Source organism: Rhodoferax sp., assembly GCF_028715765.1.
In the GTDB taxonomy this organism is placed as follows: domain Bacteria; phylum Pseudomonadota; class Gammaproteobacteria; order Burkholderiales; family Burkholderiaceae_C; genus Rhodoferax.
Map to the genome: position 1 here is coordinate 1 of NZ_JAQURE010000028.1, position 42307 is coordinate 42307.

The following is a 42307-nucleotide window of genomic DNA, read 5'->3' on the forward strand; positions in this document are numbered from 1 at the left end:
CTGGCGGGTGCAGCTGCACCGGCTTCTGCTTTTTTGCTGCTGCTCGTGGAACCAAAGAAACGACTGAAAAACCCCATGATTAAATCCCTTGTGTCTGAATGTTGAAACAGGCATGACATGCAAATGTCAGGCCTATTTTGTCAAATATATCACAGTCATGTGAAATATTTGTTTCAACGACGCAGTATTCGACCCGGGTTCATCAGGTTTTGCGGGTCAAGCGCGTGCTTGATGGCACGCATGGCCGCCAGCGCCACCGGTGATTTGTAATGCGCCAAGTGCTCAGCTTTCAGGCTGCCAATGCCGTGCTCGGCAGAAATCGAGCCGCCATGCGCTTGCACTGCATCAAACACCAGGCTGTTGACGTGCGGCTCATGGTCTTTTAAAAATTCTGCGGGGTCGACCCCCAGGGGGGCTTGCACGTTGTAGTGCAGGTTGCCGTCGCCCAAATGGCCAAAATTCACCAGCCGCACGCCGGGCAAGGCTTGAGCCAGGGCCGCATCGGTGCTGGCCACAAATGCGGCGATACGCGAGATCGGCACAGAAATATCGTGTTTGATGTTCAGCCCTTCGGCGGCTTGCGCCAGCGGGATGTGTTCACGAATTTGCCACAGGGTTTGCGCTTGGCTCAAACTCTCTGCCACCACCGCATCGGTCACGCAAGCCGTCTGCAGGGCGGCCTCCAGCAGCCCCTCAAGCTGGGTTCTGGCATGGGCTTCAGATTCCGCATCGGCGGCTTCGAGCAGCACACAAAAAGGTGTGTGCTGGTAAAGCGGCACGCGCAAGGCCGAAAAATGCCGACTCACCAGCTGCAGGGCAAATTGCCCCATCAGCTCAAAACCGGTCAGGCTGGCGCTCAAGTGTTGGTGGGCCAAGCTCAAAAGTTCTACCGCGGCCTGGACTGACGGCACCGCCGCCCAGGCTGTGAGCTGGGCTTTGGGCAGCGGGTAGAGCTTGAGGGTGGCGGCGGTGATGATGCCCAGCGTGCCCTCGGCACCGATGTAGAGGTGTTTCAGGTCGTAGCCGGTGTTGTCTTTGCGCAAGCCGCTCAAACCCTGCCAGACCTCGCCCTGTGGCGTGACCACCTCCAGCCCCAGGCACAGGTCACGGGCGTTGCCAAAGCGCAGCACCTGCGTGCCGCCTGCATTGGTGCCCAGGTTGCCACCCACGGTGCAAGAGCCCTCGGCGGCCAAACTCAGCGGAAACCAAAAGCCAGCTTGGCGCGCCGCGTCTTGCACATTTTGCAAAATGCAACCCGCCTCTGCGGTGAGCGCTAGGTTGGCGGCATCGAGCTGGCGCACAGTGTTCATGCGCTGCAGGCTCAGCACAATTTGCAAGCCACTTTCATCTGGCGTAGAGCCCACCACCAGTCCGGTGTTGCCGCCTTGGGGCACGATGCTCAAGCCACAACCTGGGTGTGTGCCAAGGTAGGCGGCGCAGGCTTTCACCACCTGCGCCACTTCTTGGGTGTGGGCTGGGCGCACCACCGCCAAGGCACGGCCCTGTGTGCGTTGACGCCAGTCTTGCGTCCATGCGCTTAAGTCGCCTGTGGTGAGCACATGTGCTGCACCCACCAGGGTTTCAAGTTGTTGAAGCAGGGTTTGCATGGTCAGCGGTGGGGGGGATCGTTGGGGTGGCCGCGGGCAAGGCCTTCAAACGCAGCCGCACATGCAGGGCACAAGCTGTGAAAAGCAGCAGGCAAAGCACCACTTCCAGAAGAGCCAGCGCGTTGCCGGGGGCACGGTCGCTGTAGGCGCGCACGGCGCCTTCGGTGAAATACAGCCAGACCAGCAAACTGACCCAGCGGTAGGTGTACATGCGTTTTTTTAACAAGCCCGCCAGCGGCACGCACAGCGGCAGCACTTTCAAGGCCAGCCAAGAGCCCCCCGGGCGCAACGGTGCCAGTAGCAGCTCCCAGGCCAGGCCCAAAATAATCAACCCCAACAGGCTGCCCACGGCCAGCGTGCGGGTGTAGGCCACGTGCTGCGGCATAGAAGAATTTGAAGAGTTTGAGGTGGATGTCATCGGGATGGCATCATAGCGGCCATGACATTGACCCCAATACCAACCCGTGGTCTGCAGCGCCAGGCTGCTTTTTACCGTGATGTTTACCGCGAATTTCGCCACTTTCCCTGGCGCAACACAGCACACACCTTGCGCGAACGTTTTCGTGAAGACCGTCTGGGGCTGACGGCCAGCAGCTTGACCTTCACCACCACCATTGCGCTGGTGCCCTTGTTCACCGTGGTGTTGGCGGTGTTTACCGCGTTTCCCATGTTCAGCAAGCTGCAAGGGGTGCTGCAGCAGTGGCTGGTAGAGAGTTTGATTCCAGACAGCATTGCACGCCAGGTGTTGGGCTACTTGACGCAGTTTTCTGGCAAGGCACACAAGCTTGGGGGGGCCGGTTTGGCAGTGTTGATTGTGACTGCACTGGCGTTGATTTTGACGATTGACCACACCTTGAATGGCATTTGGCGGGTGCGTCAGCCGCGCCCACTGGGGCAGCGGGTGCTGGTGTACTGGGCCGTGGTGTCACTCGGACCGCTGTTGCTGGCAATGAGCCTGTCGCTCACTTCGTATGCCTTGTCTGTCTCCAAAGGCTTGGTGGGGGCGATGCCGGGCGGGTTGCAACTGTTGTTGGACAGTGTGCAATTTGTCTTGTTGGCTTGGGGCATGGCGGCGCTTTACCACTATGTGCCCAACACCCAGGTGCGTTGGACGCATGCGTGGGTGGGCGGGGTGTTTGTGTCTGCTGGGTTTGAGTTGGCCAAGCGTTTGCTGGTGCTGTATTTGGGCAAAGTGCCCACTTATTCGGTGTTGTATGGTGCTTTTGCCACGGTGCCCATTTTGCTGATCTGGATTTACACCGCGTGGGTGATTGTGCTGTTGGGAGCCGTGATTGCGGCCTATCTGCCCAGCCTGCTCAGTGGTGTGCAGCGCCGCCCACAGGCCTATGGGTGGCATTTTTTGCTGGCCATTGAAACCTTGCAACACTTGCTCGCCAAACAAAGCAGCGCTGACAAAGGAGCAAGCCTGTGGGCTTTGGCACAAGCCATCAAGGTTGATGCCTTGCAACTGGAGCCGGTGCTGGAGGCGTTGATGGCGTTGGATTGGGTTGGCTTGCTGGAGGAAACCCCACCTGAGGGCGATGCCCGCTATGTGTTGCTGGTTAACCCCGATGTCACGCGGCTTGAACCCTTGTGCCAGGCGCTGTTGCTGACGCATGCGTCGAGCACTGAAAATTTATGGAGAAACAGCTTGCTTGGCTCTATTTATCTGCATAAAGCGCTATGAAAAATATATCAAATTAGGTGCTTTGAGAAGTTTTTTTGGGTGTCCATATGGCTCACATCGCTCGCACACACAAATTTCTACGGTGTAAATGCTGGAATAATGCGTTTAACTTCTATTGACCCACATCATCTTTTATGACCGAAACCACCGAACGCCCCCCATTGCCCGACCACCTCAGTGGTGATGCCCGAAGCCCACACCATGTGGCCGCTGTGTTTGCATTTGACATTGGCATTCGGCTCAACGGCAAAGAGCTGTTCAATGTGGAGGAATATTGCGTCAGCGAAGGCTGGGTCAAAGTGCCTGCTGGCAAAACCCGCGACCGCAAAGGCAACCCGTTGTTGATCAAACTCAAAGGCGTGGTTGACGCGTTTTACAAATAAACAGGCGCGGTGCGTTGCCCGGGTCTTTTCCTTTCAACTTAATCAACTTCACATCATGCTCAATACATTGCTTGCCGGTCTGACTGTTTTGGTGATTGGTGACAGCCACATGGCTTCCAACACCTACCTCATTTCCACCTTGCATGACGACCTGATGGAGCGCGGTGCCGTGGTCTACTCTTATGGCTCCTGCGGCTCGACCGCCGGTGCCTGGGTGCGCAAAACCCACTCCACATGTGGCGGTGCGCAACGCATCAAAGACGGTGAGGTGGTCAAAGACAACCCCGCTGATGCCTCCACCCGCCCGATTGCAGAACTGGTGAACACCCACAAACCCAACCTGATCGTGATCGTTAACGGTGACACCATGGGCGGCTACAACAGCCCCACCTTGCCCAAGACCTGGATTTGGCAAGAGGTGACATCGCTTACCAAAGCCATCAAAAAAACCGGTGTCGCTTGTGCCTGGGTCGGTCCACCGTGGGGTGCCGAAGGCGGTGAATACGGCAAGACGTTTGCCCGTGTCAAAGAAATGTCAAGCTACCTCTCAGGCATCGTGGCACCCTGCACCTACATTGACTCCTCGGCCATGGCCAAGCCAGGCGAGTGGCGCTCCACCGACGGGCAACACTTTTCATCTTCTGGCTACCGTTACTGGGGCAAAGCCATTGGTGAGGCAGTGTCTGCCCCTGCGGTCTTGGCCACTGTCAAAAAATAAGCTTTCAAACATGAAACACACCCTCATACCGCTGGCTGGTGCTTTGCTGGGCGCGCTGGTAGCGGCTCATGCCAGCGCCGAAACGCAACTTTATGAAACGGGGCCGAGTGCAGATTCGTCCTTTGTCCGGTTTCTCAATGGCAATGCCGAGCCGGTCACCATCACCAACGGCGCAGCGCAGCTGGTGCTTGGGCGGGGAGCTGAGGCGCGGGTTTCCAAATTTTTGCCGGTCAAAGGGGGTGCCAGCCTCAGTGCACATGCCCAACTGGGCAGTCAAAAGTTGCCTCTGCAAGTGGTGGCGCAGCCCAGCGAATTCGTCACGATGGCGGTTTTTGGCAAAGATGCCAGTGCCCGCACGGTCTTGCTGCGTGAAAAGCCCGACGACTTCAACGCCATGCGTGCCTCGGTGGCCTTGCTGAATCTGGATGAAAAATGCACCTCTGCCAGCTTGCTGGCCAGCCCCAAAAACACTTTGATTTTGGATGCAGTGGCGCCCACACAGGTGAAGCGGCGCCTGGTCAACCCGGTCAAGTTGTCGGTGCAAGTCAACTGCAACGGCAAACCTGTCGGCGCGGTTCTGGACATGGCGCAACTCCAGGCGGGTGAGCGTTACAGTGTGTTTGTGTTGCCCGGCAAAGCCGCAGCGCAGACTTTTTTTGTGATGGACAGCACGCCTTAATCAGAACAGCGTGCCATGGTTTTTGCCTCGCTTGAATTCCTAACGCTGTTTTTACCGCTGTTTTTTGCGTTTTATGTGGCCACGCCACAGCGCTTTCGCAATCACACTTTGTTGCTGGGTAGTTGGCTGTTTTACGCCTGGTGGACGCCCAAGTTTTTGCTCTTGATCATCGCCTTGACGCTGTTGGCTTGGGGGGCCGCCATTTTGATTGACAAGTCCGTCAGCGAGCAGCGCAAAACCCGGCTCATGGTTGCCGCGATTGTGCTGAACCTGGCCTCGTTGGTTTGGTACAAATACACCAACATGGTGGTGATGTCGCTCAACACCTTGCTCACTGGGCGCGACCTGCCGCCCATTCCTTGGGTCAACGTGATGCTGCCCATTGGCCTGTCGTTCACCGTGCTGCACGCCATTTCTTACCTGGTGGATGTGCGCCGCAAAACGGTGGACTGTCAATACAGCCTGATCTCTTTTTCTGCCTACATGGCCATGTTTGGTCACTTGATTGCCGGGCCTATCGTGCGCTACAAGGTGATCGACAAAGAGTTGCGCGAGCGGGTCTTCTCAACCCAGGAGTTTGCCGCCGGTGTGCGCCGCTTCATGGTGGGTTTTTCCATGAAAGTGCTGATTGCCGACACCCTATCGCCTGTGGTGTCACTCACGTTTGGGCTGGCAAACCCCTCTTTTGTAGATGCCTGGGTGGGCTGCGCCGCCTACACCTTGCAACTGTTTTTTGACTTTGCCGGTTACAGCGCCATGGCCATTGGGCTGGGGTTGATGATGGGTTTCAAATTCCAGGAAAACTTCAACCACCCTTACTTGGCGGTGTCAATTCAAGACTTTTGGCGGCGCTGGCACATGACGCTGTCGTCCTGGTTGCGCGACTATTTGTACATTTCTCTGGGTGGCAACCGCTTTGGCGTCACCCGCACCTATGTCAACTTGATGCTCACCATGGCCATTGGCGGGCTGTGGCATGGTGGGGACAACTGGAATTACCTCATTTGGGGCATTATTCAGGGCAGCGCGTTGTGTGTGGATCGTGCTTACACGCTGCGCGGCTACAGCATGCCCAACTACGCCTCGCGCACCCTGACCCTGCTGGTGGTGATGCTGGCCTGGACGGTGTTTCGAGCCCCCGGTTGGGACTCGGCCATGCACATGCTCAGTGGCCAATTTGGCTTGAACGGCTGGGCCATGGGTGACGCCGTGGCCTTGGCGCTGCGCCCCAGCATTGGCGTCACCTTCTTGATTGGGCTGGTGTGCGTGGTTTACCCCGCCACCCCATGGGCTCAGCGTGGTTTGAATTTGCCAACCTGGCGACACATTTGGCCGGTGCTGACCTTCGCTTACGCGGTGGTGGTGTTGGCCGGGCAAAAAGCCATTCCATTCTTGTATTTCCAGTTTTAGGCATTCGGCAATGAAACCCTCTCAAACCTCTTTGCCCACATCGCGTTTAAGCCTGTGGCCAGCGCTGGTGTTTGTGGCGCTGCTGCTGGCCGGTCTGGGCGTCACGGTGCAGTCTTTGCGCCAAGTGCCTGCCGCAGACTGGGCTGGGTTCACCGACCCAGACAAACTGTTGGGTGGCGAATCCACCCGGCGCTTTACCGCCAATCTGAACGCGCATTTTTTACCCAGCCATTTTTTTGCTCAAGTGGAGCGCTTTGTCACCTGGACGCTGGTGGGCGACACCGGGGACTCGGTGCGCACCGGTTGTGCCGGTTGGTTTTTTCTGTCTGAAGAGTTGACCCCTTTCCCGCACCCCCAACAGTCTGCCGCCGCCCGTGCCAGCATCGTGGCCGCAGTGTCCAGCAACCTGAAGGCGCAAGGCATTGCGCTGGTGGTGACCTTGGTGCCAGACAAATCGCGCATAGAGCAGACGCAGCTGTGTGGTTTGCACCGGGCGCCTGGTTTTGCCCCGCGCCTGTCGCAGTGGCACAGTGCCTTGACTGCGGCTGGTGTGGATGTGCTCAACCTGGAGCCCACGTTGGCCGCCTTGCCGGGTGAGCGTTATTACCGCACTGATTCGCACTGGAACGAGCTCGGCGCCCAAGCCGCCGCCCGCGCTGTTGCTCAGCATATTTTTGCGCGCCAGCACCTGCCTGCGCCTGCCCAGCCGCCCAATGCGGCCAGCTTGCAGAGTGAGACGGTGGAGCGCCCGGGTGACTTGCTGCGGTTTTCAAATTTGCTGGGCTGGCCGATGGGCTTGCGCCCGGTGTCAGAGCAAGCGCAAGTGACCCATTTTCAAGCTGCCCCAGCGGCCGCATCGGCTGAAGATGATTTGTTTGGCGACGCCGGTTTGCCCAGCGTGGCGGTGATTGGCACCTCGTTTGCCCGCACCGCCAACTTTGTGCCGTTTTTGGGGTTTGAGTTGGGTGCTGCGGTGGCCAACCTGGCCAAAGACGGTGGCAATTTTGAAGGTGCGGCACGGGCGTATTTGGGCAGTGAAACGTTCACGCAAACACCGCCCAAAGTGGTGGTCTGGGAAGTGCCCGAGCGCATGCTGCAAATGCCGCTTTCACCGGCCGAACATCAGTGGCTCAAAGACCTTAAGCTCGCATTGCCAGCTGCGACGCATTGACATGCGGGTCAAACGGCGGTGGCTGGGGTGGTTACTGGCTGTGGTGCTGCTGGGCACGCAGGTGCTGGCACATGCATTGGTGGATGTTCCGGGCGCGCACCCACAATTTCAGCTGACAGGGCGCATTGATTTTGCCGACCCCGCCCGCCCCAAGTTGGCCTGGCCAGGCAGCAGTGTCAGCGGCACATTCACTGGCAGTTATTTGGCCATCACGCTTGACGACGTGCAGGGGCGCAATTTTTACAACCTGTTCATTGACGGCGATTTTTCCAACCCCATGGTGATTGCCTGCACCCAAGGGCGGCAAACCTATGTGCTCAACCGGCGCTTGAAACCCGGCAGTCACACGTTTTTGCTGACCAAGCGCACCGAAGGCGAGGAGGGTGACACTTTTTTTGAGGGCGTGCAATTGGCTGATGGACACAAGCTGCTGGCCCCGCCACCGCGCCCCAGCCGGCGCATTGAATTTTTTGGCGACTCCATCACCAGCGGCATGGGCAACGAGGCCCCCGACGAGGCGCCAGACGATGTCAGCGCCCAGAAAAATCAGTTTTTAGCTTACAGCGCAGTCACCGCCAGGCAACTGGGGGCTGAAATGCACGCCACCTCGCAAAGCGGCATTGGCGTGATGGCAAGCTGGTTTGACTTCACCATGTTTGACTTTTTCGACCAGCTTAGCCCTTCTGGCAACAACACCTCGGTGTGGGATTTTTCCCGCTGGACGCCGGATGTGGTGGTGATCAATCTGCTGCAAAACGACAAATGGCTGATTGATGTGCACCACGTGCTCAAGCCCGAGCCCAGCCAGGCGCAGCGGGTGCAGGCCTATGTGCGCTTTGTCAAGCGCATTCGCGCCACCTACCCCAAGGCCTATGTGGTGTGCGTGCTGGGCAGCATGGACGCGACCGCACCGGGCTCCAGCTGGCCGGCGGTGGTGAGCGAAGCCGTGCGCCAGATCAAGGCCGAGAACCCTGCTGAGAAAATGGACACACTGTTTTTTGAATTCACCGGCTTTGGCAAGCACCCCAGGGTGCGCCACCATCAAGCCAACGCTGACAAACTCACGGCCTTCATCAAGCAAAAAATGGGCTGGCGCTAAAGGCTTGTAAAGCCCTAATGTGTGCTGACCTTAGGGCTTAAAAAACCCTGTAACGCTGCCAGCATTTCTTCAGGCGTCTCAATCATCTGGTGGTGGCCGCCTGGCAACATCACTACTTTGGCCTGTTCGCAGGCGGCCATCAAGCCCTGCGCGGCTTTGGGTGGGGTCATTTGGTCTGCTTGACCCAGCACAAACAGCACCGGGCAGGTGACTTGTGCCATGGCTTGCAGGCCGTTTTGGTAACTGTCGCAGGCTTTGAAGCCGGTGTAAAACAGGTTCACAGCCGGGTTGCTGGCCAGCACCCGCCGCCCCAACGCCATTGATGCGCCATAAACCCAGGTGCCCGGCCCCAGCGCAGACGGTGGCGGCGCCAGGGTAGACCGTGAAAACACGTTGACCATCTCCAATGCTTTCATCGGTGCGCTGCTTGATGCTTCCAACAGCGCTGGTGACACACGCATGGGAAACGCCGTGCCCACCAGCACCAGCTGGCTGATGCGCCCAGGCGCACGGGCAGTGGCTTCCAGAGCGATGAGTGAGCCCAAACTGTGGCCAATCAGTACGGCTTTTTCCAGCCCAGCCGTGTCCATCAAGGCCAGCACAAAGTCGGCAGCTTCTTCCACGCTGGCCGGTGGCGCACCGGCGCTTTTGCAGTGGCCTGGCAGATCAAGTGCCAACACGTTCCAGCCGTGGTGCGCCAGGTAGCGGGTCTGCAAAATCCACACACTGTGGTCATGGAGCACGCCGTGAATGAAGATGGCGGTGGGTTGGGCCGCATCAAACGGCTTGCCGCCGGTGTAGCAGTAGGTGAGGGCGTTGTTGACGGTGAGGTACATCGGCGGTGCTGTGCTTTCTTGAATTGGCTGGTGTTTGGTGTTTGTATAAGAAATTAGCCTCTAGCGCTTATTCTGTATGCTTGAGCAGCTATCAAAAATATCATGCAAAGAAGGGACTGAGTCAGGCCTTGTCAGCCGCTTTCAACGCGCGTTTGAGGTCTTCGATCAAGTCATCCGGGTCTTCCAGGCCAATGCTCAAGCGAATCGTGCCCTGGGTGATGCCCGCACCTGCCAGAGCGTCATCAGTCATGCGAAAGTGCGTGGTGCTGGCGGGGTGAATCACCAGGCTGCGGCAGTCGCCCACATTGGCCAGGTGGCTGAAAATTTTCAGCGCCTCAATGAATTTTTTCCCTTGCGCACGGCTGCCCTTGAGGTCAAAGCTGAACACTGAGCCGGCACCGCGTGGCAGCAGCTGTTGTGCCAGCGCATGGCTGGGGTGGCTCTCCAGCATGGGGTGACCGACCCGCGCCACCAACGGCTGGCTGGCCAAAAATGCCACCACTTTTTGCGTGTTGCTGATGTGCCGCGCCATGCGCAGCGGCAGGGTTTCCATGCCTTGCAAAATCAACCAAGCCGAATGTGGGCTCAAACAAGCACCAAAATCGCGCAGCCCTTCGCGCCGGGCGCGCAGCAAAAACGCGCCCACAGTGGACTCTTCTGAAAACACCATGCCGTGAAAGCCGTCGTAGGCTTGCGTCAGCTCTGGGAATTTGTCTGTGCGCTCCCAGTCAAAACTGCCGCCATCAATGACCACACCGCCCATCACCGTGCCATGGCCGCTTAAAAATTTGGTGGCCGAGTGGTAAACCAAATCGGCACTGTGCTCAAACGGCTTGATGAGCCAGGGCGTGGTCAGGGTCGAATCCACCAGCAGCGGCACACCGGCTTCGTGGGCAATGGCTGAAACGGTAGGCATGTCCAGCACGTCCAGCCCCGGGTTACCCACGGTTTCGCCAAAAAAGAGTTTGGTGTTGGGGCGCACCGCGGCGCGCCAGCCGTCAATGTCACCCGGTTTGACAAACGTGGTCTCAATGCCAAAACGGCGCAGCGTGTAATGCAGCAGGTTTTGACTGCCGCCATACAGCGCTGTGCTGGCCACAATGTGGCTGCCAGCGCCCATCAGCGTGGCAATGCTCAAGTGCAGTGCCGCCTGGCCGCTGGCCACCGACACCGCCCCGATGCCGCCTTCCAGCGCACTGATGCGCTGTTCAAACACGGCGTTGGTGGGGTTGCTGATGCGGCTGTAGACATGGCCAGCGCGCTCCAGGTTGAAGAGCGCCTGGGCATGGTCGCTGCTCTCAAACACAAACGAGGTGGTCAGGTGAATGGGCACGGCACGCGCGCCGGTGGCTGGGTCAGGGGCGGCACCGGCGTGCAGCGCCAGGGTGTCAAAAGCGGGGTCGGAGTAGCCGGGCATGGGTTTCTTTCTGGAATGTACCAATGGCAGTTCGCAGATTGTGGGCTATATTTCGTGCAGCTTTTCATCACACTGACCCAAACAACCCAAGGAGCATCATGAAAGTAAGTGATATTTTGCGCATCAAAGGCGGCACGCTTTACACCGCATCACCAGACGAGAGCTTGCTCAGCGCCCTGAAGCTGATGGCTGACCGGGACATTGGTTCTTTGGTAGTCATGGAGCACGGCGAGCTGGTGGGCATGGTCACCGTGCGCGAGTTGACCTTGGTGCTGGTTAAAAACGAAGGCAATGTCGCCAAAACCACCGTGCGCGCCGCCATGGATGACCACCCCCTGACGTGCACTTCTGAAACTGACATGGACGAGGTGCGCCGCATGATGCTGGACCGCCATGCCCGTTACATGCCGGTGATGAACAAAAAAATGCTGATGGGCGTGATCAGCTTTCATGACGTGGCACGCGCCGTGGTCGACAGCCAAAACCTTGAAAACAAGCTGCTCAAGGCCTACATTCACGATTGGCCAGAAGGTCAAGCGCCTGACGACGCCCCCAAGTTGTAAGCCATTCACGCTTGGTCCACGCGCCAAGAGAGCCGCTCTGGGATAATCGCGCCCCATGAGCGGAAATACCTTTGGAACCCTATTTGCAGTCACCAACTTTGGTGAATCCCACGGCCCGGCCATTGGCTGCGTGATAGACGGCTGCCCGCCGGGCTTGGCTCTGTCAGAGGCTGACATTCAGCCTGACCTGGATCGCCGCCGCCCCGGCACCAGCAAGTTTGTCACCCAGCGCAACGAGCCCGATGCGGTTGAAATTCTCAGCGGTGTGTACGAGGGCAAAACCACTGGCACGCCGATTTGCTTGCTGATCAAAAACACCGACCAGCGCAGCAAAGATTACGGCAACATCACGCAATCTTTTCGCCCCGGTCATGCCGATTACGCGTATTTTCAAAAATACGGCATCCGCGACCCGCGCGGCGGTGGCCGCTCTAGTGCCCGCCTGACCGCGCCCATGGTGGCCGCCGGTGCAGTGGCTAAAAAATGGTTGTTTGAAAAATACGGCACGGTGTTTCGCGGCTGCATGACGCAAGTGGGTGAGCTGCCGATTGCGTTTGAGTCTTGGGAACATGTGCCCCACAACCCGTTTTTTGCCCCGGTGGTAGACGTGTCCAAGCTGGAAGACTACATGGCCGCCTTGCGCAAAGACGGTGACAGTTGCGGCGCGCGCCTGCGCGTGAGCGCGTCCAACGTGCCCGTCGGTCTGGGCGAGCCGCTGTTTGACAAGATGGACGCCGACATTGCCTACGCCATGATGGGTGTCAACGCGGTCAAAGGCGTGGAAATTGGCGCTGGTTTTGCCTGTGTGGCGCAGCGCGGCAGCACGCATGGCGACTCGTTGTCGCCTGCCGGGTTCAAGGGCAACAACGCCGGTGGCACCTTGGGCGGCATCACCAGCGGGCAAGACCTGGAGGTGTCGGTGGCCATCAAACCCACCAGCTCGATCTTGACTCCGCGCGAGTCCATCGACATCCACGGCAACCCGGTGGAGGTGGTCACCAAAGGCCGTCACGACCCCTGTGTGGGCATCCGCGCCACCCCCATTTTGGAAGCCATGCTGGCGCTGGTGGTGATGGATCATGCGCTGCGTTTGCGGGCGCAGTGTGGGGATGTGGCACACGTGTTGCCACCGATTCCTGCTCAATTCAAAACAAAGAGCTCTGCACATCCCGTGCATGATGCAAAACTCGAATGATCGTGATGCCATCTGCTTGTGGTGTGTAAAACAAAATGTAAGGCGTTGACGTTGGCCAACTGCGAAGATCGTCCGTCAAATCACGTCGTGTTCGACCCATGAGGGGTTGAGTTGCCAATACATTGGCTTATTGTTCAATGGTGTCAAGCATACGGTCTGCTGCATGAAGGTTTTCTTCTGCAATGAACAACCAGGCTTCAAGCAAATCTGTTTGTGTACTTTGCGCAATATGAACCGTTGCCATTACTTTGATGGCTTGGCTTTGAGTAGGGTGCGGCCATGGGACTTGATGGCGGCCATATCCATCTCTGTCACTCGGCCAGCGTGGACATCGGCCATGCCCTTGGCAGTGTCGATTTTTAACGCGATCAAGCTCGATGTCTGCACTGTTTGGTAGGCCTCAAACAAACGCAGCGCTTCGCGAATGACCTCGCTGGCAGAGCCATACAGCCCAGAAGCCACATGCTCACGAACACGAGTCTCCAACTGCAGGGGTAAAGATACATTGAGTGTCATTGCATTTTTCTTTGTTTGGCAGACTTTGTCATTCTGTGGTGTTGCGCATCATCCCTGCCTGCCAGGGCAATGCATATTGCTTTACAAGACCTTCGTGTGTTTCTGCTTCCTTTGGGTTCGTCTCACGCCGACACATTTCAGCCTTGATAATGCGCGGTTGTGCGAATGAAATTTGCTTGATGAAAACCCCTGAAATGTTAGCCCCGGCTGGCTCCCCTGTGATGCTGGCGACGGCATCACTTTACTGAATCACGTTCCCAACTGAATCCATGAAAAACCTTATCGCTCAGGGCATCAACCAAAAACTCATTCGGCTTGAAGACAACAACAAATACATTGTTTATGTCCATCAAAACAAGCGCCGTAACTTTGATAACCCTGAAGAAAAAGTGCAGGCTGATGCCTTTCTGACCCTGGTGCTGGATTACAAATATCCGCCAGCACGGATACGGCAATTTGTCAGCGTGCCAATGGGCTCTGAGACCAAAGAGGCGGACATCATCGTTTATGACGACGACCTATGCCTATCCCCACTGATCGTGGTGGAGTGCAAAAAACAGGATGTCACCGAACTTGAATTCCAGCGCGCCTCTGACCAGTGTTTTAGCTATGCAGTGGCCGAAGGTGCCAAATACGTCTGGACAACATCAGGCTTGAAAGATGCCTATTACCAAGTGTCAGCCGAGCGAACCAAGGCGCGCATCACCGTGCCCGACATTCCCCAATTTGGTATCAAAAAACTGGCTAGCTACAAATATGCCTACGGTGGCGGCACTACGCCAGAGGGGCAAAAATTGCAAGCCCTGTCTTTGGTTTCGCAAGACGAGTTAACCCAGCGTTTCAAGCAAGCGCACCAAGCGCTTTGGGGCGGCGGCGAACTCAATCCATCAGAGGCGTTTGACGAACTCGACAAGCTCATTTTTTGCAAAGTATGGGATGAGCGCAAACCGCGCCGCCAAGGTGAACCCTACGACTTTCAGGTCTTTGCACAAGACACTGAAGAGCAAACCAACGCCTCATTGCTTGATCGGATGCGCACCTTGTACGAAGAGGGGCGAAAAAAAGATCCAGAAGTCTTCAAAGACGACATTCGCCTGCGTGCCAACAAGGTTCGCGCCGTGGTCGGCTACTTGCAAGACATCAACCTTTCTGACACCGATTTGGACAGCAAAGGCCGTGCCTTTGAGACCTTTATGGGCTCGTTCTTTCGGGGTGACTTTGGCCAGTATTTCACGCCGCGCCCAATCGTTAAATTCATCGTCGATGTGCTGCCCATTACCCATGACAGCCGGGTGCTCGACACCTCGTGCGGCAGTGGTGGTTTTTTATTGCATGCTTTGGAAAAAGTGCGCATCGAGGCAGATGGTTATTTCCCGGATGAAATGGCTATCCCATCCCTTGGTCAAAAAGAAGGGGCAAGGCATTTTCGCCATTGGCATGATTTTGCTGAAAAGAACCTTTTCGGCATTGAAATCAACGAGCAAATCGCCCGCACCGCCAAGATGAACATGATCATCCATGACGACGGGCACACCAATGTGGTGGCCGCTGACGGTCTGTTGCCGCCTGATGCGCTATTTGAAAAAACCGGCAACCCGTACTTCAAGGCTGACAGTTTTGACTTCATCATCACCAATCCACCCTTTGGCTCCAGCGTCCGCCAGGCCGAACAGGCTTATTTCCACCAATACCGGTTGGCCAACAAGGGGGCAGACTGGCTCAACCCAAAGAGCAAAGCCGCTAGCCGTCCGGCGCAAGACACCGAGATTTTGTTCATTGAACAATGCCATACCTACCTGCGTGCAGGCGGTTATTTGGCGATGGTCATCCCCGATGGCATTCTGACCAACAGCAGCCTGCAATATGTGCGCGACCAGATCGAGAGCCTGTACCGCATTGTTGCCGTGGTCTCCATGCCGCAAACCGCCTTTGCTGCCACCGGGGCCGGTGTCAAAAGCTCTGTGCTGTTTTTGCGCAAATACAGCACGGCGCAAACCAAGGCAATTGAAAGCCTGCGCCAAGGGCTGCAAGATGACATCAAAGCCCAGCACCAGCTTGAAAAAAAATTAACCAAGCTGGAAACTGAAAAAAAAGACATTCTGAAGAAGCAAACCGGTTTTCTCAATACCGAATTGAGCCGAAAAGCTGCACTGGAGTTGGGCACTCTGAGCGCACTTGCCACTGAGAAGACCTTGACGCTCGAAGATACCCAGGTCTATGCCACCTGGAAAAAAGAGATCAATGACCTGTTTGCCGAAAAAGTTGATGCCATCAAATTTGCCGCCAGCGAGGCTTACGACACCTTGTTGCGCCAGCGCCTCAATGATTACGACATTTTCATGGCCATCGCCAATGACATTGGATATGACGCAACGGGCCGTCCGACGAAAGTCAATGAGCTTGATGAGATTGGAGCGGCTTTGCGGCAATTTATTGCAGCCATTGAATCGGCGGGGGTACGGTGATGTCTGGGCCAGTTATTTTTAAATTGCCCTTAGTAAAAGTGCGTGGTCGGCTTGATCCGCGCGCAAATCAACCGCTCGTTCAGGAATTACGAAATCGACTGAAATATGGTCTTTATCCAGCAAATCCTCTCGGAGCTATCGCTAATTTTCGCAAAGTTATCGTGAATCAATTGGTTGACGGAGTCACATACATTGGACTAGAAAATATAAACGGGACAGATGGTGAATATGCTCCGACCTCTGACAGAGAAAGTGTCAGCAGTGCCGCCATCTTTAGCTCTGGCGACATACTTTTTCCAAAGCTAAGGCCATACCTCAATAAAACTCACTTGGCTAATTTCGATGGCATTTGTTCAACCGAATTTCATGTTCTTAAAGTTTTCGATGTGTCGCCAGAGTATGTAACAGCGATATTGCGCACAAACAGCATGGTGCAGTTGACTTCACAGTGGATGACAGGTAATACATTGCCAAGACTACAGACGGCGGATATTCAAGAAATACCCATACCGATTCCCCCCAAGTCTATTCAAAAACAAGTTGTTGACCTCATGAGCTTAGCGTATGGTCAAAAGAAGCGGCTGGAAATAGAAGCCACTGCCTTGCTCGCCCAAGTGGATGGGGTCTTGTTGAAACACTTGGGAATTAATTTGCCCAAACGGAATAGTGGTGCGATAGGTGGGCGAATATTCATTCGTAAGTTGAGTGCGATGGAACACAGACTTGATTCTCTGTTCTATCAAACATCCTTACTTGATTTCTTGCAGTCATCCTATTTTCCGATTCAGGTCTTGTCATCAGTAGTCAACACGTTCCAGTCTGGCTTTGCTGCGGGTAAGGGAGATCAAGTATTTGACAAGGGAGTAATACAGATACGCCCGACCAACATCAATGAAGATCGTGAATTCATCTTTGACCGGAATGTGTATCTTCCTGAAAAGCTCTTGCAAGAATTTCCCAATGATCGCTTACAAAAGGGTGAAGTGCTTTTTAACAATACAAACAGTCAGGAATTGGTAGGTAAAACTGTCTTTTTTGATTTGGATGGGGATTACTTTTGCTCCAATCACATCACCCGTATTGGCGTTGATACCACCAAGTTGAATCCACGATACTTGTGTGCTGTATTGAATGCTTATCAGCGGATGAAAATTTTTTACGCTATGTGCGTTAATTGGAATAACCAGTCTGGCATCAATATTGAGGCTCTTCGCAAGCTACGAATACCGGTGCCAAGTCTGACGATTCAAGCCAATATCGTGGCTGAGTTTGAGCTGCTCGAGAGTCAAGCCAGAACTTTGCGCCAGCAAGCCCTGCAAAAGCTTGACACTGCCAAAGCCCAGGTTGAACATTTGATTTTTGGAATTGCCTGAAACCATGATCCCGCAGCAGCAACATTCACTCAACCGTTCAACACCCCACTGCAAGGACGACTGACATGCCCACCATCAGCATTTTTTACGGCATTGTGATTGCCATGTATTTCAGGGATGTTCAACGGCATCACTTGCCGCACATCCATGCGCGTTATCAAAATGCCAATGCGGTTTTTGCCATTGAAGACGGTAGTTTGCTCGATGGTGAATTCCCGCCCAACAAAATCCGTCTGGTGCAGGCCTGGATTGAAATTCACCGCGAAGACTTGCAGGCCGATTGGGCATTGGCTGTCACCGGCGAAGAGCCCCTGCGCATTCCACCATTGCAATGAGGACACGACCATGCTGCAAGACGTTTTAAAAGTGCGCACCTTGGAACACCGCTGGCTGGTGCTGGATTTTGAAAATGGCGAAACGCGCCGCTTTGACATGCAGCCACTGCTGGATCAAAAACCTTGGGTTCGCATCAAGCCAGCAGCCTTGTTTGAGCGTGTTTTTGTTGAAAACGGCACGGTTGCATGGCCGGGCAACATCGACATTGCCCCGGAAACCCTGTACGACTTGTCTGTACCGGTGCTGCCCTGAACACTGACAATTTCTCTTCCCGTGATGAGTAAGACTACCCATGAAAACTCCTGAACTGCTTGCCCCCGCAGGCTCCATTGCCATGCTGGAGACCGCACTGGCCTTTGGTGCCACCGCCGTTTACGCGGGTCAGCCGCGCTACAGCTTGCGCGTGCGCAACAATGACTTTGGCGACATTGATGTCTTGAAGCAAGGCATTGACACCGCCCATGCCAAAGGTGCGCGCTTCTTTTTAGTGAGCAACATCTTCCCGCACGGCAACAAGATCAGGCACTACATCGACAACATGGCGCCGGTGATTGCCTTGAAGCCCGATGCCATGATCATGTCTGACCCCGGGCTGATCATGATGGTGCGCGAGACTTGGCCCGAGATGGAGATTCACCTCTCCGTGCAGTCCAACACCGTTAACTCGGCGGCGGTCAAGTTCTGGCAAAAAGTGGGCTTGAAGCGCATCATCCTGTCGCGTGAGCTCTCCTTAGACCAAGTGGAAGAAATCCGACAGGCCTGCCCCGACATGGAGCTGGAGGTATTTGTGCACGGTGCGCTGTGCATTGCCTACTCTGGCCGCTGCCTGCTGTCGGGCTACTTCAACCACCGCGATGCCAACCAGGGCAGTTGCACCAATTCTTGCCGTTGGGATTACAAAACTCAGAAGGGTGTGGTGGATGCCTCAGGCGATGTGCTGACCCAGCAAGCCGCGCAGGCGCGAGAGCAGCAAGATGCTGCACGCGAGCAGGGTGCACTAGAGCGCAACCCGGCCGCCAATACGGTTTACATGATCGAAGAAAGCCAGCGCGAAGGCAGCTACATGCCCATTGAAGAAGACGAGCACGGCACCTATGTGATGAACAGCAAAGACCTGCGCGCCATTGAGCACGTCAAACGCCTGGTGGAGATTGGTGTGGACTCGCTCAAGATCGAAGGTCGCACCAAGAGCCCATATTACGTGGCGCGCACGGTGCAAAGCTACCGCCGTGCCATTGATGACGCGGTGGCGGGGCGCGAGCTCAACCCCGCGTTGCTCGGGCAACTTGAAGGCTTGGCCAATCGCGGCTACACCAGCGGCTTTTTCCAACGCCACACGCCCGAGGCCACGCAAAACTACCTGCGGGGCTACTCTGAGTCTGGCCGCAGCTTGTATGTGGGCGATGCGGTGGCGTTTGATGCAGCGCGCGGCTTGGTGCAGGTGAATGTCAAAAACCGCTTTGCCGTGGGCGACTGGCTGGAGATCATTGCGCCTGCGGGCAATGTCGATGTGCTGTTGAGTCGCATGGAAGGCGGCGACGGTGCACCCTTGACGGTGGCGCCCGGCAGTGGCCACACCGTGTGGTTGCCGTTGCCCGAAAGCGCAGTGGGGGCATTTGTGGCGCGCTACATCAACCCGCCCGAAGTCGTGCCCGCTTCCGTTGAAGTTGATGGTGTTTTAGGCCTCTAGAGCTTATAGAATAAGCGTAAGCAGCTATCAAAATGAATGAAATCCAGGTGCTGCCAGAAGAGGTGACCTTGAGCGCCATCCGCGCCCAAGGGGCGGGTGGGCAAAACGTCAACAAGGTCTCCAGCGCCATTCACTTGCGTTTTGACATTGCCGCCAGCAGCCTGCCCGATGCGGTGAAAGCGCGCTTGCTGGCGCTGCATGACAGCCGCATCAGCCAAGACGGCGTGCTGGTGCTCAAGGCGCAGCGTTTTCGCACTCAAGAATCCAACAAAATGGACGCACTGCAGCGCTTGCAAGCGTGGGTGGATGCCGCAGCGCAGCCCGTGGAGCCGCGCAAACCCACGCGCCCCACGCGCGCCTCCAAGCTCAAGCGCTTAACCCAAAAACACCAGCATGCCCAAACCAAACAGCAACGCAGAAAAGGTTTTGATGAGTAATTCCATTTCCATATCAATCCGACATGTTGTTGCAACGCCATGCCGTGCGCTAGCACTGTCTGCGGCTTCGCGCCTAATGTTGTATCGATCTGAAAACGGAATAAGAGGCTGACATGGCCATGATTCAATGGTTCCCCGGCCACATGCACCTGACGCAAAAGGCCATTGCCGAGCGCATCAAAGCCATAGACGTGGTGATTGAGCTGCTCGATGCGCGGCTGCCCGGGTCAAGCGCCAATCCGATGCTGGCCACCTTGACCCAAGGCAAGCCCACGCTGAAGGTGTTGAACAAGCAAGACCTGGCCGACCCCGAGCGCACCAGCGCCTGGCTGGCCCACTTCAACGCCCAGCCCGACACCCGCGCCTTGGCGCTGGATGCCAGCATGGCAGCACCAGCCAAAGCGCTGATCAAAGCCTGCCACGAGCTGGCACCCACCCGTGGCGGCATGGCCAAGCCCATGCGGGTGTTGATTTGCGGCATTCCAAACGTGGGCAAATCGACACTGATCAACACCATGGTGGGCAAGCGTGCCGCCAAAACCGGTGATGAAGCGGGCGTGACCAAGCTGGAGCAGCGCATAGTGCTGGCGCCAGATTTTTACCTGTACGACACGCCCGGCATGCTGTGGCCGCGCATCATTGTGGCTAAAAGTGGCTACAACCTGGCCGCCAGCGGTGCTGTGGGGCGCAATGCTTTTGATGAACAAGAGGTGGCGCTGGAACTGCTCGACACGCTTAAAACCCATTACCCGCAGCGGTTGCAAGCGCGCTACAAACTCGACGATGTAGCGCAGATGACAGACGAGCAATTGCTCAAAGCCATTGGTGCCAAGCGCGGTGCGCTGCGCAGCGGCCAGCACATTGACATGCAAAAAGCCGCCGAAATTGCCATTTACGACTTTCGTGCCAACGCGCTGGGGCGCATCACCCTGGAAAGCCCCGAAGAATTTGCCCAGTGGCTGGCTGCCGGACAAACCTTGGATGCCGAGCGCCAGCTTAAAAAAGACGCCATTGAACTGGATCGCAAAATCCGCTTCAAGCAAATCCCCCGGCCAGATCGACGGGATGGCCCTTGTTGAAAGTAGTTCATTGACCTACACTTGACGCATGAATTTTGAATGGGATGATGCCAAGAGTGAGGCCTGTTTTGAGCAGCGCGGGTTTGATTTTGCTTACGCTGCACGTGCATTTTTTGATCCGCAGCGTCGGGTTCAGGAGGATGATCGCTACAACTATGGCGAGATTTGTTACCAACTCTTAGGCAGGATCGAGGTGCGTCTGTTTGTGGTGGTGTACACCTCAAGAAATGAAACACTGCGCATCATTTTGGCGCGAAAAGCCAATTTACGAGAGATGAAACGCTATGAAAACGGTACAAATGACGATTGATCCAGCCTTGCCCAACACGCTTGCAGTTGGGCGCATGAATGCCGCCCGGATGGATGCAACGAGTGAAAAGGACATTGCTCTGCAAATGGCAATGGATGACGCAGAGGCCATGCAAGATGCGGCCAAATTTGCCTTGCGTGTACGTCAACGTTTGGGCTTTAGTCAAGCCGAGTTCGCTGAGCGGATTCATGTCTCTGTCGACACCATTCGCAATTGGGAGCAAGGCAAACGCAGTCCAACGGGTGCAGCAAAGGCGCTGTTCAAAGTGTTGGACAAAGCCCCTGAAGCGGCGCTGCTGGCATTGCATTAGTTCATCAATCCCCTGCTCTCAGTTGCACGTCTGAGCAGGGGTAGGCCACGCAGGGCAGGATGTAGCCGTCTTCTTTTTCTTCTGAACTCAGCCCTGGCCATTCAATCTCGTAGCGTACCTGGCCATGTTCCAGCTTTGAAAAACAGGTGCGACAGGTGCCGTTGCGACACGAGCTGGGCCAGTTCAGGCCGCCTTGCTCCATCGACATCAACAGGGTTTGGTTTGACCAGGCATCAAAGCTTTGGCCGTCTGGCTGGGTTTGACCCATGAACAGGGCAGGGTGATTGGTGTGGCTCATAAAATAGTGATGTTTTTGGCTTGTGGCGCTTTAAATATAAGCACAATGAGCTATAAAATACGTAGCATTATTTTAGCTTAAACGCCTACCCATGGTAAAAATTATGTCTTTGAATTTGTCTGTATTTCCTGACCCGTCTGACCCCAGCCCGTTGATTTTGTACCACGGCCGCAGCTGTCCAGATGGCTTTGCGGCGGCGCTGGCGGCATGGTTGTATTTTTCTGGCAAGGCAGAGTTTGTGGCGCTGGATCATGGCGATGTGAAGTCGGTTGACGACTTGCCCAAGCTTGATGGCCGGGCGGTCTACATTCTTGATTTTTCGTTTGCCGATGACATCTTGCGTGTTATTGATGCGCGTGCTGCCAAGTTGGTCATGCTGGACCACCATTTGAGCGCAGCAGAGAAGTTGACGGGCTTCCAGTGCCGCTGTGGCGTGGTGCACTTTGACATGAAAAAGTCTGGTGCGCGCCTGGCCTGGGAGTTTTTTCACCCCCAGCAAAGCGTGCCTGATTTGGTGCGCTTTGTGGAAGACCGTGACATTTGGGTGTGGCAATACCCGCAGAGCGCTGGTTTTCTGGCCGCGCTTGACATGGAGCCGATGGACTTTGCCCGCTGGCAGGCCATTGCCAATTTCGATGCCGCCGAGCTGGCCAGCTACATTGCACGCGGCCAGGCCATGGATGAAAAATTCACCAAACTGGCGCAAGACATGCTGGAACACGCTCAAGCCTTGGTGTTCAACGGCATCACCGGCGTGATGGTCAACGCCCCCAGCGCCTTTCACAGTTTGGTGGGAGACATGTTGAGCAAGCAGTCTGGTACGTTTGCGCTGATGTGGACGGTGGACAAAAAAGGCGTGGTGAAGTGTGGTTTGCGATCGCGCTCAGGCTTCAGTTGCATTCCACTCGCGGCCAGCCTGGGCGGCGGTGGGCATGCACAGGCCTGCGGCTTCAAGCTACCGGCTCAGCGCTTGCCCGAGCTGCTCTCAGGCGTGCTCAACGGAGCGTCTTAATCCACCCCCAGCAGCTGAGCCAACGCGGCGGTTTCCATGGCGCCGTTGTGGCTCACAATTTCGCCCGTGCGGCGGTTTTTGGCCAGCACAAAGGGCACCGAGTCCACGCCCAATTGCGTCAGCAGTTGGGTGTTGGCTTTGATGATGCTCACCTGGTCGTCGCTCGGGCTGGGGGCTGACAGGCCGCCAGTGCCAGCCAGCAGTGAGGCTTCGTGGGCAGACATGGTGTCTTGCGGGTTGCTGGCATTCATCAACGCCACGGCTTGCGGCAGGCTTTTGCCTTGGTTAAAGGCAATCGGAATCCAGATAAATTTCACTTTACTCAGCAGCGGTTGGCTGGCTTGCCAAAGGTGGCCGCAGTGCGGGCATTGCGGGTCAAACAGCACGTAGACCGCTTGGGCACTCATCATCGACCCCACGGTAAAACCTTTGCCCGAGGCGGCCACCGTGTCGTAGTTTGACAGGGTCGGGCTGGTGACTGCGCTGGGGGTGGTGTCCGCTGCAGGTGTCTCTTGCTTGGAGCATGAGGCAACAGACAGCGCCAGGGCTGCGATCAAGCTGAGGGTCAGGGTGGTGGTTTTCAAAGCAAGGTTCTCCTTCAAACAGGGTTAGAGCGCGGGGTGGCACGGGTGTGCAGGTTCATGAAATTAACGGTGGGTTTTAGCACACAGGCCGCACAGCATCATGGCCAGGCGTGCCAGGGCTTGCCAGTTGTCGGTGGGCCAGTCGGGCAGTTTCAGGCCTTTCACAATGCCATCGACCTGGTGCGCGGCTTGCAGCAGCTGCGCCAGCGCGGCGTCGTTCAGGCGCGGCAGCACACGTTCATACAAACGCTCTTTGTTGCCCCATACGCGCTGTTCACGCAGTGCCACCGGCATGGGTTTGCCCAGGCTCATGGCGTCTTTGACACGTTTGAGGGCGCGAATGTCTTCGGCCAGGCTGTAGTGCACCAGCACTTCCGCTTCACCTTCGGCTTGCAGGCCGTCCAGCATGCGCTGCACCCGCGCGTGTTGGCCGGCCAATACGGCCTCGCTGAGTTTGAAGACATCAAAGCGCGCCACGTTGAGCACTGCGGCTTCAATCTGTTCAAGGCTCAGCTCTCCGGCAGGGTGTAACAAAGCCAGTTTTTGAATTTCCTGGTGAGCTGCGAGCAGGTTGCCTTCAACCCGGTCGGCAAAAAATTGCAAGGTGTGCTGGCCTTCTTCACCGGCGCGCACCCGCTGGCCTTGCGCGGCCAGGCGTTGCGCAATCCACTGTGGCAAGGCGGCACGTTCGACCGGGCTGACCTCTAGGGTGATGCCGCTCTCCAGCGCCACAAACCAGGCCGCTGACTTGGTGGCGCGGTCCAGCCGGGGCAAGATCACCAGCGTGAGCGTGCTGTCGTTGCCACGCGACTGCTCCACCAACTGCTGCAGCGCCGTGCTGCCTTCTTTGCCAGGTTTGCCACTGGGAATGCGCAGCTCCAGAATTTGCTTGTCAGCAAACAAGCTCAAACTGCCGCCCGCGGCCAGCACCTCGCTCCAATCAAAGTGTGCGCCTGAGACGGTGTGCGCACTGCGCTCGGTGTAGCCCTGGGCGCGCGCTGCGGCGCGAATGGCGTCGAGCGCTTCCTGAATCAGCAGCGGCTCGTCGCCATGCAGGGTATAGAGGCTTTTCAGGCCTTTACCCAGGTGGGCGGTTAACTGGGCTGGCTGGAGTTGCATGCAGCTAAGTGTTGCGACTAAATGTGCTGTGCACCGGCTACAGCTGGCTGGCCTGCACCGTGCTGAGGCGGCGCAAAATTTGCTGCACGATGTCGGTCTGCATGTCGCGGTAGAGCAAAATTTCTTCGGCCTCTTTGGCCAGCACGGCAGATTCGTTGAAGCTGATGTCGCGCTGCTGCAAAATCTCCACGCCTTCCATCAAGCCCTTGCCTTGGGCATTGCGCAGGTGCAGTTGCACCCGCAGCCGCAACTGGAATTCGCGCACCTGACCAGCGCTGTTGACGCCCACCACCACTTTTTCACGCAGCTCGTTGCCCAGGCTCAGCACCAATTGGGCTTGGGTCAGGGGTTCATCTGCAGCCAGCACATGCACGGCATCGCCAAACGAGCGGCGCAGCTCTTGCGCCAGCGCATCACCGGGGTGGGGCGTGATGGCAATGCGGGTGAACGCAAAGTCTCGGCTGGTGCGCAGCTTGAAGCCGCAGCTGGCCAGTCCAGCACTCACGCCAACCAGCGCGGCACGTTGCAAAAAGGCGCGGCGCATGGCTTACACCACCAGGTTGACCAAGCGACCCGGCACCACGATCACTTTTTTGGGTGCAGCACCGTTGGCCAGTTTGATGAACACCTCATTGGCCAGAGCGGCTTGCTCAATGGCAGCTTTGTCGGCGCTGGCAGGCACCACAATGGCACCGCGCAGCTTGCCATTGACTTGCAGCATCAGCTCGATTTCGTCTTGCACCAAGGCACTGGGGTCGACTTTGGGCCAAGCAGCATCAAGCAGGTCACCCAGTTCACTGGCGTAGCCCAGTTGCGCCCAAAGGGCATGGGCAATGTGTGGGGTAGCCGGGTACAGGCAGCGCAGCAAGATACCAAAGCCTTCGATCAGCGCTACTTGCGCACCGGCGCAATCGAGCTGTTTAAAGTCTTCAAGCGCGTTGATCATCTTCATGCAGCCCGACACCACGGTGTTGTATTGCATGCGCTGGTAGTCGTAGTCCACTTGCTTGAGCACACTGTGGATTTCCAGCCGCAGGGCTTTGGCGGCTTTATCAAAATTTATATCATTTAGGCTTGTGGCGCCGGCCACGCTTGCGTGAGCAGCTACGGAATCAATAGTAGTTAGCTTGACGCCAAAGTTCCACACGCGGCGCAAAAAGCGGTAGCTGCCTTCCACTGCGGCGTCGTTCCACTCCAGCGTGGCCTCGGGCGGAGCGGTGAACATGGTGTACAGGCGGGCGGTGTCGGCACCGTATTTTTCAATCAAGTCTTGCGGGTCAACGCCGTTGTTTTTGGACTTGCTCATGGTGCCGATGCCCTCGTAGTCGATGGCGGTGCCCACCGGCAGCCCGTCCACTTCGACCTTGAGCTTGGCACCGATGACTTTGCCCGCATCGTCGAACACGTGTTCAACATCAGCCGGCCAGAAATAGTCTTTACCGCCCTTGTCGGTGCGGCGGGAATAAATGTGGTTCAACACCATGCCTTGGGTGAGCAGCTTGGTAAACGGTTCATCGACCTTGACCAGCCCCAAATCACGCATCACCTTGGTCCAGAAACGCGCGTACAGCAGGTGCAGGATGGCGTGCTCGATGCCGCCAATGTACTGGTCCATCGGCATCCAGTAGTCAGCGCCTTCGGCCACCATCTGGTCGGCGTTTTTCGGGTCGCAGTAGCGCATGAAGTACCACGAGCTGTCGACAAACGTGTCCATGGTGTCGGTCTCGCGCCGGGCTGCAGTGCCACAAATCGGGCAGGTGACACCGGCATGGAAGGCCTCGCACTTGTTGAGCGGGTTGCCGGAACCATCGGGCACCAGGTCGGTGGGCAGCACCACCGGCAGGTCTTTTTCAGGCACGGGTACGGCGCCGTGTTCGGGGCAATGGATGATGGGAATCGGCGTGCCCCAGTAGCGCTGGCGGCTCACGCCCCAGTCACGCAGGCGCCAGGTGATTTTTTTCTCGCCCAGACCAAGTGCACCCAAGTCGGCGGCTACGGCATCCACGCAGTCCTGAAACGCCAGGCCGTTGTACTTGCCCGAGTTGACTGCCACGCCCGCGCCCTTTTCGGCGTACCAGTCGTGCCAAACAGACGTGTCAAACACCCGGTAGGCCGGGGCAATGCCCGCGTTGGGTGACGATTTCTGCTCGCAGCATGAGGAACCCGGCGCGGGTGTTGCACCGGCCGGAGCCGCCACGGCCACCACGGGTTGAATCGGCAACTGGTATTTCAACGCAAACGCAAAGTCGCGCTCATCGTGCGCAGGCACACCCATCACCGCGCCATCGCCGTAGCTCATCAGTACGTAGTTGCCCACCCACACTTCAACCTGCTTGCCGGTCAACGGGTGCGTGACAAACAGCCCGGTGGCCATGCCGACTTTTTCCTTCAAAGCCATTTCGGCTTCAGTGGTGCCACCTTTCTTGCATTCTTCGATGAACGCTGCCAGCGCCGGGTTGCCGGCCGCCGCATGTAGCGCCAGCGGGTGTTCGGCGGCCACGGCACAAAAGGTCACGCCCATGATGGTGTCGACGCGGGTGGTGAAGACGTACATGCGGCCGTCGCCAATCAACTTGCCGTCCGTGCCCTGAATGTTGTGGGTGAAGGCAAAACGCACACCTTCACTCTTGCCAATCCAGTTCTCCTGCATCAGCTTCACGCGCTCGGGCCAGCCGGGCATGTTGTCGCCAGTCACATTGGCTAGCAGTTCGTCAGCGTATTGGGTGATGGCCAGGTAGTAGCCCGGAATCTCACGCTTTTCCACCACTGCGCCAGTGCGCCAGCCTTTGCCGTCAATCACCTGCTCGTTGGCCAGCACGGTCATGTCCACCGGGTCCCAGTTGACGACCTGGGTTTTGCGGTAGGCAATGCCTTTCTCAAGCATCTTCAAAAACAACCACTGGTTCCACTTGTAGTACTCAGGCGTGCAGGTGGCCACTTCGCGGCTCCAGTCGATGGCCAGACCCATGGCCTGCATCTGGCTTTTCATGTAGGCAATGTTCTCAAAGGTCCACTTGGCCGGTGGCACGCCATTTTTTAACGCAGCGTTTTCAGCCGGCAAGCCAAACGCGTCCCAGCCCATGGGCATGAGCACGTTATAGCCCTGCATGCGCAACTGGCGCGTGAGCATGTCGTTGATGGTGTAGTTGCGCACATGCCCCATGTGCAGCTTGCCGCTGGGGTAAGGCAGCATGGAGCAGGCGTAAAACTTCTTTTTGGGGTTGCCTTGCGGGTCGGTGGCGTGCTCGTTGACGCGGTAAGCATCCAGGGTGCGCCAGTGGGCTTGGGCGGCGGGTTCAACGTCAAGGTGGTTGTATTTGTCTTGCATGGCAGTCAGATGGCGCGCCAGCTGTGTGGCGCGAGGGCGTGAAGGGGAAAAGAAGCGATTTTAGGGTTTGACCACAGCTGCTGGGCTGGGGCTGGCAGGGGCAGAAGGGGCAGGCGCATCCGCCACAAAGCCAATGCGGTTCAGGCCAGCTTGTTGTGCGGCGCCCATCACCTCAACCACGCGGCCATAGGGCACGGTTTTGTCAGCGCGCAGCAGCACTTCGGTTTGCGGGTTGGCTTGCGCCGCTTGCAGCAGTTGCTGCTGGAGAGCAGCCAGCGCAATGGGGTGATCTTTCAGGAAAATTTGTCCGGCGGCATCCATCACCACCGTGACCGACTTGGGGGCGTCGCCTGCCTTGGCTGCGTCGGTTTTGGGCAAATCCAGTTTGATTGAGCTGGCCAACAGTGGCGCGGTGATGATGAAGATCACCACCAGCACCAGCATCACATCAATCAACGGTGTCATGTTGATGTCGCTCATGGGCTGCGAGCCCGTGCTGCGATCCAGGCGACCGAAAGACATGGCGGTCAGGTGCTTTCAGCGCGGGACGCAAGCGCAACGGTTTGGGTGCAACCCAGCTCACGCAGGTCGCGGGCGAAGCCTTCAAGTTCGGCTTCGATGCGCGTGATGGCACGCCCGAGCACGTTGAACGCCAACACCGCAGGAATGGCCACCATCAGCCCGGCCGCCGTCATGATCAAAGACTCGCCCACCGGGCCGGAGATTTTGTCAATGGTGACTTGGCCAGCGCTGGCAATGCCAATCAAGGCATGGTAGATGCCCCACACCGTGCCAAGTAAGCCGACAAATGGCGCTGTAGCGCCCACTGTAGCCAGCAACACCTGGCCATGCTGCAGCTGGGTGAGTGCGCCGTGCAGCGCGTTGCGCAGCACACGGGTGAGCTGCTGGGCACGGTCACCGGCACTGGCCAGAGTGCCATTTTTTTCAAGATGAATAGCAAGCACCAGAGGTAATACAAGGGCTACACGGTCAAAAGCCTTGATTTTTTGGGTGGCCTCAGCAATGTTGGCGGATTGCCAAAAAGCAGCCACACAGCGCTTGACATCGGTGCTGGCGCGCCGCAGCAGCCAACTTTTCCACAAAATCACCACCCAGCTGCCCACTGACATGGCTAACAGCAGCAACGCAACTGTGCGCGCCAGTGCATCACCTTGCCAAAAAAATTCGGCAAAACTCATTTCAGGTTCAGCACGTCAGCCATGTCATACAAGCCTGAAGTGCGCCCCTTCAAGAACCGCACCGCGCGCAAGCTGCCTTCGGCGTAAGAGACCCGGCTGCCTGATTTGTGACTGATTTCAATGCGCTCCCCCGTGCCGGCAAACAGCACCGTGTGGTCGCCCACAATGTCACCGCCGCGGATGGTGGCAAAACCAATGCTGGATGGGTCGCGCTCGCCGGTGACGCCTTCACGGGCATACACAGCGCAGTCTTTCAGGTTGCGCCCCAAGGCGTTAGCAATGACCTCGCCCATTTTCAAGGCGGTGCCAGAGGGGGCATCGACCTTGTGGCGGTGATGCGCTTCGATGATTTCAATGTCGTAGCCGGTGTTGAGCGACTTGGCAGCCAACTCAAGCAGTTTCAGCGTCACGTTCACGCCCACACTCATGTTGGGTGCCATCACGATGGCGATGTGCTGGGCAAGGTCGGCAATTTGCTGCTTTTGTGCGTCGGTAAAGCCAGTGGTACCAATCACCGCATTCACCCCCAAGGTGCGACAGGCTTGCAAATGCGCCAACGTACCCTCGGGGCGGGTGAAATCAATCAACGCCTGGGCATGGTTCAACCCAGTGGTGAGGTTGGCGCTGATAGCCACGCCGCTGCTCAAGCCCAAGAAAGCGGCTGGATCCATGCCCACCGCCGGGCTGGAGGGCAGATCAAGTGCGCCGCTGAGCTGACAGTCGTCTGCTTTGCAAACGGCCTCAATCAACATGCGCCCCATGCGCCCGCTGGCGCCAGCCACACAGATGTGGTGAAGAGTGGACTCTGTCATGGTCGATTTATTGGGTTGAAGTTTCTAACGGGGGAAAGCTTGTGCGTGCCGGTGTGACAGTTTTTGGAGTGGGCGCCGGTGCTGCAGGTGGGTTGCTTTTCAGGCTTTCAGGGGCCACTTCGAGCACCGGGACGGGGCCAGAGGTGCGCCCGGAGTCAAGCGAGGCCACAAATTCGGCTTCGGTCGGGAGCTTGTCGGCTTGCACTTTGCTCAGCACATCGTCTTTGAAAAACACCGTGACACGCCTGGCCTGGGGCGCCATGCCTTGGCGCTTGAAGGTGAACACGTAGTCCCACCGGTCTGCATGAAAAATGCTGTTGAGCAAAGGGGTGCCCAAAATGTTGCGCACCTGATTGCGGCTCATACCCTCTTTCAAGGCGGCAGCCTGTTCGCTGCTGACAAAATTGCCTTGCACAATGTCAATTTTGTAGGGCGACACCATGGTCACCAAGCGATTGCTGGCACCATCTACGCTGCTACAAGCAGAAAGGGTGAGTGAAAGTGCTCCGACTGAACACCAAACGGCACGACGCGCAAATGAATCAAGCATGGGCAAACCAAGTGACAATAAGAGTCAATCATTGTACTGGTAGGCCTTGTGTCAGCACCGACCCGCGCGTCATGCGCTTCGTTATCCCATGTCACACCATGACCCACATCGACAACCTCAAAAGCACCGGACTCAAAGCCACATTGCCACGTTTGAAAATATTAGAGATTTTTCAAAAAGGGCAGCAGCGCCACATGACGGCCGAAGACGTGTTTCGGGTGCTGTTACTTGAGCACTCGGACGTGGGGTTGGCCACGGTGTACCGGGTGTTGGCGCAGTTTGAGCAGGCCGATATTTTGGTGCGCAGCCATTTTGAGAGTGGCAAGGCTGTCTATGAACTCAACGAAGGCCAGCACCATGACCATTTGGTGTGCCTGGACTGTGGCCGTGTGGAAGAGTTCTTTGATGCGGCCATTGAGCAGCGCCAGCACGATGTGGCCAAGGCCAAGGGGTTTGAGATTGCCGACCACGCCCTGAGTTTGTATGCGCATTGCACCCAAACGGAGTGCATGCATCGCCCCAAGCGGTGACATGTTGCGGGTGAATTGCCCCTAATTGCTGTCGTTCATGGCTTGGCGGTGGCGCTCGACAAATTCTTTGTAGGTGTCTACCCCGCGAATTTGCAAAATAGTGTTGCGCACAGCGGCTTCCACCAGCACAGCCAAATTGCGCCCTGCCACAACCTGAATCACCACTTTGCGCACCGGTACATCGAGCACATCTTGCGTCAACGGCTCGTAGGGAAGACGTTCGTATTCACGCTCCATGGTTTCGCGGCGCACCAGGTGCACGATCAACTGCAGGGCTTTTTTTCGGCGCACCGCGGTTTCGCCAAAGATGCAACGGATGTCAAGCAAGCCAATGCCACGCACCTCCAGCAGGTTCAGCAGCAAATCTGGGCAACGGCCTTCTATGGTGTCTTGGTTGATGCGGTAAAGGTCGACCGCATCGTCTGCCACCAAGCCGTTGCCGCGCGACACCAGCTCCAAGCCCAGCTCGCTTTTACCCAAACCAGACTCGCCGGTGATCAACACCCCTAAGCCCAAAATGTCCATGAACACGCCGTGCATAGTGCAGCGATCTGCAAAATGCCGTGACAGGTAAGCGCGCAGCACATCAATCACAAAGGCCGAGGAGCCTTCCGTGGCAAACAGCGGAATTTGGGCGCGCTCACACATCGACAACAGTTCATCGGGTGCGGTTTGGCCATCCGCCAACACCAACACCGGCGGCTCCAGGGTCACGATGCGTGAAACACGGCGGGCGCAGTCCTCAGGCGTGGCGTTGGCAAGGTAGGCCACTTCGCGTTCACCCAATATTTGCACCCGGTACGGATGAATGTAGTTGAGGTAGCCCACCAGGTCAGCCCCAGAGCGGGCTGCGCGCACGGCAACTTCGTCAAAACGGCGCTCTGACGCACCTAAACCTGCCACCCATTCCCAGCGCAGGTTGCTGCGAAAAGCTTCAAACAACACATCGGCACTGATGACATTGGGTTTCAAGGGTTCAACTCCACAGGTCTATAGCGGTAGATCAGGTGTTTTGGGTTGACAGCCAATTGGTGATCAACTGGTGGAGTTCGTCTGCCTGGGTGCTGGCTGCCATTTTGCTGCGAAGGTCGGCATCACTGAGCATTTCAGCAATTTCAGACAATATTTCAAGATGTTTTTGGGTGGCCGCTTCGGGCACCAATAAAAAAATCATCAAGCCCACCGGCAATTCGTCTGGTGCCTCAAAGCCAATCGGTTGCGCCAGTTGAAACACCGCCGCCATGGGAGACTTCAAGCCTTTGATGCGGCCGTGAGGAATGGCCACCCCATGGCCCAAACCGGTCGAGCCCAAGCGCTCGCGCGAGAACAGACTGTCGGTGACCAGGGCGCGGCTTAAACCGTGCAAATTTTCAAACAACAAACCGGCTTCTTCAAAAGCTCTTTTTTTGCTTGAAATGTCAACTTGGACTTGCACTTGTGCAACTGGAAGAATAGACGCAAGACGATTCATGATGTTTGAGTAGGTGCGCCCGGCATATTCAGGCGAAAAAAAAGCCGCTCGCACCAGCGGGCGGCTTGTCAGAGTTTAAATTACATCAAGCGCTTTGGGGCTTCATGGGCGTGAGATTGCACGCGATCTTTGTGTCGAACCACTTGACGGTCTAATTTGTCGACCAATTCGTCCACGGCAGCATACAAATCTGCATGGGCACTTTCTGCAAACAATTCAATGCCTTTGATGTGAATGTTGCATTCGGCTTTTTGACGGCGTTCCTTTTCTTTGAGATTTTCAAGCGTGAGCAGCACCTTGACATCCACCACTTGATCAAAATGCCTCTTGATGCGATCAAGCTTACCGGTGACATAGTTGCGCAGGGCAGGGGTGACGTCCAAATGGTGTCCACTGATGGTCAAGTTCATAAAGCCTCCTAAAGCTGTGGAAAAAAGCCCGTCAGCCACATGGCTGGCAAGCGGGGAAACCTTGTTTTTTAGGTGTGGTTTAACTATGCACGTGCCTTCAACAGAGTGCAACCTTTTTCCATATTGCATTGCAACAATTTGAGGCTTTGACGGTGGGAAGTTTGCTGAAAATGGCTCCCGAGTGACATAATCAAAAGAGTTCAACAAAGGAAATTGACCTTGGAAACCTACCCCAGTCGGTAGCTTTCAACTCCCAAAATTGCATCATGGGGTTGAAAGCCGCAACCAACCCCTGCCACCCTTGATGCCAAACTTCAATTGGGAGCGAGCACATGCTCAACATTTTTACCCTTGCCAACGGCCGGCTGTTCCAGGAAGAAATTGAATCGCTGGAAGAGCTTTCAAGATTTCAGCCTATTTGGGTTGACCTGGAATCTCCCACACCCGAAGAAAAGCGCTGGATCAAGCAGTATTTTGGTTTGTCGATTCCAGACGATGCGATGGACGAAGACATCGAAGAGTCTGCGCGTTTTTACAAAGAGGATAACGGTGACCTGCACATTCGCAGTGACTTTTTGGTGGCTGATGAAGATGAGCCACACACCGTGCGTGTCGCCTTTATTTTGAATTTGGTCAATGACGAACTCAAAAGCAAAGGGGTGCTTTTTTCGATTCACGACGAAGACGTGCCCGTTTTTCGCTTGCTGCGCATGCGTGCCCGGCGCGCACCAGGCTTGATTGAAGATGCCAAAGAAGTGCTGCTCAAGCTGTTTGATGCGGACGCTGAATATTCAGCCGACACTCTGGAAGAAATTTACGACGAGCTGGAAAAAGCCAGTGCCAAAGTGCTCTCGGGTGACGTGACCGACGCCATGGCCGGCGAAGTGTTGGGGGCTATTGCGCGCCATGAGGACATGAATGGCCGGATTCGCCGCAACGCCATGGACACCCGGCGTGCGGTGAGCTTCATGATGCGCACCAAAATTCTCAACCCCGAGCAGTTTGAAGAAGCGCGCCAAATTTTGCGCGACATTGATTCACTGGACTCACACACGGCATTTTTGTTTGACAAGATCAACTTTTTGATGGATGCCACCGTGGGTTTCATCAACATCAATCAAAACAAGATCATCAAAATTTTCTCCGTGGCCAGCGTGGCACTGCTGCCGCCCACTTTGATTGCCAGCTTGTACGGCATGAACTTCAAATACATGCCGGAGCTGGATTGGGCCATGGGCTACCCCTATGCCTTGGGGTTGATGCTGGCCAGTGCACTGGTGCCCATGTGGTATTTTCGCAAGCGCGGCTGGCTTAAATGAGAAAATGAGAAAATGAGCTCTAGCGCTTGATCAATAAGCTCAAGCAGCTATTAAATTTATACTAATTTGATGAATTCGCGCATGATTGACAAGGCGTATGGGCTGGCAACTTGCTGCACAAACGCTGAAAAGTCGACGTGCGCTTGGGCGTCTGCACGGTCAGAAATGGTGCGCACAGCGGCAAAAGGGATGCCGTAGTCATGACAAACCTGTGCCACCGCGGCGCCTTCCATTTCAACCGCCAATGGGGCATGCCCCGCTTGTTTCAAGCCGCTGACCAATGCTGCAGCGCCCTGTGCGCTGGCCACAAACTGGTCGCCACTGGCAATCAAACCCTGGTGCACGCGCTGATCTTGAACTGAATTTTCATGGTGAAAATGACCTCTAGCGCTTTTGATACCTGTATGAGTAGCTTCTAAAAGAAGAGCACTGAGAGGCTCATCACAGGCCAGTGTGTCACGGCCATAGAGCGGGATTTCATAGCGTGCAAACAAGGGGCTGGAGTCCATGTCGTGCTGGATGAAGGCTTGGGCCACCACCACATCACCCACGTTGACCGACTGCCCCACACCGCCTGCAACACCTGTAAACACCACACGCTTCACGTCAAAGGCTTCAATCAAAGTGGTGGTAGTGGTGGCGGCGGCCACTTTGCCGACTTTGGAGAGCACCAGCACCACGTCTTGCTCCGCCCATTGCCCACACCAAAAGGTGCGTCCGGCGCGCTGCACGCGCCGGGGCTGACTCAACTGTTCAAGCAAGCCCCGCTGTTCATCCAGCAAGGCGCTCATGATGGCAAGCGTCAAAAAATGTCCTTCGGGTAGGGGTTACTTGGTGCGCAATTCACGTCGCAAAATTTTACCGACGGGCGTCTTGGGCAGCTCAGTGCGAAATTCAATCAACTTGGGCTGTTTGTAGCCGGTGAGGTTTTCTTTGCAAAACGCGCGAATTTGATCTTCAGTCAGGCTGGGGTCTTTTTTGACGATCACCAGTTTGACGGCCTCTCCGGCTTTGGCATCTGGCACGCCAACGCAGGCACATTCCATGATGCCTGGCATTTGCGACACCACATCTTCCAGCTCGGTGGGGAAGACGTTGAATCCACTGACCAAAATCATGTCTTTCTTGCGATCCACAATTTTGAAGAAGCCCCGTTCATCCATCACGCCAACGTCGCCTGACTTGAAGTAGCCGTCTGGAGTCATCACTTTGGCGGTTTCGTCTGGGCGTTGCCAATAACCCGCCATCACTTGGGGACCTTTGATGGCAATTTCACCGGCTTGCCCAGGTGCGACTTCCTGACCCTCATCGTCAAGCAGCTTGAGCCACGTGTTGCAGACCGGAATGCCAATAGAGCCTGAGTATTCAGTCACCGTGATGGGGTTGGAGGTGGCCACTGGTGCGGTTTCGCTCAAACCATAGCCTTCACAAATGGCACAGCCCGTTTTCTCAAACCAAATTTTGGCCACGGCACTTTGCACCGCCGTGCCACCCCCCGCTGACACCAGCAAACTGCTCCAGTTGACCTTGTTGAAGTCTGGGTGATTGGCCAGACCATTGAAGAGCGTGTTGACGGCTGGGAACACATGAATTTTGTGTTTGGACAACTCTTTGAGTACCGCAGCGAAGTCACGCGGGTTCGGGATCAAGACCAGTTTGCCACCCATGCGCAACGACAGCATCATGTTTACCGTGAAGGCAAAAATGTGGTAAAGCGGCAAGGCACATACCGAGATGATTTGCTCTGAAGCGGGTATGTTTTTCAAGGCTGGTTGAAACCAGGCATCTGACTGCAGCAAGTTGGCCACCAGGTTGCGATGCAACAGCACCGCGCCTTTGGACACGCCCGTGGTGCCGCCTGTGTATTGCAGCACCGCCACATCATCGGGCTTGAGTGTTAATTTTTTCAAGTTGCCGTTGCTGGCTTTGGCCATGGCGGCGTTGAACCGCACGGCTTGGGGCAAATTGAAATCAGGCACCATTTTTTTGACATTGCGCACCACATAGTTCACCAACGCCCCTTTGAGCAAGCCAAGTTGGTCGCCCATGGCGCAAAGCACCACGTGCTTCACGGGTGTGTTGGACAGGCATTTCTCAAGCGTGGCAGCAAAATTTTCCAAAATGACAATCGCCTTGGCACCAGAGTCTTTCAGTTGGTGCTCAAGCTCACGCGCGGTGTAGAGTGGGTTGACATTGACCAATGTGAAACCCGCTCGCATGATGCCCATCACGGCTATGGGGTATTGCATCACGTTGGGCATCATCACCGCCACCCGGTCACCCTTGACCAAGCCAAGACTTTGCAAATACACACCAAAGGTCTGACTGAGCTCATCGACCTGCCGGTAACTCAGCTCCTTGCCCAGAAAACTGTAGGCACTGCGATCAGCAAATTTCTTAAACGATTCCTCCATCATGACCACCATCGAGTCGTACCGGTCAGGATCAATGTCGGCGGGAACACCTTCGGGGTAGCTGCTTAGCCAGATACGGTCAGTCATGTGAATCTCTCCATGTGTCGCTTAAAAATTTCATTGTCACCCGGTTTGTCAGGTTCTGTAAGCTGTGTTTTCCCTTATTAGACAGTTCACTCCAGTTCGAAGAGATCATGCCCTTGGATCAAGATAAAAAAAGAGGCCCAACGGGCCTCTTGCGGTGAAAAGCTGCAAGCTCACGCTTTGAGCGCAGTGAGCACTTCATCAAGCATTTTCTTGGCATCACCAAACAGCATGCGGTTGTTTTCTTTGTAAAACAAGGGGTTGTCAACACCTGCATAGCCGCTGGCCATGCTGCGCTTCATGACGATGGAGGTCTTGGACTTCCAGACTTCAAGCACCGGCATCCCCGCAATCGGACTGGTGGGGTCGTCTTGTGCGCTGGGGTTGACGATGTCGTTGGCACCAATCACCATGGTGACATCGGTGTCAGGGAAGTCGTCATTGAGCTCGTCCATTTCAAACACGATGTCGTAAGGCACCTTTGCCTCGGCCAGCAGCACGTTCATGTGTCCTGGCATGCGCCCAGCCACCGGGTGAATGCCAAAACGCACATTCACACCCTTGGCGCGCAAATGTTTGGTGATTTCAAACACCGTGTGCTGAGCCTGTGCCACAGCCATGCCGTAGCCGGGCACGATGATCACACTTTTGGCTTCGCGCAGCAGCTCAGCAGTTTCTACGGCACTGACTGCCGTCACTTCACCCGCAGGCACCACACCGCCGGCAGCGGCTGTAGGCTTGGCGCTGGTGGTGCCAAAACCACCCGCAATCACGCTGATGAAACTGCGGTTCATGGCGTTGCACATGATGTAAGAAAGAATAGCACCGCTGGAACCCACCAGCGCACCCACCACAATCAGCAAGTCGTTGCTGAGCATGAACCCGGTGGCTGCCGCCGCCCAGCCTGAATAGCTGTTGAGCATGGACACCACCACGGGCATGTCAGCGCCGCCAATGGCCATCACCATGTGCACACCAAACAGCAATGCAATCACGGTCATGACGATGATTGGCGTGACACCCTCTTGCACCGTGTGCGCACCCATGAACACACCACCAAAATAAATCACGGTCAACAAACCCGCCAGATTCATCCAGTGCCGTCCAGGCAACAACAAGGGGTTCCCCCCAATGCGCCCCGACAGCTTGCCAAAAGCAATCACTGAGCCCGACAGCGTGACCGCACCAATGAAAATGCCGATGTAAATTTCCAGCTCATGAATGGTTTTGGCCGCACCCTCAAACTCTTTTGTGGCGGTGGGGTCGACAAACGTGGCAAAACCCACCAGCACCGCTGCCAAGCCCACCATGCTGTGCATGAAGGCCACCAACTCGGGCATTTGCGTCATTTGCACGCTGCGCGCCAAATACAAACCAATGCTGCCGCCCACCACCATGGCGGCAATGATCCAGGCGTAACCGCCGCTGTTGACCTGCGGACCCAGCACGGTGGCTAGCACGGCAATGGTCATGCCGATCATGCCAAACAGGTTACCGCGGCGAGAACTTTCCTGGTTAGACAAACCGCCCAGGCTCAAAATGAACAAAATGGTCGCACCAATGTAGGCAACCGTGGCCAGACTTGAATTCATGTATGGCTCCTCTTCTTATTTACGGAACATGGCCAGCATGCGCTGGGTGACGGCAAAGCCGCCAAACATATTGATGGCAGTCAGGGCAATGGCCACTGCCGCAATCCAGGTGATCAAGCTGTTAGGCCGGTCGGCTGCATCCATCAAGGGCGAAATTTGCACCAGCGCACCAATGGCAATGATGCTGGAGATGGCGTTGGTCACGCTCATCAGCGGCGTGTGCAGCGCGGGCTTCACGTTCCACACCACCATGTAGCCCACAAAGCAGGCCAACACAAACACGGTGAAGTGCGACATGAACTCTTTAGGCGCGCTGTGACCGATGAGCCAGAATAACGCTGCCACCACAGCAAACATCAGTGCCAGTTTGCCCGCAGGCATGGGGGCACTGGGCTCGCCGTGGCCTTTGGCTTTTTTGGCCGCAGGTGCGGCTGCCGGTTTGGCCACTGGTGCGGCTGCCGGTTTCAGGGCAGGTGCCGGCCAGGTAACGCTGCCGTCTTTGGTCACGGTGAGGCCGCGAATGGCGTCATCTTCCATGTTGACGTTGATCACGCCATCTTTGGTTTTGCACAACTCTTCCGTCAAACGGAACAAGTTGGTGCTGTACAGGGTAGATGACTGTTTGGCCAAGCGCGACACCAGGTCGGTAAAGCCAACAATCGTCACGCCATGTCTCACCACAGATTGCCCGGGCACAGTCAACTCGCAATTGCCACCTTGCTCGGCGGCCATGTCCACAATCACGCTGCCGGGCTTCATGCTTTGCACCATCTCGGCAGTGATCAGCTTAGGTGCTGGGCGCCCTGGAATCAAAGCCGTGGTGATGATGATGTCAACCTCTTTGGCTTGGTTGGCGTACATGGCGCGCTGGGCTTGTTGAAAGCCTTCGCTCATGACCTTGGCATAGCCGCCGCCGCCGGAGCCTTCTTCTTCGTAGTCCACCTTGACAAATTCGCCACCGAGCGAGACCACTTGGTCTGCCACCTCGGCTCGGGTGTCGTTGGCGCGCACAATGGCGCCCAAACCAGCAGCGGTGCCAATGGCAGCCAACCCGGCCACACCAGCGCCAGCAATGAACACTTTGGCTGGGGGTACTTTGCCCGCCGCCGTGATTTGACCGTTGAAAAAACGACCAAACGCATTGGCTGCTTCGATCACTGCACGGTAGCCTGCCACGCCGGCCATGGACGTCAATGCATCCATTTTTTGCGCACGGCTCAGGGTGCGCGGCAGCGCATCAATGGCCAGCACTGTTACGTTCTTGGCGGCCAGCTCTTTGAGCAATTCTGGGTTCTGGGCGGGCCAGATGAAGCTGATCAAGGTGGCACCTTCGTGCATCAAAGCCACTTCGTCTGCACTTGGGGCGCGAACTTTGAACACAATGTCAGAACCTGACCATAGTTCTGCTGCGCTGCCCACCACTTCAGCACCTGCTTGCAGGTAAGCTGCATCGCTGAAGTTGGCAGCATCACCCGCACCCGCTTCTACGGCCACTTTAAAGCCGAGCTTGATCAGTTTTTCAACCACCTCTGGCACGGTGGCGACTCGTTTCTCGTCTGGGAAAACTTCGCGTGGCACGCCAATGCGTTGCACTTTTGGACCAGATGCGTCTTGACTGATGGCACCAGTTTGCATGGGTCGACTCCTCATATCGTTGGTATTGTTTCTAAACCGCTTGAGCTTACCTCAGTTTTTTCCCCATCTTGCTGACAAAAATTCAACCCATCTTTGATCAAAGCCAAAAATCACCCTCGGCATCTTTTACCGATAATTCAGGCATGAATATCCGATGGAAACCCAGCGCCACTGTGGCCGCAATCATTGAACACCAAGGCAAATTTCTACTGGTGGAAGAGCACACCCCGGAAGGTTTGCGTTTGAACAATCCCGCTGGTCACCTTGATGAGGGCGAGTCATTGGTCGATGGCTGTGCCCGTGAAGCACTTGAAGAAACCACCCATGCCTTCACCCCTACCCACCTGCTGGGGGTTTACATGTCACGTTTTCAGCGCCCGGCAAGTGACCTGCAAGCTGCGCAAGACATCACCTACCTGCGCTTTGCCTTTTGTGGCACGCTGGGTGCGGTGCAGGCTGGCCGCAGTTTGGACACTGGCATTGTGCGCACCCTGTGGCTCAGCCCCGATGAACTGCGCACCAGTGCTAACCGCCACCGCAGCCCTTTGGTGCTTCAATGCATGGAAGACTATTTATTGGGGCAGCGTTATCCGCTCCATCTGATTCACACCGACCCGTCGGTCATGCAACTGCATCACCCGGCGGGTGTGACCTGCGCATGACCGCCCTCAAAAAACACCGCGTGGTGGTGGGTTTGAGTGGCGGGGTGGATTCAGCCGTGACCGCCTGGTTACTCAAACAGCAAGGCCATGAGGTGGTGGGCATCTTCATGAAAAACTGGGAAGATGATGACGACACCGGTTACTGTTCGTCAAACATCGACTTTGTGGACGCTGCGGCGGTGGCCGATGTGATTGGCATCGAGATTGAGCACGTCAACTTTGCTGCTGAATACAAAGACCGGGTATTTGCTGAATTTTTACGCGAGTACAGCAGCGGCCGCACGCCCAACCCCGACATTTTGTGCAACGCCGAAATCAAGTTCAAAGCCTTTTTAGACCATGCCCTGCGCCTGGGCGCCGACAAAATCGCCACCGGACATTACGCCCGCGTGCGCTGCATCGGCCCGGCGGGCAACGCGCTGGACGTGCATCAGGCGCAGTTGGGCAGCGGTCGTTTTGAATTGCTCAAGGGGCTAGACCCGGCCAAAGACCAAAGCTATTTTTTGCACCGCCTGAACCAGGCGCAATTGTCAAAAACATTGTTCCCGGTGGGCGAGTTGCTCAAAACCGAGGTGCGACGGCTGGCGCTTGAAATTGGCCTGCCCAACGCCAAAAAGAAAGACTCCACCGGCATCTGCTTTATTGGCGAGCGCCCGTTTCGCGACTTTCTGAACCGCTACCTGGCCAAAACGCCCGGCCCGGTCAAGAACGACAAGGGCCAGACCATTGCCGAGCACGTGGGCTTGAGTTTCTACACCCTGGGACAACGCCAGGGCCTGGGTATTGGCGGCCTCAAAGCCAAAGGCGCGCAACGCGGCGGCGGTGACCACGCGCCGTGGTTTGTGGCGCGCAAGGATATGGACAGCAATACGTTGTGGGTGGTGCAGGGGCATGACCACCCGTGGCTGCAGTCGCTGCAACTCACGGCCGGGCAGGCGAGCTGGGTCGCTGGTGTTGCGCCGCAGGGTGGTGCCTTCGCCGCCAAAACGCGTTACCGCCAGATGGATGCGGCGTGCGTGTTGTCGGGTGTGGATGCGAGCCGCTTCACGCTGGATTTTGCCCAGCCGCAGTGGGCCGTGACACCCGGGCAGTCGGCTGTGTTGTACGACGGTGAGGTTTGTTTGGGTGGGGGAGTGATTGAGGGGAATGGGTGAGACTGTAGATTGATTGCAAGCCATTTTGATCTGTAGCGCTTGTCTGGGAAGCACGACCAGCTACTTATTTTGTAGTGGCTAGCGTATTGAAATTCCGGGGGTTGTGTTTTGGATTTCAGCGTGTGCAGGCAAGGATGGGCTTCTGCAGCAGTGGGCGCGGGCGTTCATGGTACTTGGCTTTGCGCCGCCACCGGACGGTCTTGGTGTCAGCAGCGATTCAATTTCAACCTGCCCCATGTCATGCGGGTGCACCAGGACGTGAAACCAGATGAGGTTTTTGAACCATACCCTCAAGCCCCTTCGATTCTGAGGCTATAGTGCAGGCAGCGTTTCTGTTCGCGCAACTGGTCCAGCAACCGGATCGACTTCAATACCGGGATGCTGTTTATTCTGGGAGTGATCTTGCCCCCGAAAAATGGACTCCATAGCTGAAGGAAAATTTCAGACATTGGAGATTAGGAAATGAGCAAGAAGGTTGATGGACAAGCGCGGGGCAAATACACCCTGGAATTCAAACTGGAGGCAGTGCGCCTGGTCAAAGGTGGGCAAGCGGCTTCAGTGACCTCGAAGGTGCTGGGTATACCGAACCAGACACTGGACAACTGGATACGCCTGAGCAACAAAGGCCAGCTCAAGGGTGCAGGTGATAAACCGGTCTCGCCCGAGCAAATGGAGCTGGCCCGGCTGCGCGCGGAGTTATCCAGGGTGAAGATGGAGCGCGACATCTTAAAAAAAGCGACGGCGTACTTCGCGCGGGAATTGCTGTGAAGTACGCCTGGATTTCAAGACACAAGAAGATTTGGCCGATCACGCTGGCCTGCGAAGTGCTGGGTGTAAGCTCCAGTGGCTACTT

The 42307-nt window shown here is 56.3% G+C and carries 45 protein-coding genes and 1 pseudogene; 24 read left to right on the forward strand and 22 right to left on the reverse strand.

Annotated elements, in window-relative coordinates; translation table 11 throughout:
- Positions 1–173: 173 nt before the first annotated feature.
- Together PHT20_RS10690 and PHT20_RS10695 are read right to left on the reverse strand one after the other, a co-directional pair.
- Positions 174–1607, reverse strand: coding sequence for an FAD-binding oxidoreductase (locus tag PHT20_RS10690; protein ID WP_301020509.1), 1434 nt, complete (start codon positions 1605–1607; stop codon positions 174–176).
- Positions 1582–2025 carry a DUF2069 domain-containing protein gene (locus PHT20_RS10695; protein WP_301020510.1) on the reverse strand — a complete coding sequence of 148 codons (444 nt, stop codon included), beginning with the start codon at positions 2023–2025 and terminating at the stop codon, positions 1582–1584. Before PHT20_RS10695 ends, PHT20_RS10690 begins: the two co-directional genes overlap by 26 nt.
- A gap of 21 nt (positions 2026–2046) precedes the next feature.
- Between PHT20_RS10695 and PHT20_RS10700 the strand changes: the two genes are divergently transcribed.
- The 7 genes from PHT20_RS10700 to PHT20_RS10730 all read left to right on the forward strand — a co-directional run bounded on the left by PHT20_RS10700 (position 2047) and on the right by PHT20_RS10730 (position 8754).
- A complete protein-coding gene (locus PHT20_RS10700; RefSeq protein WP_301020511.1) occupies positions 2047–3294 on the forward strand; it encodes a YihY family inner membrane protein in 1248 nt (415 codons plus the stop codon).
- A 134-nt stretch (positions 3295–3428) separates the two neighbouring features.
- On the forward strand, positions 3429–3677 hold the full coding sequence (locus PHT20_RS10705) for a DUF3297 family protein (protein WP_300083837.1): 249 nt from the start codon (positions 3429–3431) through the stop codon (positions 3675–3677).
- 55 nt (positions 3678–3732) lie between these two features.
- Positions 3733–4395, forward strand: a complete 663-nt coding sequence (locus PHT20_RS10710) for an SGNH/GDSL hydrolase family protein (protein ID WP_300083839.1) — start codon at positions 3733–3735, stop codon at positions 4393–4395.
- Between the two features lie 10 nt (positions 4396–4405).
- Entirely contained in the window at positions 4406–5074 is a 669-nt protein-coding gene (locus tag PHT20_RS10715; protein WP_300083841.1) for an alginate O-acetyltransferase AlgF, read from the forward strand.
- Positions 5075–5089: 15 nt separating this feature from the next.
- Positions 5090–6484: an MBOAT family O-acyltransferase gene (locus PHT20_RS10720; RefSeq protein ID WP_300083843.1), complete on the forward strand. Its 1395-nt coding sequence runs from the start codon at positions 5090–5092 to the stop codon at positions 6482–6484.
- A gap of 10 nt (positions 6485–6494) precedes the next feature.
- On the forward strand, positions 6495–7655 hold the full coding sequence (locus PHT20_RS10725) for a cell division protein FtsQ (RefSeq protein WP_300083845.1): 1161 nt from the start codon (positions 6495–6497) through the stop codon (positions 7653–7655).
- Position 7656: 1 nt separating this feature from the next.
- On the forward strand, positions 7657–8754 hold the full coding sequence (locus tag PHT20_RS10730; RefSeq protein ID WP_300083847.1) for an SGNH/GDSL hydrolase family protein: 1098 nt from the start codon (positions 7657–7659) through the stop codon (positions 8752–8754).
- A gap of 14 nt (positions 8755–8768) precedes the next feature.
- Here PHT20_RS10730 and PHT20_RS10735 read toward each other — a convergent pair whose 3' ends face one another.
- Entirely contained in the window at positions 8769–9590 is an 822-nt protein-coding gene (locus PHT20_RS10735; RefSeq protein WP_300083849.1) for an alpha/beta hydrolase, read from the reverse strand.
- Between the two features lie 121 nt (positions 9591–9711).
- On the reverse strand, positions 9712–11007 hold the full coding sequence (locus PHT20_RS10740; RefSeq protein ID WP_300083851.1) for an O-acetylhomoserine aminocarboxypropyltransferase: 1296 nt from the start codon (positions 11005–11007) through the stop codon (positions 9712–9714).
- 98 nt (positions 11008–11105) lie between these two features.
- On the opposite strand from PHT20_RS10740, the gene PHT20_RS10745 reads away from it, so the two are divergent.
- Positions 11106–11570: a CBS domain-containing protein gene (locus PHT20_RS10745; protein WP_300083853.1), complete on the forward strand. Its 465-nt coding sequence runs from the start codon at positions 11106–11108 to the stop codon at positions 11568–11570.
- A 55-nt stretch (positions 11571–11625) separates the two neighbouring features.
- The gene (gene aroC / locus PHT20_RS10750) at positions 11626–12765 is read left to right on the forward strand and encodes a chorismate synthase (protein WP_301020512.1); all 1140 of its coding nucleotides are present in this window, start codon (positions 11626–11628) and stop codon (positions 12763–12765) included.
- On the opposite strand, the gene PHT20_RS16745 is transcribed toward aroC, so the two are convergent.
- Positions 12716–12865 (reverse strand): type II toxin-antitoxin system RelE/ParE family toxin, encoded by a 150-nt coding sequence (locus tag PHT20_RS16745; RefSeq protein ID WP_366520926.1) that lies wholly within the window; start codon positions 12863–12865, stop codon positions 12716–12718. The two genes, aroC and PHT20_RS16745, sit on opposite strands and share 50 nt — an antisense overlap.
- 143 nt (positions 12866–13008) lie before the next feature.
- Entirely contained in the window at positions 13009–13281 is a 273-nt protein-coding gene (locus PHT20_RS10755) for a type II toxin-antitoxin system ParD family antitoxin (protein WP_301020513.1), read from the reverse strand.
- A 269-nt stretch (positions 13282–13550) separates the two neighbouring features.
- On the opposite strand from PHT20_RS10755, the gene PHT20_RS10760 reads away from it, so the two are divergent.
- From PHT20_RS10760 to PHT20_RS10800, 9 genes are all read left to right on the forward strand, one after another.
- Positions 13551–15746: an N-6 DNA methylase gene (locus tag PHT20_RS10760; protein WP_301020514.1), complete on the forward strand. Its 2196-nt coding sequence runs from the start codon at positions 13551–13553 to the stop codon at positions 15744–15746.
- Complete coding sequence (locus PHT20_RS10765; protein ID WP_301020515.1) at positions 15746–17119, forward strand: restriction endonuclease subunit S; 1374 nt, start codon at positions 15746–15748, stop codon at positions 17117–17119. The genes PHT20_RS10760 and PHT20_RS10765 overlap by 1 nt, the downstream gene beginning before the upstream one ends.
- A 65-nt stretch (positions 17120–17184) precedes the next feature.
- Complete coding sequence (locus PHT20_RS10770; RefSeq protein WP_301020516.1) at positions 17185–17454, forward strand: DUF4160 domain-containing protein; 270 nt, start codon at positions 17185–17187, stop codon at positions 17452–17454.
- Between the two features lie 10 nt (positions 17455–17464).
- A complete protein-coding gene (locus tag PHT20_RS10775; protein WP_301020517.1) occupies positions 17465–17707 on the forward strand; it encodes a DUF2442 domain-containing protein in 243 nt (80 codons plus the stop codon).
- 40 nt (positions 17708–17747) lie between these two features.
- Positions 17748–19145: a tRNA 5-hydroxyuridine modification protein YegQ gene (yegQ, locus tag PHT20_RS10780; RefSeq protein WP_301020518.1), complete on the forward strand. Its 1398-nt coding sequence runs from the start codon at positions 17748–17750 to the stop codon at positions 19143–19145.
- A gap of 32 nt (positions 19146–19177) precedes the next feature.
- Positions 19178–19582, forward strand: a complete 405-nt coding sequence (gene arfB / locus PHT20_RS10785) for an alternative ribosome rescue aminoacyl-tRNA hydrolase ArfB (protein ID WP_301020519.1) — start codon at positions 19178–19180, stop codon at positions 19580–19582.
- 113 nt (positions 19583–19695) lie between these two features.
- Positions 19696–20661: a ribosome biogenesis GTPase YlqF gene (gene ylqF / locus PHT20_RS10790; RefSeq protein ID WP_301020520.1), complete on the forward strand. Its 966-nt coding sequence runs from the start codon at positions 19696–19698 to the stop codon at positions 20659–20661.
- 28 nt (positions 20662–20689) lie between these two features.
- Positions 20690–20971 (forward strand): BrnT family toxin, encoded by a 282-nt coding sequence (locus tag PHT20_RS10795; protein WP_301020521.1) that lies wholly within the window; start codon positions 20690–20692, stop codon positions 20969–20971.
- Complete coding sequence (locus tag PHT20_RS10800; RefSeq protein WP_300083869.1) at positions 20946–21281, forward strand: helix-turn-helix domain-containing protein; 336 nt, start codon at positions 20946–20948, stop codon at positions 21279–21281. The genes PHT20_RS10795 and PHT20_RS10800 overlap by 26 nt, the downstream gene beginning before the upstream one ends.
- 4 nt (positions 21282–21285) lie before the next feature.
- Here the strand turns inward: PHT20_RS10800 and PHT20_RS10805 are convergent, their stop codons facing one another.
- On the reverse strand, positions 21286–21549 hold the full coding sequence (locus tag PHT20_RS10805) for a 2Fe-2S iron-sulfur cluster binding domain-containing protein (RefSeq protein ID WP_300083885.1): 264 nt from the start codon (positions 21547–21549) through the stop codon (positions 21286–21288).
- A gap of 121 nt (positions 21550–21670) precedes the next feature.
- Here PHT20_RS10805 and PHT20_RS10810 point away from each other — a divergent pair, with 121 nt between their 5' ends.
- Positions 21671–22591, forward strand: coding sequence for a DHHA1 domain-containing protein (locus PHT20_RS10810; RefSeq protein WP_301020522.1), 921 nt, complete (start codon positions 21671–21673; stop codon positions 22589–22591).
- Here PHT20_RS10810 and PHT20_RS10815 read toward each other — a convergent pair.
- The 8 genes from PHT20_RS10815 to PHT20_RS10850 all read right to left on the reverse strand — a co-directional run bounded on the left by PHT20_RS10815 (position 22588) and on the right by PHT20_RS10850 (position 30183).
- A complete protein-coding gene (locus PHT20_RS10815) occupies positions 22588–23175 on the reverse strand; it encodes a thioredoxin fold domain-containing protein (RefSeq protein WP_300083873.1) in 588 nt (195 codons plus the stop codon). The genes PHT20_RS10810 and PHT20_RS10815 overlap by 4 nt on opposite strands.
- Positions 23176–23238: 63 nt before the next feature.
- On the reverse strand, positions 23239–24294 hold the full coding sequence (gene holA, locus PHT20_RS10820; RefSeq protein WP_300088395.1) for a DNA polymerase III subunit delta: 1056 nt from the start codon (positions 24292–24294) through the stop codon (positions 23239–23241).
- 37 nt (positions 24295–24331) lie between these two features.
- The gene (lptE, locus tag PHT20_RS10825; RefSeq protein ID WP_300088393.1) at positions 24332–24838 is read right to left on the reverse strand and encodes an LPS assembly lipoprotein LptE; all 507 of its coding nucleotides are present in this window, start codon (positions 24836–24838) and stop codon (positions 24332–24334) included.
- 3 nt (positions 24839–24841) lie between these two features.
- Positions 24842–27622, reverse strand: a complete 2781-nt coding sequence (gene leuS, locus PHT20_RS10830) for a leucine--tRNA ligase (protein ID WP_301020523.1) — start codon at positions 27620–27622, stop codon at positions 24842–24844.
- A gap of 60 nt (positions 27623–27682) precedes the next feature.
- The gene (locus PHT20_RS10835; protein ID WP_301020524.1) at positions 27683–28144 is read right to left on the reverse strand and encodes a biopolymer transporter ExbD; all 462 of its coding nucleotides are present in this window, start codon (positions 28142–28144) and stop codon (positions 27683–27685) included.
- Positions 28145–28149: 5 nt separating this feature from the next.
- The gene (locus PHT20_RS10840; protein WP_301020525.1) at positions 28150–28821 is read right to left on the reverse strand and encodes a MotA/TolQ/ExbB proton channel family protein; all 672 of its coding nucleotides are present in this window, start codon (positions 28819–28821) and stop codon (positions 28150–28152) included.
- Positions 28818–29633 (reverse strand): 4-hydroxy-tetrahydrodipicolinate reductase, encoded by an 816-nt coding sequence (dapB, locus tag PHT20_RS10845; protein WP_300084900.1) that lies wholly within the window; start codon positions 29631–29633, stop codon positions 28818–28820. The genes PHT20_RS10840 and dapB overlap by 4 nt, the downstream gene beginning before the upstream one ends.
- Before the next feature lie 7 nt (positions 29634–29640).
- Positions 29641–30183: an outer membrane protein assembly factor BamE gene (locus tag PHT20_RS10850; RefSeq protein ID WP_301020526.1), complete on the reverse strand. Its 543-nt coding sequence runs from the start codon at positions 30181–30183 to the stop codon at positions 29641–29643.
- 98 nt (positions 30184–30281) lie between these two features.
- Between PHT20_RS10850 and fur the strand changes: the two genes are divergently transcribed.
- Positions 30282–30713 carry a ferric iron uptake transcriptional regulator gene (gene fur, locus PHT20_RS10855; protein WP_300084898.1) on the forward strand — a complete coding sequence of 144 codons (432 nt, stop codon included), beginning with the start codon at positions 30282–30284 and terminating at the stop codon, positions 30711–30713.
- 21 nt (positions 30714–30734) lie between these two features.
- Here fur and hprK read toward each other — a convergent pair whose 3' ends face one another.
- From hprK to raiA, 3 genes are all read right to left on the reverse strand, one after another.
- Positions 30735–31685 (reverse strand): HPr(Ser) kinase/phosphatase, encoded by a 951-nt coding sequence (gene hprK / locus PHT20_RS10860; protein WP_300084896.1) that lies wholly within the window; start codon positions 31683–31685, stop codon positions 30735–30737.
- Positions 31686–31716: 31 nt separating this feature from the next.
- A complete protein-coding gene (locus PHT20_RS10865; RefSeq protein WP_301020527.1) occupies positions 31717–32184 on the reverse strand; it encodes a PTS sugar transporter subunit IIA in 468 nt (155 codons plus the stop codon).
- 80 nt (positions 32185–32264) lie between these two features.
- A complete protein-coding gene (raiA, locus tag PHT20_RS10870; protein ID WP_300084906.1) occupies positions 32265–32594 on the reverse strand; it encodes a ribosome-associated translation inhibitor RaiA in 330 nt (109 codons plus the stop codon).
- A gap of 332 nt (positions 32595–32926) precedes the next feature.
- Here raiA and corA point away from each other — a divergent pair, with 332 nt between their 5' ends.
- Positions 32927–33913: a magnesium/cobalt transporter CorA gene (gene corA / locus PHT20_RS10875; RefSeq protein WP_300084892.1), complete on the forward strand. Its 987-nt coding sequence runs from the start codon at positions 32927–32929 to the stop codon at positions 33911–33913.
- Between the two features lie 56 nt (positions 33914–33969).
- On the opposite strand, the gene PHT20_RS10880 is transcribed toward corA, so the two are convergent.
- The 4 genes from PHT20_RS10880 to PHT20_RS10895 all read right to left on the reverse strand — a co-directional run bounded on the left by PHT20_RS10880 (position 33970) and on the right by PHT20_RS10895 (position 39638).
- Positions 33970–34719: a 5'-methylthioadenosine/adenosylhomocysteine nucleosidase gene (locus tag PHT20_RS10880; protein WP_301020528.1), complete on the reverse strand. Its 750-nt coding sequence runs from the start codon at positions 34717–34719 to the stop codon at positions 33970–33972.
- Positions 34720–34740: 21 nt separating this feature from the next.
- On the reverse strand, positions 34741–36414 hold the full coding sequence (locus PHT20_RS10885; RefSeq protein ID WP_301020529.1) for a long-chain-fatty-acid--CoA ligase: 1674 nt from the start codon (positions 36412–36414) through the stop codon (positions 34741–34743).
- Positions 36415–36584: 170 nt separating this feature from the next.
- A complete protein-coding gene (pntB, locus tag PHT20_RS10890) occupies positions 36585–38003 on the reverse strand; it encodes a Re/Si-specific NAD(P)(+) transhydrogenase subunit beta (protein WP_301020530.1) in 1419 nt (472 codons plus the stop codon).
- Positions 38004–38018: 15 nt separating this feature from the next.
- The gene (locus PHT20_RS10895; RefSeq protein ID WP_301020531.1) at positions 38019–39638 is read right to left on the reverse strand and encodes a Re/Si-specific NAD(P)(+) transhydrogenase subunit alpha; all 1620 of its coding nucleotides are present in this window, start codon (positions 39636–39638) and stop codon (positions 38019–38021) included.
- Between the two features lie 143 nt (positions 39639–39781).
- On the opposite strand from PHT20_RS10895, the gene PHT20_RS10900 reads away from it, so the two are divergent.
- The 3 genes and pseudogenes from PHT20_RS10900 to PHT20_RS10910 all read left to right on the forward strand — a co-directional run.
- Positions 39782–40300: an NUDIX hydrolase gene (locus PHT20_RS10900; protein ID WP_301020532.1), complete on the forward strand. Its 519-nt coding sequence runs from the start codon at positions 39782–39784 to the stop codon at positions 40298–40300.
- Positions 40297–41454 carry a tRNA 2-thiouridine(34) synthase MnmA gene (gene mnmA, locus PHT20_RS10905; RefSeq protein WP_301020533.1) on the forward strand — a complete coding sequence of 386 codons (1158 nt, stop codon included), beginning with the start codon at positions 40297–40299 and terminating at the stop codon, positions 41452–41454. Before PHT20_RS10900 ends, mnmA begins: the two co-directional genes overlap by 4 nt.
- Positions 41455–41916: 462 nt before the next feature.
- Positions 41917–42307: pseudogene (locus PHT20_RS10910) on the forward strand (transposase); the annotation flags it as partial.

What these genes read in the sequence shown, in the direction of transcription:
- mnmA (WP_301020533.1), top strand. Translation starts at nt 40,297, where the DNA reads ATGACCGCCCTCAAAAAACACCGCGTGGTGGTGGGTTTGAGTGGCGGG.
- PHT20_RS10805 (WP_300083885.1), bottom strand. Translation starts at nt 21,549, where the DNA reads ATGGGTCAAACCCAGCCAGACGGCCAAAGCTTTGATGCCTGGTCAAAC.
- PHT20_RS10730 (WP_300083847.1), top strand. Translation starts at nt 7,657, where the DNA reads ATGCGGGTCAAACGGCGGTGGCTGGGGTGGTTACTGGCTGTGGTGCTG.
- PHT20_RS10810 (WP_301020522.1), top strand. Translation starts at nt 21,671, where the DNA reads ATGGTAAAAATTATGTCTTTGAATTTGTCTGTATTTCCTGACCCGTCT.
- ylqF (WP_301020520.1), top strand. Translation starts at nt 19,696, where the DNA reads ATGGCCATGATTCAATGGTTCCCCGGCCACATGCACCTGACGCAAAAG.
- pntB (WP_301020530.1), bottom strand. Translation starts at nt 38,003, where the DNA reads ATGAATTCAAGTCTGGCCACGGTTGCCTACATTGGTGCGACCATTTTG.
- PHT20_RS10690 (WP_301020509.1), bottom strand. Translation starts at nt 1,607, where the DNA reads ATGCAAACCCTGCTTCAACAACTTGAAACCCTGGTGGGTGCAGCACAT.
- PHT20_RS10760 (WP_301020514.1), top strand. Translation starts at nt 13,551, where the DNA reads ATGAAAAACCTTATCGCTCAGGGCATCAACCAAAAACTCATTCGGCTT.
- dapB (WP_300084900.1), bottom strand. Translation starts at nt 29,633, where the DNA reads ATGACAGAGTCCACTCTTCACCACATCTGTGTGGCTGGCGCCAGCGGG.
- PHT20_RS10725 (WP_300083845.1), top strand. Translation starts at nt 6,495, where the DNA reads ATGAAACCCTCTCAAACCTCTTTGCCCACATCGCGTTTAAGCCTGTGG.
- PHT20_RS10840 (WP_301020525.1), bottom strand. Translation starts at nt 28,821, where the DNA reads ATGAGTTTTGCCGAATTTTTTTGGCAAGGTGATGCACTGGCGCGCACA.
- PHT20_RS10755 (WP_301020513.1), bottom strand. Translation starts at nt 13,281, where the DNA reads ATGACACTCAATGTATCTTTACCCCTGCAGTTGGAGACTCGTGTTCGT.
- PHT20_RS10745 (WP_300083853.1), top strand. Translation starts at nt 11,106, where the DNA reads ATGAAAGTAAGTGATATTTTGCGCATCAAAGGCGGCACGCTTTACACC.
- PHT20_RS10800 (WP_300083869.1), top strand. Translation starts at nt 20,946, where the DNA reads ATGAAAACGGTACAAATGACGATTGATCCAGCCTTGCCCAACACGCTT.
- PHT20_RS10700 (WP_301020511.1), top strand. Translation starts at nt 2,047, where the DNA reads ATGACATTGACCCCAATACCAACCCGTGGTCTGCAGCGCCAGGCTGCT.
- leuS (WP_301020523.1), bottom strand. Translation starts at nt 27,622, where the DNA reads ATGCAAGACAAATACAACCACCTTGACGTTGAACCCGCCGCCCAAGCC.
- holA (WP_300088395.1), bottom strand. Translation starts at nt 24,294, where the DNA reads ATGCAACTCCAGCCAGCCCAGTTAACCGCCCACCTGGGTAAAGGCCTG.
- PHT20_RS10885 (WP_301020529.1), bottom strand. Translation starts at nt 36,414, where the DNA reads ATGACTGACCGTATCTGGCTAAGCAGCTACCCCGAAGGTGTTCCCGCC.
- PHT20_RS10795 (WP_301020521.1), top strand. Translation starts at nt 20,690, where the DNA reads ATGAATTTTGAATGGGATGATGCCAAGAGTGAGGCCTGTTTTGAGCAG.
- PHT20_RS10715 (WP_300083841.1), top strand. Translation starts at nt 4,406, where the DNA reads ATGAAACACACCCTCATACCGCTGGCTGGTGCTTTGCTGGGCGCGCTG.
- PHT20_RS10865 (WP_301020527.1), bottom strand. Translation starts at nt 32,184, where the DNA reads ATGAATCGTCTTGCGTCTATTCTTCCAGTTGCACAAGTGCAAGTCCAA.
- PHT20_RS10740 (WP_300083851.1), bottom strand. Translation starts at nt 11,007, where the DNA reads ATGCCCGGCTACTCCGACCCCGCTTTTGACACCCTGGCGCTGCACGCC.
- PHT20_RS10735 (WP_300083849.1), bottom strand. Translation starts at nt 9,590, where the DNA reads ATGTACCTCACCGTCAACAACGCCCTCACCTACTGCTACACCGGCGGC.
- PHT20_RS16745 (WP_366520926.1), bottom strand. Translation starts at nt 12,865, where the DNA reads ATGGGTCGAACACGACGTGATTTGACGGACGATCTTCGCAGTTGGCCA.
- corA (WP_300084892.1), top strand. Translation starts at nt 32,927, where the DNA reads ATGCTCAACATTTTTACCCTTGCCAACGGCCGGCTGTTCCAGGAAGAA.
- yegQ (WP_301020518.1), top strand. Translation starts at nt 17,748, where the DNA reads ATGAAAACTCCTGAACTGCTTGCCCCCGCAGGCTCCATTGCCATGCTG.
- PHT20_RS10710 (WP_300083839.1), top strand. Translation starts at nt 3,733, where the DNA reads ATGCTCAATACATTGCTTGCCGGTCTGACTGTTTTGGTGATTGGTGAC.
- PHT20_RS10765 (WP_301020515.1), top strand. Translation starts at nt 15,746, where the DNA reads ATGTCTGGGCCAGTTATTTTTAAATTGCCCTTAGTAAAAGTGCGTGGT.
- PHT20_RS10775 (WP_301020517.1), top strand. Translation starts at nt 17,465, where the DNA reads ATGCTGCAAGACGTTTTAAAAGTGCGCACCTTGGAACACCGCTGGCTG.
- PHT20_RS10900 (WP_301020532.1), top strand. Translation starts at nt 39,782, where the DNA reads ATGAATATCCGATGGAAACCCAGCGCCACTGTGGCCGCAATCATTGAA.
- fur (WP_300084898.1), top strand. Translation starts at nt 30,282, where the DNA reads ATGACCCACATCGACAACCTCAAAAGCACCGGACTCAAAGCCACATTG.
- PHT20_RS10850 (WP_301020526.1), bottom strand. Translation starts at nt 30,183, where the DNA reads ATGCTTGATTCATTTGCGCGTCGTGCCGTTTGGTGTTCAGTCGGAGCA.
- PHT20_RS10835 (WP_301020524.1), bottom strand. Translation starts at nt 28,144, where the DNA reads ATGTCTTTCGGTCGCCTGGATCGCAGCACGGGCTCGCAGCCCATGAGC.
- PHT20_RS10895 (WP_301020531.1), bottom strand. Translation starts at nt 39,638, where the DNA reads ATGCAAACTGGTGCCATCAGTCAAGACGCATCTGGTCCAAAAGTGCAA.
- PHT20_RS10695 (WP_301020510.1), bottom strand. Translation starts at nt 2,025, where the DNA reads ATGACATCCACCTCAAACTCTTCAAATTCTTCTATGCCGCAGCACGTG.
- arfB (WP_301020519.1), top strand. Translation starts at nt 19,178, where the DNA reads ATGAATGAAATCCAGGTGCTGCCAGAAGAGGTGACCTTGAGCGCCATC.
- PHT20_RS10770 (WP_301020516.1), top strand. Translation starts at nt 17,185, where the DNA reads ATGCCCACCATCAGCATTTTTTACGGCATTGTGATTGCCATGTATTTC.
- PHT20_RS10720 (WP_300083843.1), top strand. Translation starts at nt 5,090, where the DNA reads ATGGTTTTTGCCTCGCTTGAATTCCTAACGCTGTTTTTACCGCTGTTT.
- PHT20_RS10705 (WP_300083837.1), top strand. Translation starts at nt 3,429, where the DNA reads ATGACCGAAACCACCGAACGCCCCCCATTGCCCGACCACCTCAGTGGT.
- raiA (WP_300084906.1), bottom strand. Translation starts at nt 32,594, where the DNA reads ATGAACTTGACCATCAGTGGACACCATTTGGACGTCACCCCTGCCCTG.
- aroC (WP_301020512.1), top strand. Translation starts at nt 11,626, where the DNA reads ATGAGCGGAAATACCTTTGGAACCCTATTTGCAGTCACCAACTTTGGT.
- lptE (WP_300088393.1), bottom strand. Translation starts at nt 24,838, where the DNA reads ATGCGCCGCGCCTTTTTGCAACGTGCCGCGCTGGTTGGCGTGAGTGCT.